Raw genomic sequence first — 57,671 nt, forward strand, 5'->3', positions numbered from 1 at the left:
AAATATGGCGGTGAGGGGGGATTGACTCGCTTTGCTCGCCCCTACGGGGCAGCCCGTTCGCTGCGCTCCCGGTCTGTCCAACTGGCTGCGCCAGTAGTCGAACCCCGGTCGGGGCTTCTCATCCCCCCGTAGATGTGCAACATGCGAAAAAAAAAAGCCCGTACTTGCGTACGAGCTCTTCTTAAAATATGGCGGTGAGGGGGGATTGACTCGCTTTGCTCGCCCCTTCGGGGCAGCCCGTTCGCGATGCTCCCGGTCTGTCCAACTGGCTGCGCCAGCAGTCGAACCCCGGTCGGGGCTTCTCATCCCCCCGCTGGTATGCAACATGCGAAAAAAAAGCCCGTACTTGCGTACGAGCTCTTCTTAAAATATGGCGGTGAGGGGGGGATTCGAACCCCCGATACGTTGCCGTATACACACTTTCCAGGCGTGCTCCTTCAGCCACTCGGACACCTCACCATATTGTATTGCTGCCTGACCGCTTGGGGGGCAACGGGGCGCTACTATAGGGAGTTGCGCTAAAACGGTCAAGCAGAATTTACGTGTTAACTCTCGTTTGGTTACGCAATATACATATTCCTCCGCCCAGGCAGGCGCGGAGGAAAGGATTAGCGCTGAGAGTCCAGTTTTTCGCCGCTGGTCACGACTTCCTGAGCTTTGCTGTAGCTTTCGATCAGCAACTGATAAGCCGGGAAGACTTTGGTATACACTTCCGCCCATTCGGCGGCGTCTTCACGGTTCCAAGTGCCCTGAATTTCAGAAGCGACTGCGGCGGTATCCATCGGCACGACGCCAGCCTGAACAACACGAGCCAGGGTGATTTCCTGCGCCATTTTGCTGTAAGTACCGGAAGCGTCGATCACAGCGAAAACCTTATAGCCTTCCGCAACCGCGCTGATAGCCGGGAAAGCCATGCACACGCTGGTAATCGTACCGGCGATAATCAGCGTTTTACGACCCGTTGCTTTGACCGCTTTCACGAAGTCTTCGTTATCCCAGGCGTTGATTTCGCCTTTACGCGCCACATATTGGGCATGCGGCGCATTGGCGTGGATCTCAGGGATCAGCGGGCCGTTAGGTCCCTGCGGTACGGATGCCGTGGTAATCACCGGCATCTTCGCCAGAGTCGCCATTTTAGCCAGCGCGGCGGCACGCGCACGCAGTTCTGGCATTGGCATGTCGCCGACGGTCTGGAACAGCCCGCTCTGATGATCGATAAGCAGCATGACGGAATCATTCACATCGATGACCGGACGTGAACCATTAAAGTTTGCAGGACTGGACATATTCTTCTCCTTCGATTCAGATTTGGCCAAAGCGGCCGGAGTTAAAATCGCGTACGGCTTCAGCGATTTCTTGTTTCGTGTTCATTACAAATGGACCGTAACCTACAATCGGCTCGTTCAACGGTTCTCCAGAAAGCAGCAGCACGCTGGCGTCGCTGGAGGCTTCAATATGCAGCGTTTTCCCCTGCTGGCTCAGCACCACCAGTTGCGCTTCGCTGGCAGACGTAGTGCCGTTTACGGTGATATTCCCTTTCAATACCACCAGGGCAGTGCTCCATCCTTCCGGCTGGGACAACGTGAGCTGATGATTACGTTGCAAACGCATATCCCAGACGTTCAGCGGCGAGAAGGTATGTGCCGGGCCTTTTGTATCCTGATAGCTGCCCGCAATCACACGAACGCTCCCTGCTTCATCAGGCAGGGCGACAGTGGGGATCACATCGCTGCTGATGCCCTGGTAACCCGGAACGGCCATTTTGTCTTTTGCTGGCAGATTGACCCACAGCTGTACCATTTCCAGTTCGCCACCCTGACGGGTAAATTCAGGTGAATGGAACTCTTCGTGCAATATTCCTGCTCCTGCGGTCATCCACTGCACGTCGCCGGGGCCGATAATGCCGCCGCGACCGGTTGAATCACGGTGTTCAACTTCGCCGCTGTAAACGATGGTCACCGTCTCAAAACCACGGTGAGGGTGTTCGCCTACGCCGCGTTTTTCGTTACCCGGCGTAAACGTATGTGGACCGGCGTAATCCAGCAGCAGGAACGGACTTAGTTGCTCAGCATGAGACTGGTAAGAAAACATCGAGCGAACCGGAAATCCATCGCCAACCCAGTGTGGGCGAGGTGCGGTGTAGACGCCTGTTACTTGTTTCATATGTGTCTCCTCTGTGGCGTTATCTTGATGTGAATAAGCTTATATTCATGACAGCGAGCTGAGTAGTAGCTAAAATAGTCCTCACTGTCTCATTAATAGGACAATAAAATGACAAAGCCGGATCTCAATGATTTTGCATGGTTTGTACATGTTGTAGAGGAAGGGGGATTCGCGGCGGCGGGTCGGGCGCTTGATGAACCGAAATCAAAACTAAGCCGACGGATAGCGCAACTGGAAGAGACGCTGGGAGTTCGACTGATTCAGCGAACCACCCGCCAGTTTAACGTGACTGAAGTTGGACAAACCTTTTACGAACACTGTAAGGCGATGCTGGTGGAAGCGCAGGCAGCGCAGGATGCGATTGCCGCGTTACAGGTTGAACCGCGTGGCGTGGTGAAGTTGACGTGTCCGGTCACGCTGCTGCATGTGCATATCGGGCCAATGCTTGCCCGTTTTATGGCGCGTTATCCTGACGTATCAGTGCAACTGGAGGCCACTAACCGCCGCGTGGACGTTGTTGGAGAGGGCCTGGACGTGGCGATTCGCGTCAGGCCCCGACCATTTGAGGATAGCGACCTGGTGATGCGTGTGCTGGCGGACAGGGGACATCGTTTGTATGCCAGCCCGCAGTTAATCGAGCAAATGGGAACGCTACATTCTCCGGCGGAGCTGACGCGTTGGCCGGGCCTGAGTCTGGCGACGGGTAAACATGTGCATCGTTGGGAATTATTCGGGCCGCAGGGCGCACGTGCGGAGGTGCATTTCACGCCGCGTATGATCACCACCGATATGCTGGCGTTACGTGAAGCCGCAGTTGCCGGTGTGGGGGTAGTTCAACTTCCACAGCTGATGGTAAAAGATCAAGTAGCCGCGGGTGAACTGGTAGCATTGCTCGACGGCTGGGAACCGAAGCGAGAAATAATTCACGCAGTCTTTCCATCACGCAGGGGATTATTGCCGTCAGTACGCACATTAGTGGATTTCTTAACAGAAGAATATGCGCGGATGATTGAGGATTAAATACCTGACCTTGGCCCACAAAAAAGGCCGGTTAAACCGACCTTTTATTATCTGGACGCCATTCGGGCGTTAAAAACAATCAGCGACTACGGAAGACAATGCGGCCTTTGCTCAGGTCGTACGGGGTCAGCTCAACAGTCACTTTGTCGCCCGTCAGGATGCGGATATAGTTTTTACGCATTTTACCGGAGATGTGTGCAGTAACCACGTGACCGTTTTCTAACTCTACGCGGAACATGGTATTAGGTAACGTATCGAGAACGGTACCCTGCATTTCAATATTGTCTTCTTTGGCCATCTAATCCTCTGGGGTATCACTACCGTAATTTGAACCGGCAAGATAATGCCGAAGTTCTTTTAATAAGTAAAGATTTGTGCGTTTAAAACACAGCAAATCGGGTTTGGCGCATTACTCTAACCACACACGGCAAAGCCGCACTTAAAGCGCAACGTGTAAGGGAACGAGGAGATAAACGATAGGCGTTGCCTGACGCGAACTGTTCCTTAACGGCGGCGGGGTAATGGGCTAAACCAACTCTGCGCGACAATTATAACACCCCGACAAAAAATGTGCCGAAAACATTCACCCCTGAGGCGAAAATAACGTCCTGGGAACCCAGAAATGGCTCGGTAGCCGCTGCTGGCGCAGTCTGCTCAGGTGTTCAAGGTACTCCCGACGTGGGGTTTCGACGGCGCCCAGCGAAGCTGTGTGGCTATTTAATACCTGGCAGTCGATTAATTTTCCGCCCTGACGGATAAATTCAGCGCAAAAAACAAGCAGTGCGGTTTTGGACGCATTTTCCTGACGGCTGAACATTGATTCGCCACAAAATAGTGTACCTTGCGCCACGCCATACATACCGCCCACTAATTCATTTTGTCGCCATACTTCAATGGAGTGCGCATGGCCCAGCTCGTGCAGGCGATGGTAGGCGTCCACTACATCATGCGTTATCCAGGTGCCTTCTTCCCGGTCGTTCGCGCAGCCTTCAATCACCTGACCGAACGCGTAATTGAGCGTCACGCGATAAGGCGAGTTTTTATGAAAACGTTTCATGCTGCGGCTGAGATGAAATTTCTCGGGCCAAAGAATGGCGCGTGGATCGGGCGACCACCAAAGGATGGGGTCACCAGGTGAAAACCACGGGAAAATTCCGCGCTGGTAGGCCATTAACAGTCGAGCTGGACTGAGATCGCCGCCAAGCGCCAACAAACCGTTAGGCTCGCGTAAAGCGCCTTCCGGTGAAGGGAAGGCTATAGAATGGCGGGACAATTGCACCAGGCGCATGACAGCGAAACTCCACTACGCGAGTTTGATCGTTCAATAATAGCTTACAGACGTTGCTTAAACTGGTAATAACGCCCCTGCCGGGCTAACAAATCTGCGTGATTACCTTGCTCAATAATGTGTCCGTTGTCCATCACTATTATTTGATCAAAACGTGACAAGCCGCGCAGACGATGTGTCACCATCAGTACGGTTTTATCGCGCATGACATCGCCAATTAATTCAAGCATTTGGCTTTCTGTTGTGGCATCAAGCCCTTCGGTCGGTTCATCCAGCAGCATCAGTGGTGCATCGTGCAATAAGGCGCGGGCGATAGCCAGACGACGGAGTTCGCCGCCAGAAAGCTGACGACCGCCTTCGCCTAACCAGGCATTGAGTCCGTCACCCTCTAGCAATTTGTCCAGACCGACGCGGCACAGCATTGCGGATAATGTGTCATCACTGGCGTGCGGTGCTGCCAGCAGCAGGTTATCGCGAAGCGTCGCGCTGAACAGGTGCACGCGCTGTGGCACGACGCTGATGCTCTGGCGCAGCGTGGTTTCACTGAGGGCTGAAATCGGCTGCTCATTAATCAGAATTTCGCCGTGCTGCGGATCCCATGCGCGGGTCAGCAATTGTAGTAACGTTGACTTACCGCAGCCGGTGCGACCGAGAATCGCAATGTGTTCACCGGGCTGAGCCTGCAGCGAAAGGGTGTCGAGCGCTTTTTGTGTTTGCCCCGGATAGCTGAATGAAACATCGTGTAGCGTGAGAGTGACCTGCTCAGAAACTGGAGAACCGGTATCCGGGAAGGTGACTTCTGGCTGTTGTTCGGTCAGTTCGGTGATGCGCAGCGCAGAGGCAATAACCTGTCCGAGATGCTGAAACGCCCCGGTGACGGGTGCTAAAGCTTCAAACGCGGCCAGCGCACAGAAGACAAACAGCGCGATCAGTGCGCCAGGTTGAGTATTGCCACCCACGCCGCCTGAGGCCATCCATAACATTACAACCACTGCCAGTGCGCCGACTAACAGCATGACCGCCTGTGATAGCGCCGTTAATTCAGACTGACGTCGTTGGGCTTCATGCCACTGCAACTCGGTGGCTTCCATTTGGGCGCGGTAACGTTCACTGGCGCCAAAGATGGTCAGTTCAGCCTGGCCCTGCAGCCAGGATGTTAACTGCTGACGATACTGCCCACGTAAATGCGTCAAGCTTTGCCCGGTGCTTTTACCTGCCTGATAAAAGAGTGGGGGTAGGATAAATAAGGTCAGCAGCATAATACCGCCGAGAGTGATAGCCAGCGTGAAATCGAGAACGCTTAGCCCCAGCGTGACCACCATGATGACGACAAAAGCGCCCACAAGCGGGGAGAGCACGCGCAAATAGAGATGATCGAGCGTGTCGACATCTGCCACTACGCGGTTAAGCAATTCACCTTGTCCATAACGGGACAGGCCAGCAGGGGAGAGCGGCAGCAGTTTGCTGAAGGTATAAATACGCAAATGTTGCAGCACGCGGAACGTCGCGTCGTGGCTGACCAATCGCTCGAAATAGCGGCCCGCGGTTCGGGTGATTGCCGCACCGCGTACCCCGGCAGCAGGGAGCATATAGTTAAAACTGTAAATCCCGGTGACACCCACCACAGCAGAAGCCGACAGGAACCAGCCGGAAAGCGTCAGCAAACCAATACTTGCCAGCAGTGTGACGATCGCCAGAACGATCCCCAGGGTTAACATCCATTTGTGACGTTTATACAGCGTCAGATAAGGTAGCAAAGCGCGCATTTAAATGTCCTCCTGACGATGAGCCAGTAATGTCGCAAACGCCCCGTTGGCTGCGCTAAGTTCGGCATAAGTGCCTTGTTCAACGATCTGTCCGTCCTGCATCACCCAGATAACGTCCCAGTCGGCAAGATCTTCAAGTTGGTGTGTCACCATCAGCGTGGTCTGGCGGCGTGACGCTGCTTTCAACGCCTGCATCACGCGTTGTTCGCTGTGTGCATCAAGGCTGGCGGCGGGCTCGTCAAGCAACAACAACTGACATGGATTGAGTAAGGCGCGAGCCACGGCAACGCGCTGCGCTTGTCCGACAGAAAGTCGAGCAGCCTGATCGCCTACTGGTGTATCCACACCCTGTGGCAGAAGTGGTAAAAACTCACTGACCCAGGCGCTGTCGAGTGCGGCTTGCAGCTGTTCTTCGCTGGCATCGGGGCGAGCGAGCAGCACGTTATCGCGTAACGTGGCGGCAGGGAGCTGCGGGTTTTGTCCAACCCAGGACAGCTGTTTGCGCCAGCAATCAGGCGACAGGTCGCGCAGCTCAAAGCCGTTAATCCGCAGCGATCCCTGATAAGAGAGAAAACCGGACAGGACATTGAGCAACGAACTTTTGCCGGAGCCGCTGCGGCCAACCAGCACCGCGCGTTGGCCCGCTGGCAGGGTAAAGTTGAGCGGACCTGCAAGCACTTTACCTTCCGGCGAGGTGATGACCAGATCTTCTGCTTCAATTGAAACTGCGTCTTTTGTAGTCAGCTCAATATCGCCACGCTCAGGATGTGCAAGCGGGGTTTCCATGAAGGTTTTCAGACTGTCTGCTGCACCAACGGCTTGTGCTTTGGCGTGATAAAACGTGCCCAGATCGCGCAGGGGTTGGAAAAATTCCGGCGCCAGAATGAGCGCCAGGAAGCCAGCTGCCAATGTGACGCCAGTCCCGTAGTGGCCAAAATCGAGTTCACCGAGGTAGGAAAAACCGAAGTAAACCGCGACCAGTGCGATGGACAGGGAGGTAAAGAACTCAAGGACACCGGATGACAGAAACGCCAGGCGCAGGACTTCCATGGTGCGCTGGCGGAAATCCTGTGACGCTGCGCGGATGCTTTCTGTTTCAGCTTCACCGCGGCCAAAGATTCTTAGCGTTTCCATGCCCCGCAGGCGATCGAGGAAATGGCCACTGAGGCGGGCAAGAGCCTGAAAGTTGCGGCGGTTAGCATCGGCTGCACCCATACCAACCATCGCCATAAACAACGGGATCAGCGGGGCAGTTCCAAGCAGAATAAGGGCGGCTACCCAGTTTGACGGGAATACCGCCGCCACGATCAATAAGGGGACGCATACGGCCAACGCCATTTGCGGCAGATAACGTGCATAGTAATCATGCATGTCATCAATCTGTTCCAGGATTAGCGTAGCCCAGCTCCCGGCTGGTTTGCCTTGTATCCAGGCGGGACCTGCTTGTTGCAGACGGTCAAGCACCTGGCGGCGAATCTCAAAGCGGATATGTTGGCCAGCATGAAACCCGACGCGTTCGCGTAACCAGACGACCCATGCCCGCAGGATGAAAATTAATACCAGCACAATGAAAGGGAGCAGAAGCGCCTCTCTGGGGATATTGTCCATGATCATATGGTCGAGAATTCGGGCCATGAGCCAGGCCTGAGCGACAATTAACAGGCCGCTCACGAACCCCAACAGGCGTGAAATGTTCAGCCATCGTTGGGAAATTACACTTTGCTGTTTTAACCAGCGGGTCAGCTCTTTTTGACGGGTTTTATTCATTGCACGCTTAGCAGGTGAGTTATTGGAATTTTTGGGCAGGACAATGTTACAACGAGGCAAAAATAAAGGCGACTTATAGTCGCCTTTTTTACTTTTGTTACTGATTTGTAAAACTTATTTGCAAGCGTCTGCCAGACCGTCGAGATAACGCTCTGCGTCAAGCGCAGCCATACAACCGGTGCCTGCTGAAGTGATCGCCTGGCGATAAATATGGTCCATCACGTCACCGGCGGCGAATACACCCGGAATGCTGGTTTGGGTGGCGTTACCATGAATCCCGGACTGAACTTTGATGTAGCCATTTTCCAGTTCAAGCTGACCGTCAAAAATGGCGGTATTCGGGCTGTGGCCGATAGCGACAAACAAGCCTGCAACGTCAAGTGACTCGACGTTGTCAGTGTTTTGCGTATCGCGCAGGCGCAGTCCGGTTACGCCCATTTGATCGCCGGTCACTTCTTCCAGTGTGCGGTGGGTATGCAGCACGATGTTGCCGTTTTCGACTTTATCCATCAAACGCTTGATCAGGATTTTCTCGGCGCGGAAGCTGTCGCGACGGTGAATCAAATGCACTTCAGATGCGATATTCGCCAGGTACAGCGCTTCTTCAACAGCAGTGTTGCCGCCGCCGATCACCGCAACTTTTTGGTTACGGTAGAAGAAACCGTCGCAGGTCGCGCAGGCGGAAACGCCACGGCCTTTGAAGGCTTCTTCTGAAGGCAGACCCAGGTAGCGTGCTGACGCACCTGTGGCGATGATTAGTGCGTCACAGGTGTATTCACCGCTGTCGCCGGTCAGACGGAAAGGGCGGTTTTGCAGATCAACTTTGCTGATATGATCAAAAATAATTTCAGTTTCAAATTTGGTCGCATGTTCGTGCATGCGTTCCATCAGCAATGGGCCTGTGAGATCGTGCGGATCGCCAGGCCAGTTCTCCACTTCTGTTGTTGTGGTCAACTGACCACCTTTTTCCATACCGGTAATCAGTACCGGTTGCAGGTTCGCGCGTGCAGCGTAGACCGCAGCGGTATACCCTGCAGGGCCAGAGCCCAGAATAAGAAGTTTACTGTGTTTGGTTGCGCCCATGAGATCCCCATAGTTGTTAGCAGGCAATGAGCAGGATTGTAGGGAATTTACAGGCGTAAAAAAAGAGTATGGCGATTTTGTTAACAATATGTGTAATAGCGGGAACCGATGAACGGCAGAATTAGTCGTAATACTATAACGATTTCTACTTAAAATCGGTCAGTTATAAGGTGATAAAATGACGATTTTCCATCACTGCGAATGAATAACTGGCATGTTGTACTAAAAATCGATGTTTTGCTTTGACAATCCCCTGCTGTTTTGCGAAAACATTCAAGGAAGAAAAAAACTGTGTCATGTATGTGCTGCATAATCATGCATGTAGATACCATGTTTACCGTGTTAGCGAAATCTACGCATGGTGTGGACAGATGCCATTCGTGATGTCGATAGCCGCCGACAGGCAACGGTCTTCTCACCATAAACCCAGACATTGCGAACCGAAAATCCCTCTGGGTTGCGGTTTATTTTGATGGGTAGCGACTCTGAACAGTGATGTTGGTAGAGTCAGGCAGGAGTAGGGAAGGAATACAGAGAGACAATAATAATGGTAGATAGTAAGAAGCGCCCTGGCAAAGATCTCGACCGTATCGATCGTAACATTCTTAATGAGCTGCAAAAGGATGGGCGTATTTCTAACGTCGAGCTTTCTAAACGTGTGGGACTTTCACCAACGCCCTGCCTTGAGCGTGTGCGTCGGTTGGAAAGACAGGGTTTTATTCAGGGCTATACAGCGCTGTTAAACCCGCATTATCTGGATGCATCACTTCTGGTTTTTGTTGAGATTACTCTGAATCGTGGCGCCCCGGATGTGTTTGAACAATTTAACTCTGCAGTACAAAAACTTGAAGAAATTCAAGAGTGTCATTTGGTTTCCGGTGATTTCGACTATTTGCTGAAAACACGCGTACCGGATATGTCGGCATACCGTAAGCTGTTGGGGGAAACCCTGCTGCGTCTGCCTGGCGTGAATGACACACGTACTTATGTAGTAATGGAAGAAGTCAAACAGAGCAATCGTCTGGTAATTAAGACGCGCTAACACGGAACAGGTGCAAAATCGACGCAGTTTGATTACACTCCTGTTAATCCATACAGCAACAGTGCCGGGGCAACCCGGTGCTGTTGTCCGTTTTAGCATCGGGCAGGAAAAGCCCGAAACCTGGAGAGCCGTTTTTGAGCCAGGAATACACTGAAGACAAAGACGTCACATTGACGAAGTTAAGCAGCGGGCGCCGACTTCTGGAAGCGCTACTGATCCTTATTGCCCTTTTTGCCGTCTGGTTGATGGCTGCCTTACTCAGCTTTAACCCTTCGGATCCCAGTTGGTCGCAAACCGCGTGGCATGAGCCTATCCATAATCTGGGTGGAATACCTGGAGCATGGCTGGCGGATACGCTGTTCTTTATTTTTGGCGTCATGGCCTACACCATCCCCGTCATCATTGTCGGTGGCTGCTGGTTTGCCTGGCGACATCAGGCCAGCGACGAATACGTCGATTATTTTGCCGTCTCGCTGCGCATTATTGGCGTTCTGGCGCTGATTCTCACTTCCTGCGGGCTGGCCGCAATTAACGCCGATGATATCTGGTATTTCGCCTCTGGCGGCGTGATCGGCAGTCTGCTCAGCACCACGCTACAACCATTGCTGCACAGCAGCGGCGGCACGCTGACGTTGTTGTGCATTTGGGCAGCGGGATTAACACTGTTCACCGGTTGGTCATGGGTGAGCATTGCGGAAAAACTGGGCGGCTGGTTACTCAATATCCTGACGTTTGCCAGCAACCGTACCCGCCGCGACGATACCTGGGTCGATGACGAAGAATATGAAGACGAAGAAGAGTCTGTCGACGCCGCTGATGGCAAACCCCATGAATCGCGCCGAGCTCGTATCCTGCGCGGTGCGTTAGCGCGCCGTAAACGTCTGGCGGAGAAATTTACCAATCCGCTTGGTCGTCATACCGATGCGGCGCTATTCTCCGGCAAACGCATGGATGATGAAGACGAAATTGAATACAGCGCCCGTGGCGTGGTTGCCGATCCTAATGATGTGCTGTTTTCCGGTAATCGCGCGACGCTGCCTGAATATGACGAACTTGATCCGCTGCTTAACGGCCACTCGGTAACCGAGCCTGTGGCTGCAGCAGCTGCAGCTACAACGGCCGCTCAGGCCTGGAGCGCACCGGTCGATCCGTTACTGCAAACGTCGCCCGTGACCAACACTGTTATGGAGCAACCAGTCCCAACTGTGGCCTGGCAACCCGTGCCTGGCCCGCAAACCGGTGATGCCGCGATTGCACCAGCGCCTGAAGGTTATCCGCAGCCAGCCCAGTACGCGCAACCTCCGGTGCAGCAGCCGTATGAGCCATGGCAACAACCGGTTGTGGAGCAGAGTCCGCAGCCGCAATATTACGCACAGCAGCCCGTTGAACCTGTTTATACGCATCCTGTCGCGCCGCAGCCGGAACCTGTTTATCAGCCGGAGCCCGTGCTGCAACCTGTCTATCAACAGGATCCGACCTCTCAACAGAACGCCGCCTTCCAGCAGCCTGTTTATCAGCCGGAGCCTGTGCAGCAACCTGTTTATCAGCAGGATCCAACTTTTCAACAGAGCACTACGTTCCAGCAGCCTGTGGTTGAACAACCAACAGTGGTGGAACCTGAGCCGGTGGTTGAAGAAGTTAAACCGACTCGTCCGCCGCTCTATTACTTTGAAGAAGTCGAAGAGAAACGTGCGCGTGAGCGTGAACAACTGGCCGCATGGTATCAGCCGATTCCAGAACCTGCTCAGGAACCTGAGCGTGTTAAGCCGTCTACGCCGTCTATGCCGACGACTGCATCCATACCGCCCGTTGAGTCTGTTGCTGCCGTTGCACCGCTGGCCGCTGGCGTAAAAAGCGCCGCGTTAGGGGTGAGTGCCGCTGCCGCAGCACCTGTCTTTAGCCTTGCAGGCAGCGGTACGCCGCGTCCGCAGGTGAAAGAGGGCATTGGCCCGCAGTTGCCGCGTCCGAATCGTGTGCGCGTGCCTACTCGTCGTGAGCTGGCTTCATATGGCATAAAACTGCCGTCACAGCGTATGGCTGAAGAGAAAGCGCGCGAAGAGCAGCTTGATACAGATGCGTACAGTGACGATGAAATGGATGCAATGCAGCAGGACGAGCTGGCACGTCAGTTCGCTCAGTCGCAGCAGCATCGTTATGGCGAAGAGTATCAGGACGATACCCACCAGACTGATGACGAAGATTCAGCCGCAGAAGCTGAACTGGCCCGCCAGTTTGCTTCTTCTCAGCAGCAGCGTTATTCCGGTGAGCAGCCTGTCGGAGCGAATCCGTTCTCCCTCGATGACTTTGAATTTTCGCCAATGAAAACGCTGGTGGATGAGGGGCCGCATGAGCCGCTGTTTACGCCTGGCGTAATGCCGGAGCCCGCGCCGCAGTACCAGGAACCAGTTGCGCCGCAGCAGCATTATCAGCAACCGGCGCAGCCAGTTGCACCGCAACAGCACTATCAGCAACCGGCACAGCCAGTTGCACCACAGCAGCATTATCAGCAACCAGCGCAGCCAGTTGCACCGCAGCAGCACTACCAGCAACCGGTGCAGCCAGTTGCATCGCAGCAGCATTATCAACAGCCAGCGCAGCCAGTTGCACCGCAGCAGCATTATCAGCAGCCAGCGCAGCCTGCTACACCGCCGCCGCAGGATAGTCTGATCCATCCGCTGCTGATGCGTAATGGGGATAGTCGTCCGGCGCACCGTCCAAGCACGCCGCTGCCATCGTTAGATCTGCTCACGCCGCCGCCGAGCGAAGTTGAGCCGATAGATACGTTCGCACTGGAACAAATGGCACGTCTGGTGGAAGCGCGTCTGGCGGATTTCCGCATTAAAGCCGATGTGGTGAACTATTCTCCTGGCCCGGTGATTACCCGCTTTGAGCTTAATCTGGCTCCAGGGGTTAAAGCAGCGCGTATTTCTAACCTGTCACGAGATCTGGCGCGTTCATTGTCGACCGCGGCGGTACGTGTGGTCGAGGTTATTCCAGGCAAACCGTATGTCGGACTGGAGTTACCGAACAAAAAACGTCAAACCGTCTATCTGCGAGAAGTGCTGGATAACGCTAAATTCCGTGATAACTCATCTCCGCTGACTGTGGTGCTGGGCAAAGATATTGCGGGCGAACCGGTGGTGGCCGATCTGGCTAAAATGCCGCACCTGCTGGTGGCAGGGACAACCGGTTCCGGTAAGTCTGTTGGGGTGAACGCCATGATCCTCAGCATGCTGTACAAAGCGCAGCCGGAAGACGTTCGCTTTATCATGATTGACCCGAAAATGCTGGAACTTTCTGTTTATGAAGGTATTCCACATCTGCTGACTGAAGTTGTGACCGACATGAAAGATGCCGCCAATGCCTTGCGTTGGAGCGTCAATGAAATGGAACGTCGCTACAAACTGATGTCGGCGCTTGGCGTGCGTAACCTTGCCGGTTATAACGATAAGATTGCTGAAGCCGCCCGTATGGGACGTCCGATTCCAGACCCATACTGGAAGCCGGGCGACAGCATGGATGTTCAGCATCCGGTGCTGGAAAAACTGCCGTATATCGTGGTGTTGGTGGATGAATTCGCTGACCTGATGATGACCGTTGGCAAAAAGGTGGAAGAACTGATCGCTCGTCTGGCGCAAAAAGCGCGTGCGGCGGGGATCCATCTGGTGCTGGCAACCCAGCGACCGTCAGTTGACGTTATCACTGGTCTGATTAAAGCGAACATCCCGACGCGTATCGCCTTTACAGTGTCCAGTAAAATTGACTCGCGTACCATCCTTGACCAGGGCGGCGCGGAATCGCTGTTGGGTATGGGTGACATGCTTTATTCTGCACCAAACTCGACGATCCCTGTGCGTGTACACGGCGCCTTTGTACGCGATGAAGAAGTTCACGCGGTAGTTCAGGACTGGAAAGCGCGCGGTCGCCCACAATACGTAGATGGCATTACCTCTGACAGCGAAAGCGAAGGCGGCGGTGGCGGCTTTGATGGTGGCGAAGAACTGGATCCGCTGTTCGATCAGGCGGTGAACTTTGTTACTCAGAAACGCAAAGCCTCGATCTCCGGCGTCCAACGTCAGTTCCGTATCGGTTACAACCGAGCGGCGCGCATCATCGAACAGATGGAAGCGCAGGGAATAGTCAGCGAACAAGGGCATAATGGTAATCGTGAAGTGCTGGCTCCGCCGCCCTTCGAATGATTGCAAAGTTAAGTAATTCAGTATTTTCTACTTTCCTCATGCTGATTTTTGGCCTGAAATGGATAGCAGAGGGATCTCCCCGTTGGGAGTGACGTATTTTGAGGAATAACGATGAAAAGAATCGCAATCACCTGTGCATTACTGTCGAGCTTTGTGGTGAGCAGCGTCTGGGCTGACGCTGCCAGCGACCTGAAAAGCCGTCTGGATAAAGTCAGTAGCTTCCATGCCAGCTTTACTCAGAAGGTCACGGACGGTAGCGGCGCGGCGGTGCAGGAGGGTCAGGGCGACTTATGGGTTAAACGCCCTAATCTGTTTAACTGGCATATGACGCAGCCTGACGAGAGCATCTTGGTTTCCGATGGTAAAACGCTGTGGTTCTTTAACCCGTTTGTTGAGCAGGCGACTGCGACCTGGTTGAAAGACGCCACTGGCAACACGCCGTTTATGCTGATTGCGCGTAACCAGGCCAGCGACTGGCAACAGTACAACATTAAGCAAAACGGCGATGATTTCGTGCTGACGCCAAAAACCAGCAGCGGTAACCTGAAGCAGTTTACTATCAATGTTGGGCGGGACGGGACGATCCATCAGTTCAGTGCCGTTGAGCAAGACGATCAGCGCAGCAGCTATCAGCTGAAATCTCAGCAGAATGGTGCGATTGAACCTTCGAAATTCACCTTTACCCCGCCGCAAGGTGTAACGGTTGACGATCAACGTAAGTAGAGGCGTGTGAGTGAGCAATCTGTCGCTCGACTTTTCTGATAATACCTTTCAGCCACTGGCCGCACGTATGCGGCCAGAAAATTTAGCGCAGTACATCGGCCAGCAGCATCTGCTGGCTGCGGGTAAACCCTTGCCGCGCGCCATCGAGGCCGGGCACCTGCACTCTATGATTTTATGGGGTCCGCCGGGGACGGGGAAAACCACGCTAGCCGAAGTTATTGCCCGTTACGCTAACGCCGATGTTGAACGAATTTCGGCGGTCACGTCTGGTGTAAAAGAAATTCGTGAAGCGATTGAGCGGGCGCGTCAGAATCGTAACGCGGGTCGACGTACGATCCTGTTCGTGGACGAAGTTCACCGTTTTAATAAAAGCCAACAGGATGCGTTTTTACCGCATATTGAAGACGGTACCATCACGTTTATTGGCGCCACCACTGAAAATCCCTCGTTTGAACTGAACTCGGCACTGTTGTCGCGGGCGCGTGTTTATTTACTGAAATCGTTAACCACCGACGATATTGAACAGGTGCTGGACCAGGCGATGTCAGATAAAGCCCGGGGTTACGGCGGCCAGGATATCGTACTGCCACCAGAGACGCGTCGGGCGATTGCCGAACTGGTTAATGGTGACGCACGGCGAGCGCTGAATACGCTGGAAATGATGGCCGATATGGCCGAAGTTGATGATTCTGGCAAGCGCGTATTGAAACCAGAATTGCTCACTGAAATTGCCGGTGAACGCAGCGCACGCTTTGATAATAAAGGCGATCGTTTTTACGATCTCATCTCCGCATTACACAAATCGGTTCGCGGCAGCGCCCCGGATGCGGCACTTTATTGGTATGCGCGCATCATTAGTGCAGGCGGTGACCCGCTGTATGTTGCCCGTCGCTGTCTGGCCATTGCCTCTGAAGATGTCGGCAATGCCGACCCTCGCGCCATGCAGGTGGCAATTTCCGCATGGGACTGCTTTACCCGCGTGGGACCCGCGGAAGGTGAACGAGCGATTGCTCAGGCGATTGTTTATCTGGCCTGCGCGCCGAAAAGTAATGCGGTTTACACCGCCTTCAAAGCCGCGCTGGCTGATGCCCGCGAACGTCCGGATTACGACGTGCCGGTCCACCTGCGCAATGCGCCAACTAAGCTGATGAAAGAAATGGGCTATGGTGAGGAGTATCGTTACGCCCATGATGAACCAAATGCCTATGCCGCCGGAGAAGAGTACTTCCCGCAGGAAATGGCACAAACGCGCTATTATCACCCCACAAACAGAGGTCTTGAAGGCAAGATTGGCGAAAAGCTCGCCTGGCTCGCCGGACAGGATCAAAATAGCCCTATAAAACGCTACCGTTAGTGTTATCGTTGCGGTAATGTTGTCTCTGTATCCCTGTGACCGCAGGCTGTGGTCACTTTCTCCTATTTTAATTCGATAAGCACAGGATAAGCATGCTCGATCCCAATCTGCTGCGTAATGAGCCAGACGCAGTCGCAGAAAAACTGGCAAGCCGGGGCTTTAAGCTGGATGTAGATAAGCTGCGCGCTCTTGAAGAGCGTCGTAAAGTTCTGCAGGTACAAACTGAAAACCTGCAGGCAGAGCGTAACTCTCGATCGAAATCCATCGGCCAGGCAAAAGCGCGCGGGGAAGATATCGAGTCTTTACGTCTGGAAGTGAACAAACTGGGCGAAGAGCTGGATGCCGCGAAAGCTGAACTTGATACCTTACAGGCCGAGATCCGCGACATTGCGCTGACCATTCCTAACCTGCCAGCGGACGACGTTCCGGTGGGTAAAGATGAAAATGACAACGTTGAAGTCAGCCGTTGGGGTACTCCGCGTGAGTTTGATTTCGAAGTGCGCGATCACGTTACCCTGGGTGAAATGCACACGGGTCTTGATTTTGCCGCTGCGGTTAAGCTGACCGGCTCTCGTTTCGTCGTGATGAAAGGGCAGATCGCGCGCATGCACCGTGCGCTGTCTCAGTTCATGCTGGATCTGCATACCGAACAGCATGGTTACAGCGAAAACTACGTTCCGTATCTGGTTAACCATGACACGCTGTACGGAACAGGGCAACTGCCGAAATTTGCTGGCGATCTGTTCCACACCCGTCCGCTGGATGAAGAAGCCGACAGCAGCAACTATGCGCTGATCCCAACGGCAGAAGTTCCGCTGACCAACCTGGTTCGCGACGAAATCATTGACGAAGATGCGCTGCCGATCAAAATGACCGCGCATACGCCGTGCTTCCGTTCTGAAGCAGGTTCTTACGGTCGTGATACCCGTGGTCTGATCCGTATGCACCAGTTCGATAAAGTTGAAATGGTGCAGATCGTTCGCCCGGAAGACTCTATGGACGCGCTGGAAGAGATGACCGGCCATGCCGAGAAGGTTCTTCAACTGCTGGGCCTGCCGTACCGTAAGATCATCCTGTGCACAGGCGACATGGGCTTCGGCGCATGCAAAACGTACGATCTGGAAGTGTGGATCCCGGCGCAGAACACCTATCGCGAAATCTCCTCTTGCTCCAACGTGTGGGATTTCCAGGCTCGTCGTATGCAGGCGCGTTGCCGCAGCAAATCCGACAAAAAGACCCGTTTAGTACATACGCTGAACGGTTCCGGTCTGGCGGTTGGACGTACGCTGGTTGCGGTGATGGAAAACTATCAGCAGGCTGATGGCCGTATTCAGGTTCCGGAAGTGTTACGTCCGTACATGAATGGCCTGGAATTTATCGGCTAAGCTACCTTTCTTTGCTAAAAAAGCGCCTCAGGGCGCTTTTTTTATGCCCGTTTGACGTCGGACAATAACGCCTACCTCCATAGGAGTAATACTGCCTTCGAATGAAAGTCAGTATTTATCTCTGTCTTTTCGCAAATTCAGTATCTACAAGTCTGTATATTGATATTAAAGCTATATAAAAATCTATATAACGAGTATTTCTCTTTTGTTTATTGTGAGCAGCAGAGTGAGCCACTATGAAAACTAAGATCCCCGATGCCATGCTGGCAGCTGAGGTTAGTCGCCGAGGTTTGGTGAAAACGACGGCGATAGGCGGACTGGCGGTGGCCAGTAGCGCGTTTACCCTGCCATTTACCCGTATTGCAAATGCTGCAGAAGCCCTTAATCCGACACAGGCCAATGAGAAAGTCATCTGGAGCGCGTGTACGGTGAACTGTGGTAGCCGCTGTCCTCTGCGTATGCACGTGGTAGACGGTGAAATAAAGTATGTTGAAACCGACAACACCGGTGATGACAACTATGACGGCTTGCACCAGGTACGCGCCTGTCTGCGTGGTCGCTCCATGCGTCGTCGCGTTTATAATCCCGACCGTCTGAAATACCCGATGAAACGCGTCGGTAAACGTGGCGAAGGGAAATTTGAGCGTATCAGCTGGGATGAAGCCTACGACATCATTGCCAGCAATATGCAGCGTCTTATCAAAGACTACGGCAACGAGTCTATCTACCTGAACTACGGCACTGGTACGCTGGGCGGCACCCTGACACGCTCCTGGCCGCCAGGCAAAACGCTGGTAGCACGTCTGATGAACTGCTGCGGCGGCTACCTTAACCACTACGGTGACTACTCTTCAGCGCAAATCGCTGCCGGGTTGAATTACACCTACGGCGGCTGGGCTGACGGTAACAGCCCGTCCGACATTGAAAACAGCAAGCTGGTGGTTCTGTTCGGGAATAACCCTGGTGAAACCCGTATGAGCGGGGGTGGGGTAACCTATTACCTTGAACAGGCGCGACAAAAATCCAATGCCCGCATGATCATTATCGATCCCCGCTACACGGATACCGGCGCGGGTCGTGAAGATGAGTGGATCCCGATCCGCCCAGGTACCGATGCGGCATTGGTGAATGGTCTGGCGTATGTGCTGATCACCGAAAACATGGTTGATCAACCGTTCCTTGATAAATACTGCGTGGGTTACGACGAGAAAACCTTACCGGCCGACGCACCGAAAAACGGTCACTATAAGGCGTATATTCTTGGGCAGGGCAAAGACGGTATCGCCAAGACCCCGGAATGGGCAGCGCAAATTACCGGTATTCCTGCTGATCGAATCGTCAAACTGGCACGTGAAATCGGTAGCGCTAAACCGGCATATATCAGTCAGGGGTGGGGACCGCAGCGTCATGCTAACGGTGAAATAGCGACTCGTGCCATTTCTATGCTGGCAATCCTTACCGGTAACGTTGGGATTAACGGCGGCAACAGCGGGGCGCGTGAGGGCTCATACAGTTTGCCGTTTGAACGTATGCCTACGCTGGAAAACCCAGTCGAAACCAGCATCTCTATGTTTATGTGGACGGACGCCATTGAGCGAGGTCCGGAGATGACGGCGCTGCGTGACGGTGTTCGTGGCAAAGATAAGCTCGATGTTCCGATTAAGATGATCTGGAACTATGTCGGTAACTGTCTGATTAACCAGCACTCTGATATCAACCGCACACATGAAATCCTACAGGATGATAAGAAGTGCGAGATGATCGTTGTCATCGACTGCCATATGACCTCCTCGGCGAAATACGCGGATATTTTGCTGCCGGACTGCACCGCTTCGGAGCAGATGGACTTCGCACTGGATGCCTCCTGCGGAAATATGTCGTATGTGATTTTCACCGATCAGGCGATCAAGCCACGCTTCGAATGCAAGACTATCTACCAGATGACCAGTGAGCTAGCGAAACGCCTTGGTGTTGAGCAGCAGTTTACAGAAGGTCGTACTCAGGAAGAGTGGATGCGTCATCTGTACGAGCAGTCGCGCAAAGCCATTCCTGAACTGCCAACGTTTGAAGAATTCCGCAAGCAGGGGATCTTTAAACAGCGCGACCCACAGGGACATCACGTGGCCTACAAGGCGTTCCGTGAGGATCCTAACGCCAATCCGCTGACCACGCCGTCAGGTAAGATCGAAATTTATTCGCAGCAGCTTGCCGAGATCGCGTCAACCTGGGAACTGCCGGAAGGTGATGTGATTGATCCACTGCCGATTTATACCCCAGGTTTTGAGAGCTTAAACGATCCGCTGGTGGAGAAATTCCCTCTGCAGTTGACCGGCTTCCACTATAAGTCTCGCGTTCACTCGACCTATGGCAACGTGGATGTTCTGAAAGCATCCTGCCGTCAGGAAATGTGGATCAACCCGATGGATGCACAGCGACGCGGCATTAACAACGGCGACAAGGTGCGCATCTTTAACGATCGTGGTGAAGTGCACATTGAGGCGAAAGTAACGCCGCGTATGATGCCTAGCGTGGTGGCATTGGGCGAAGGGGCGTGGTATGACCCGGACGCAAAACGCGTGGACCAGGGTGGTTGTATTAACGTCCTGACGACCCAGCGTCCGTCTCCTCTCGCGAAGGGGAACCCATCACACACGAACCTTGTTCAGGTTGAAAAGGTGTAAGGAGTAACCGATGACAACCCAGTATGGATTTTTTATTGATTCCAGCCGTTGCACCGGTTGCAAAACCTGCGAACTGGCGTGCAAAGATTTCAAAAATTTAACCCCTGAAGTCAGCTTCCGCCGCATTTATGAGTACGCCGGCGGTGACTGGCAGGAAGACAACGGCGTCTGGCATCAGAACGTCTTTGCCTATTACCTCTCCATTGCGTGTAACCACTGTGAAGACCCGGCCTGTACCAAAGTGTGTCCGAGCGGTGCGATGCACAAACGTGAAGATGGCTTTGTCGTTGTCGATGAAGATGTGTGCATCGGCTGCCGCTATTGCCACATGGCCTGTCCTTACGGCGCACCACAGTACAATGCTGACAAAGGGCACATGACCAAATGCGATGGCTGCCATGAGCGCGTCGCTGAAGGTAAGAAACCTATTTGCGTCGAGTCCTGTCCACTGCGTGCGCTGGATTTTGGCCCAATTGATGAACTGCGCAAAAAACACGGTACTTTGGCTGCGGTTGCGCCATTGCCGGGCGCGCACTTTACCAAACCGAGCATTGTCATCAAACCTAACGCCAATAGCCGCCCGACCGGGGATACCACAGGTTATCTGGCTAATCCGAAGGAGGTGTAAGATGGGAAGTGGATGGCATGAATGGCCGCTGATGATCTTCACGGTCTTCGGACAGTGTGTGGTTGGCGGTTTTATTGTTCTGGCGCTGGCGTTGATGAAAGGGGGCTTACGCCCAGAATCGCAGCAACGCGTAATTACCTGCATGTTTGGGCTGTGGGTATTAATGGGCATTGGATTTATTGCTTCCATGCTCCACCTGGGCTCACCGATGCGCGCCTTTAACTCACTCAATCGCGTTGGGTCATCTGCGTTGAGTAACGAAATTGCCAGCGGCTCACTCTTCTTTGCCGTTGGCGGTATCGGCTGGCTGCTGGCTATGTTGAAGAAAATGTCGCCCGCATTACGCAATCTGTGGTTAGTTGTCACCATGGTGCTGGGTGTGGTTTTTGTCTGGATGATGGTGCGCGTGTATAACACCATCGATACCGTACCGACCTGGTACAGCGTCTGGACACCGCTGGGCTTCTTCCTGACGATGTTTATGGGCGGTCCGCTGCTGGGATATCTGTTACTGAGAATTGCTGGCGTGGATGGTTGGGCTATGCGCCTGCTGCCGGCTATATCAGTGCTTGCTCTGGTCGTGAGTGCCATCATGTCGGTAATGCAGGGCACTGAACTGGCGACAATCCACAGTTCGATTCAACAGGCCTCTGCGCTGGTTCCGGATTACGGTTCGCTGATGGCGTGGCGGATCGTGGCGCTGGCGTTAGCGTTGTGCTGCTGGATAGTACCGCAAGTGAAGGGTTACCAGCCTGCCGTTCCGTTGCTTTCCGTCGCGTTTATTCTGCTGTTAGTCGGCGAGCTGATTGGTCGTGGCGTGTTCTACGGGCTGCATATGACCGTCGGTATGGCGGTGGCGAGTTAATCCATAATATGCCGGATGGCGCCTCGTGCTTTATCAAGCCTACAATATCCGTAGGCCTTCAAGCTGCGCGCTATCCGGCTACATGTCAGGCCAGGGTTTTGCCCCAGTCTTTACTTCTGCTTAGTTAACGTGTCATAGCTGGTCATCAGATTGCGATAATCCGGAATGTGATTAGAGAACAACGTCGCCAGACCTTCGATATCGTTGCGCCAGTCGCGGTGCAGTTCGCATGCTACTCCGAACCATGTCATCAATTGAGCGCCTGCTTGAGACATCCGATCCCATGCTGAATGGCGGGTAATTTCATTAAACGTGCCTGAAGCATCGGTGACAACAAAGACGTCAAAACCTTCTTCAATAGCCGAGAGCGCTGGGAAAGCGACGCAAACTTCCGTCACGACACCAGCGATAATCAGCTGCTTTTTGCCGGTCGCTTTTACTGCTTTCACGAAATCTTCGTTATCCCATGCGTTAATGTTTCCTGGGCGAGCAATGTAGGGCGCATCCGGAAATTGAGCTTTCAGTTCCGGTACCAGCGGTCCGTTTGGTCCTGTCTCAAAACTGGTTGTCAGAATGGTTGGGAGGTTGAAGTATTTTGCTAAGTCACCGAGCGCAAGCACGTTGTTTTTAAATTTATCGGGATCGATATCCCGAACCAGAGAGAGCAGGCCAGCTTGATGGTCGACCAGCAGTACTGCCGCATTGTCTTTATCAAGTCTTACGTAAGGTTTAGTCATGGTATTTCTCCTGTTCAGTATCAGTGGGGGAAATTTGATGAGTTTAAGTCTACGAAAAGAACGATATTTGGATTAGATAGATAAATAAGAACTCACTGTTCTATTTTGAAGACAATGCAGCTCAGCATCCCGCATAGAGTTTAGTAAGAAATAAAAGTAAGGGGAGTCCATGAAATTTTTCGACTGAACGTAACGCGAGATTTTTGTTTTAGATCAATAAAAACAAGCAGATGTGTTTTTGTATTTTTTATCTATTCACATTAAGAATCAGTAATGCAAATCGATCGACCAGAAAGCGCCTCAGCCCTCTGATTCCGCCGATTGACAATGTTTTTAGCAGTGGCATGATGCGCATGAAATTTGAACTTCCTCACGGTTTTTATTCATGTCCACCTATACCCGTCCCGTCATGCTATTGCTGTGCGGGCTACTTCTGTTGACCCTGGCGATCGCCGTGTTAAACACGCTCGTCCCGCTTTGGCTCGCCCATGAAAATCTGCCTACCTGGCAGGTAGGCGTGGTGAGCTCGTCTTACTTTACCGGTAATCTGGTAGGGACGTTGCTGACAGGGTATTTAATAAAACACCTTGGTTTTAACCGCAGCTATTACATCGCCTCGCTTATTTTTGCCGCGGGCTGTGTCGGGTTGGGGATTATGGTGGGATTCTGGAGCTGGATGACATGGCGTTTTATCGCCGGTGTTGGCTGCGCCATGATCTGGGTGGTCGTGGAAAGCGCGCTGATGTGCAGCGGGACGTCACGTAATCGCGGACGGTTACTTGCCGCCTATATGATGATCTATTACGTGGGAACGTTTTTAGGCCAACTGCTGGTTAGTAAAGTATCAACAGAATTGATGAACGTCCTGCCGTGGGTGACGGGTACTATCCTGGCGGGTGTTTTGCCACTGCTCTTTACGCGCATTGCTAATCAGCAGGGCGATGAACAGCAGTCTACGCCTATTGTCTCTATGCTGAGGTTGCGTCAGGCGCGCCTGGGCGTTAATGGCTGCATTATTTCCGGGATCGTGCTGGGGTCTTTGTATGGCCTGATGCCGCTGTATCTCAACCATCAGGGGGTGAGCAACGCCAGCATTGGTTTCTGGATGGCAGTTCTGGTAAGTGCCGGTATTCTGGGGCAATGGCCGATTGGCCGTCTGGCGGATAAGCTGGGACGTCTGCTGGTTTTACGCGTCCAGGTCTTCGTGGTGATCGTCGGGAGTATCGCCATGCTGAACCAGGCGGCGATGGCGCCCGCGTTGTTTATGTTGGGTGCGGCAGGCTTTACCCTCTATCCGGTCGCGATGGCCTGGGCCTGTGAAAAGGTGGAACGTCATCAGTTGGTCGCCATGAATCAGGCATTGCTATTGAGCTATACCGTGGGCAGTCTGCTGGGACCTTCGTTTACTGCGATGCTGATGCAGAATTATTCAGATAGCTTGCTGTTTATCATGATCGCCAGCGTATCGTTTATTTATTTACTAATGCTGCTGCGTAAGACGGGCCATACGCCCAATTCTATTGCGCACATTTGACCTGATTTAACAGAATATGAACAGGTTCCCATACATACTGTTTATGTATGCTTTATGGGAACCTGCATTATTTAATCGCACACGTCTGTCCTAAAAATAAAGTGTGCAGAAGGTTATAGTTTTACATCCTGCCGTTTCCGCTCGCTCATTTTACCGCGCATAATCCCACGCCTCATATATTGATAATCAAAAAGCTTCCACAAAGGATTGCGTATGGCTGGTGTGCAGGAAAAACAATTGCGATGGTACAACATTGCATTAATGTCATTTATTACCGTCTGGGGTTTTGGTAACGTCGTCAACAACTATGCTAATCAGGGATTGGTTGTTGTCTCCTCCTGGATATTTATTTTCGCGCTCTATTTTATTCCTTACGCGTTGATCGTCGGGCAGCTTGGCTCAACCTTTAAAGAGGGTAAAGGCGGAGTCAGTACCTGGATTAAACATACCATGGGGCCAGGGTTGGCCTATCTTGCTGCCTGGACCTATTGGGTTGTTCATATACCTTATCTGGCGCAAAAACCGCAGGCTATTCTGATTGCGCTGGGATGGGCGCTGAAGGGCGATGGTTCGTTGATTAAAGAGTACACCGTCGTGGCGTTGCAGGGGCTGACGCTGGCGCTGTTTGTCTTTTTCATGTGGGTTGCGTCCCGTGGCATGAAGTCGCTGAAAATTGTTGGGTCAGTTGCTGGCATCGCGATGTTTGTGATGTCCATTTTGTATGTCGTGATGGCGGTAACCGCGCCTGCAATTACGGATGTGCAAATAGCGACAACCAATATCACCTGGGAATCGTTTATCCCGCACATCGATTTTACCTACATTACTACGATCTCCATGCTGGTCTTTGCCGTGGGCGGTGCGGAGAAAATTTCGCCATACGTTAATCAGACACGTAATCCGGGCAAAGAATTTCCAAAAGGGATGCTCGTTCTGGCTGTTATGGTGGCGGTATGCGCGATTCTCGGTTCGCTGGCTATGGGAATGATGTTTGACTCCCGGCATATTCCAGATGACCTGATGACGAATGGTCAATATTACGCCTTCCAGAAATTGGGTGAGTATTATGGTATGGGTAATTCGCTGATGGTTATTTACGCGATTGCCAATACGCTGGGACAGATTGCGGCATTGGTATTTTCTATTGATGCACCGCTTAAAGTTCTGCTGGGTGATGCTGATCGTAAATATATTCCCGAGAGCCTGTGTAAAACCAACGCTTCCGGTACGCCGGTAAATGGTTATATTCTGACGCTGGTGCTGGTGGCGATTTTGATTATGTTGCCAACGCTGGGAATTGGCGATATGAACAACCTGTATAAATGGCTATTGAATCTTAACTCTGTCGTGATGCCATTGCGTTATTTATGGGTGTTTGTGGCGTTCATTGCCGTTATTCGCCTGGCGCAAAAATATAAATCGGAATATGTCTTTATTCGCAACCGCTCGCTTGCGATGACCGTGGGGATCTGGTGCTTTGCCTTTACCGCATTTGCCTGTCTGACCGGGATTTTCCCGAAAATGGAAGCCTTTACCCCTGAGTGGACATTCCAGCTCACGCTGAATATCGTGACGCCATTTGTGCTGGTTGGGCTGGGATTGATTTTCCCGCTACTGGCGAGAAGAGGACGCTAAAGACAAGTGTGGCAGAAGAGCAGGAGATAGTGATGCTATCTCCTGCTTTGCCTCTCAAAACAACGGGGACAGTTCTTTTGGGATGGCATACTGTTTGCCATCATAACGCAGTACCCAACTGGCTTTCCCCGGTTTATCCTTTGATGCGCATTGCTCGTTGGCGTCTGTATAGGCCGTTGATTCCACGTTTTTCTCGTTTACCCGAATATCGAAGTATCCATTATGTGAATCAGGCGCAAGGGCAAGGGTGCGTTTAATATCGTGGAATGTTCCCACACAGTTCCCGTCCCATTCACCGGTGCTATTCTCAAGTACGATTCCGTTTAATACCGCCCGTAGTTGATTATTTTCAATAACAAACAGCGATAGCGCATCTTCACTAAAAGGATTTACACGGGAACTGCCGGTGCGGGCGACTCGTAAGCCAAATGCGGTCTGATCTGAGGTAACTTTCCAGCGCGCAGTATCCAGCGCCAGACCGGTAATTTGAATGGCATCGTCATTCATACGTTCGGGCAGGCGTAGCCGCTGTTTTACGTCGAGGTTTGTGGAATCCAGTACCAGAAGCTCCAGATCGCCAATGCGATCGTAATCGCTATATTGTTGTGCCATCAGCGGAATCGCCGCTAGGGTCAGTTCCGGGTGGGCTGGCCAGACACGGCAAATTGCGCTTTGCGGTGAGTTACCTGTGATATCGATAACCAGATTATGTTGTGTGAGTAGCTTGCCTTCCGCTGTCGGTTTTGCATCTGGCCACGCATGTTGCACAATGGCGTTGATATCACAGTTGCTGGCGGCATTTACGTATTGGGCAGATAACAGCAACATGCCAGAAATGAATAACCGCATGGCGTCCTTTCCTTTAATTCGAGTGGTTGTCGCTTAGATAGCAAAACGGCTGCCGTCCAGGGCAGCCGTTTCGTGGTGGCTAAAACTCAATACATCACTTTATGTCCATATTGCTCGAGAATGCCCTTCACGCGCTCCATGGTCTCTTTCTTCGGTGGTTTGACGCCATCCAGTTTGTACTCTTCGCCCATTGCCACCCATTTGTGTTTGCCCAGCTCGTGGTAAGGCAGCAGCTCGATTTTTTCAACGTTACCCATATCGCGGGTAAATTCGCCGAGGCGGTGTGCGGAGTCATCGTCATCAGACCAGCCAGGTACGACAACATAGCGGATCCACACTTTGATGTCTTTATTTGACAGGTAACGCGCGAACTCCAGCGTACGATGGTTAGATACGCCGACCAGATTCTGATGGATTTCATCGTTCATCTGTTTGAGATCGAGCATGACCAGGTCGGTGACTTCCAGCAGCTCATCGATCACCGGATCGTAGCGGCGAACAAAACCGTTGGTATCCAGACAGGTATGAATACCTTCTTTTTTACAGGCGCGGAACCAGTCACGTACGAATTCAGCTTGCAGGATAGCTTCGCCGCCAGACGCCGTCACGCCGCCGCCGGATGCGTTCATAAAGTGGCGATAGGTCACCACCTCTTTCATTAATTCGTCGACGGTGACTTCTTTACCGCCGTGTGTATCCCACGTGTCACGGTTATGGCAATACAGGCAGCGCATCAGGCAGCCCTGAAAGAAGGTAATAAAGCGGATGCCCGGGCCATCAACAGTGCCACAGGATTCAAAGGAGTGAATGCGACCAATAACTGACATTGCGGTGTTTCTCCAGGTGTGGCCCATCCGGGGCCAGTGTTAGTGCACAGTTATTAACTGTGTCGAGTCTGTTTTGGCTGCTATCCATACTTTTCGTCTTTCAAGATGCATCTTTGTTAGCTTCCTTCGCTCACCCCAGTCACGTACTTCTGTACGCTCCAGGGGATTCACTCCGTTGCCGCCTCAATGCAACTCGAAATCCATCGAGTATATAAGTATAGATAGCTGACAAAGCAGGCTATTAAAAAGGCCCCACTTACGTGGAGCCTTTATTGTACGCTTTTTAAAGTACGATTTCAGTCAAAACCAATTACATGGTCTGAGTGAAGGTACGAGTAATAACGTCCTGCTGCTGTTCTTTAGTCAGGGAGTTAAAACGTACTGCGTAGCCAGAAACGCGGATGGTCAGCTGCGGATATTTTTCCGGATGTTCCATCGCATCCAGCAGCATTTCGCGGTTCATGACGTTCACGTTCAGGTGCTGACCACCTTCGATGGACGCTTCGTGGTGGAAGTAACCATCCATCAGACCAGCCAGGTTGGTCTTACGAACTTCGTCGTCTTTACCCAGTGCGTTCGGAACGATAGAGAAGGTGTAAGAAATACCATCTTTAGCGTAAGCAAACGGCAGTTTAGCAACGGAGGTCAGAGAGGCAACAGCACCTTTCTGGTCACGACCGTGCATTGGGTTAGCACCCGGTCCGAACGGCGCGCCAGCACGACGACCATCTGGGGTGTTACCAGTTTTCTTACCATAAACCACGTTAGAGGTGATGGTCAGAACAGACTGAGTCGGGATAGCGTTACGATAAGTAGTCAGTTTCTGAATTTTCTTCATGAAACGTTCTACCAGGTCAACCGCCATGTCATCAACGCGAGAGTCGTTGTTACCAAACTGCGGGTATTCGCCTTCGATTTCGAAGTCGATAGCCAGACCGTCTTCGTCACGAATCGGTTTAACTTTCGCATATTTGATTGCAGACAGGGAGTCAGCAGCAACGGACAGACCAGCGATACCACACGCCATGGTGCGGATAACGTCACGGTCGTGCAGCGCCATCAGAGAGGCTTCGTAGCTGTACTTGTCGTGCATGTAGTGGATAACGTTCAGCGCGGTGACGTACTGTTTAGCCAGCCAATCCATGAAGTGATCCATGCGGTCCATAACTTCGTCGAAGTTCAGAACGTCGCCTTTGATCGGTTCAGATTTAGGACCAACCTGCATTTTCAGTTTTTCATCAACGCCACCGTTGATTGCGTACAGCATGGTTTTCGCCAGGTTTGCACGCGCACCGAAGAACTGCATTTGTTTACCAACAACCATCGGGCTTACGCAGCAAGCGATAGCGTAGTCGTCGTTGTTGAAGTCCGGACGCATCAGGTCATCGTTCTCGTACTGCAGAGAAGAGGTGTCGATGGACACTTTAGCGGCGAATTTCTTGAAGTTCAGAGGCAGTTTTTCAGACCACAGAACAGTGATGTTCGGCTCCGGAGAAGGACCCATGGTGTACAGGGTGTTCAGGAAGCGGAAGCTGTTTTTGGTAACCAGAGTACGGCCATCAACGCCCATACCACCGATTGATTCAGTTGCCCAAATCGGGTCACCGGAGAACAGTTCATCATATTCAGGAGTACGCAGGAAGCGAACCATACGCAGTTTCATGACCAGGTGGTCGATCATTTCCTGTGCGTCTTGCTCGGTGATTTTGCCTGCTTTCAGGTCACGTTCGATGTAAGCATCCAGGAAGGTGGATACGCGACCGAAGGACATTGCTGCACCGTTCTGAGATTTAACTGCGGCCAGGTAGCCGAAGTAAGTCCACTGGATAGCTTCCTGAGCGTTGGTAGCCGGACCAGAGATATCGCAGCCATATTTAGCAGCCATTTCTTTGATCTGACCCAGAGCGCGGTGCTGTTCAGCGATTTCTTCACGCAGACGGATAGTTGCTTCCAGGTTTACGCCGTTTTCCAGATCGGACTGCAGAGAGACGAACTGAGCGTATTTGTCTTTCATCAGGTAGTCGATACCGTACAGCGCAACGCGACGGTAGTCACCGATGATACGGCCACGGCCATACGCATCTGGCAGACCAGTCAGAACACCGGATTTACGGCAGTTCAGAATGTCTTTGGTGTAAACATCGAATACGCCCTGGTTGTGGGTTTTGCGGTATTCGGTGAAGATTTTTTTCAGCATCGGGTCCAGTTCGCGATTGTACGCTTTGCAGGAACCTTCAACCATTTTGATGCCGCCAAACGGAATGATCGCACGTTTCAGCGGAGCTTCAGTCTGCAGACCAACAATCTTCTCGAGCGCTTTGTTGATGTAGCCAGCGTCGTGAGAAGTGATGGTAGAAGCAACGGAGGTGTCAAAGTCAACAGGCGCGTGAGTGCGGTTTTCCTGTTTAACGCCTTCCATCACGCTGTCCCACAGTGCAGTGGTCGCATCAGTTGCGCCAGCCAGGAAGGACTCGTCACCCTCATACGGAGTGTAGTTTTTCTGAATGAAGTCACGTACGTTTACTTCATTCTGCCAATCACCTTTGGTAAAACCTTCCCAGGCTGTGGCTAACTTTTCATTAAGCTCGGACATGTAACACCTACCTTCTTAAGTGGATTTTTTATTTACTGCGTGTAATGGGCATCAACAGATTAATGATGATCGTTACCACGCAGATAAATGACCCAGTATGTCAACCCGACCAACAAACCGCCGCCGATAATGTTACCGATCGTAACCGGAATCAGGTTATCGGTGATGAAATTCATCACGGTCAGGTGAGAAAAATTCTCCGGAGAAGACCCAACTGCGGTCCAGAATTCCGGGGTGGCGAAATCGCGTATTACAATACCCATAGGGATCATAAACATGTTTGCGATACTGTGCTCAAAACCGCTGGCAACAAACATTGCGACCGGTAATACCATGATAAACGCTTTGTCCATCAGGCTGCGGCCCGAGTAGCTCATCCATACGGCCAGACACACCATCAGGTTAGCCAGGATACCAAGGCTCACTGCCTCAACAAAAGTATGGTGCACTTTGTGGTCGGCTGTTTGCAGAACGTTGAGCCCCCATGCGCCGTTGGCGGTCATATACTCGCCAGAAAGCCACATGAGTAACACAAAGATCAGGGCGCCAATCAGGTTGCCGACATAAACGTTAAGCCAGTTTTTCGCTAACTGACCCCAGGTAATACGACCACTGGCTTTAGCAACGACGATCAGTACGGTTGAAGTGAAGAGGTCTGCACCGCAGACAACACAAAGGATCAGCCCCAGGGAAAAGCAGATACCACCTACTAATTTCGCCATGCCGAAAGGCATAGTACCAGTGCCGGTTGTGGCGGTGATATAGAAAACAAAGGCAATTGAAATGAATACACCGGCAGTAATTGCCAGATAGAACGTCTTAAGCGGATGTTTCGTTGCTTTATAGACGCCTGCTTCTTCGGCAACTTTGGCCATTGCAGCAGGTAGAATAAGATCAAAAGGGTTGTCAGCTTTCACACTAACTCTCTCTTTATTAAGTCGGCGACGAGATACTAACAAAGCATTATAGATGAGAATTTGATATAGATCATATCTCGCCTGGCTTATAGGCCCGTAAGACGCATGGTTTTTATGCGATTACGGTGTAACATGTTGATTATCCATATAAAAATAAATTTTAAAAATTATAAAGTGAGTTGAATTTTTTCTTTCAGCCTCCTATGGGATGGTTAATTAAAATGGAGTAATTGAGATAAAAAACCACATTAATAAGCTAATTTTTTTAATATCAACTACTAATATTTAACCTTGCTTTTACATTTATTTTTTGGTCTGACCAAAATAAAAAACGGGGCGCTTTAAGCGCCCCGTAATATAGCCCAGACAATACATTTAGCCTACTCGAGGCAAGTTGTTTGTCACTATTTTGACCAGTGTGCCGCTTTCGCGCGTTGCAATTTCTCATAGGCTTTCAGCAGAGACTGATGTGCCGGGAATGCGTGCAGATCGCTGTCTACTGGCTGAAGTCCATAAAACGGCGCTTCACCACTCAGTGCTGCACTTGCCGCTTCAACCGCCTCAGCGCCGTACATGCGGACGAATGCGTTCAGATACTGCAGCGGCTGACGGTCTTCTTCCTGAGACAGCAGCAACAATGTTTGCAGGCAGCGATAGTAGTTTGCACGTTCTGCGCTAAAGACGGAGGCGTTAAATTCCATCGTCCATTCGGTCCACACCAGGGCCTGCTCCAGATCGCCACCGGCCAGCGCCAGCATCACTTTAAGCTCGCCAATACGCAGGGTGTACCAACCGTTATCCGCACCGGTCGCCAGACCGAGCAGCTCGCGCACGCGGGTGAAGTCGTCAAAACCTTCTTCATCCAACTGTTCAATCAGATTGAGGTAGTCTTCTTTATCCCACTCACTGCCTGGCAGAGAGAGAATGGTGTCACGCAGATGGGTGCCCATAGCGTTGTTGGCTAACCACAGATCTTCTGCCGGATAGATGTCAGACATTCCCGGAACAATAATGCGGCACGCGTAAACGCCCAGGTGCTCATAGTCAGCGATATACACTTCTTTATCTTCAGCATTGAAGATGGCCATCAGGGTGGCGAACTCTTCTTCCGTGGTGCCGGAGAAATTCCAGTCAACGAACGGATAGTCGGCATCCTGCTTGAACAGATCCCAGGAGATCAGACCGCTGGAATCGATGAAGTGAGTTTCAAGGTTGGTATGTTCTGCCACTTCCTCATCGTCGAAGGTCGGTGGGGTGAAGACATCAAGATCCTTCAGACCACGGCCCTGCAGCAGTTCTGTCACGGTACGCTCCAGCGCAACGCCGAAATCCGGGTGTGCGCCGAAGGAGGCAAAGCAGGTACCGTTGGCCGGGTTGAACAGGACAACGCAAATCACCGGATACTTGCCGCCCAGCGAGCCATCGTAGGCAAAAATCGGGAAACCTTCCGCTTCCAGTGTGGCGATGGACTCCACCACTGCCGGATAGCGCGCCATCACCTCGGCCGGGATTTCCGGCAGGCTGATGCTTTCGGCGATAATACGGTTCTTCACATGGCGCTCAAAGACTTCAGACAGGCCCTGAACGCGAGCTTCGTTAGGTGTGTTACCCGCAGACATGCCGTTAGAAACATACAGGTTGCCGATAATATTCATCGGAATGTAGACGGTCTGGTTATCAGACTGGCGGGTAAACGGCAGGCCACAGACGCCACGCTCTTCATTACCAGACTGTAGATCGATAAGCATGCTGCCGGTCAGTTCGTTATCTGGATCGTAAAATGCACGCAGACGCGCATCCAGTAAACCTTCTGGAACATCGTCTTCTTCAGTCAGCGGGAACCATTTTTCGTTCGGGTAATGTACGAACGGGCCATTGGCGATAGTTTCGCCCAGCCAGAAATCGGCAAAGAAGTAGTTAGTCGACAGACGCTCAAAGTATTCGCCCAGCGCAGAAGCCAGCGCCGCTTTTTTTGTCGCGCCTTTACCGTTGGTGAAGCACAGCGCGCATTCTTTGTCGCGAATATGTACAGACCAGACGTTAGGGACGGGATTCAACCACGAAGCTTCTTCAATTTGAAAACCGAGGTCGAGCAATTTTTGCTGGAAGCGAGCGATGGAGTCTTCCAGAGCGGCATCTTTGCCGGGGATAAATGTTTGCGTCATGAAAATCACTTTTGTCGTACGGAAAGCGCGCAATGATACGGGTTTTCAATGAACGGCGCTATCGTCGCCGGAGCCCATGCGTAAATAAAAGCATTGGCTATGCTTTCTTACAGCCAATCACGTTTAGAGCATATTAATGAAAGCTTTCGATTTACACCGTATGGCGCTTGATAAGGTGCCCATGGATTTTCTGGGGGAAGTTGCGCTACGCAGCCTTTACACCTTTATATTGGTTTTTCTGTTTTTAAAAATCACCGGACGTCGTGGCGTACGCCAGATGTCGCTTTTTGAAGTCCTTATCATCCTTACGCTGGGTTCCGCCGCGGGAGACGTGGCGTTTTATGACGATGTTCCGATGCTGCCGGTGCTGGTGGTCTTTATTACTCTTGCTGTGCTGTATCGGCTGGTAATGTGGCTAATGGCGCATAGTGAAAAAATGGAGGACCTGCTGGAGGGCAAACCCGTCGTGATCATTGAAGACGGCGAGCTGGCATGGTCAAAGCTCAATAGCGCCAATATGACGGAATTTGAATTCTTTATGGAACTGCGTTTGAACGGCGTGGAGCAATTGGGACAAGTGAAACTGGCTATTCTGGAGACGAATGGGCAAATCAGCGTCTACTTCTTTGCCGATGAAGACGTAAAGCCGGGGCTCAGTATTCTGCCTAAACGTTGTACGCAACGATTTAAAGTAATACCTGAAGCAGGGGACTATGCCTGCATACGTTGTAGCGAAGTGGTGCAAATGAAGGCCGGAGATCATCAATTATGTCCGCGCTGTGCAAATCCAGAATGGTCGAAGGCCAGTCGGGCAAAACGGGTTACCTGACAGCAAAAATCTCGGTTTTTACCCGTCAATCCGATAGATTCTGTTGTGTGACCGATGACACATTTTTACCCTTGCCAGTTTTACCCATTGCGGCGCGTGTCACTGAATGATAAAACCGATATCCACAGGAATAACTTATACCAATGTCTGTCACCGGATTATCGTCAATGACAGGATGTTGATTGGACAACAACACAACGTGGTGAGGGGAAATGGCTCAGGTCTTCAATTTTAGTTCAGGTCCGGCAATGTTACCGGCAGAAGTACTTAAACTGGCTCAACAGGATCTTTGTGACTGGAACGGTCTTGGCACGTCAGTGATGGAAATTAGCCACCGTGGCAAAGAATTCATCCAGGTCGCAGAGGAAGCGGAGCAGGATTTTCGCGATCTTCTCAGCATCCCCTCCAACTATAAAGTGTTGTTCTGCCATGGCGGTGGTCGCGGGCAGTTCGCGGGTATCCCGTTAAATATTCTGGGCGATAAAACCACCGCGGATTACGTCGATGCCGGTTATTGGGCCGCCAGCGCAATTAAAGAAGCGAAAAAATACTGCACGCCAAACGTTATTGATGCCAAAGTCACCGTGGACGGCCTGCGTGCTGTTAAGCCGATGAGTGAATGGCAGCTTTCTGATAACGCGGCATACCTGCACTATTGCCCGAACGAAACCATCGATGGCATTGCGATCGATGAAACGCCGAATTTTGCCAGCAACGTTGTGGTCACGGCGGATCTGTCCTCTACCATTCTTTCCGCACCGCTTGACGTTAGTCGTTATGGCGTAATTTATGCCGGGGCACAGAAAAATATCGGCCCGGCCGGTCTGACGATTGTCATCGTCCGTGAAGATTTGCTGGGTAAAGCTCATGTATCATGCCCGTCAATTCTCGACTATACCGTGCTGAATGACAACGATTCCATGTTCAATACGCCGCCAACCTTTGCCTGGTATCTGTCTGGCCTGGTCTTTAAATGGCTGAAAAAGCAGGGCGGTGTTAATGCGATGGATAAAATTAACCAGCAAAAAGCGGAATTGCTCTACGGCGTAATCGATAACAGCGATTTCTACCGTAACGATGTGGCGAAATCTAACCGTTCACGCATGAACGTCCCGTTCCAGCTGGCTGACAGCGCATTGGATAAACTGTTCCTTGAAGAGTCTTTTGCTGCGGGCCTGCACGCGCTGAAAGGGCATCGTGTAGTCGGCGGTATGCGTGCGTCCATCTACAATGCCATGCCGCTTGAAGGTGTTAAAGCACTGACCGATTTCATGGTCGATTTCGAACGCCGCCGCGGCTAATCTGCTGTACTTTTCATCCCCACAGCCCGTCTGTGGGGTTTTTATGTCTGTTTTTGAGAGTCGAGTTTCATGGAATCCCTGACGTTACAACCCATTGCGCGGGTGGATGGCACCATCAATCTGCCTGGATCCAAAAGTGTTTCTAACCGCGCTTTGCTGCTGGCTGCATTAGCCAATGGCACCACTGTCCTGACCAATCTGCTGGACAGCGATGATGTTCGCCATATGCTCAATGCTCTGAATGCGTTAGGGATTAGCTATACCCTTTCTGCCGATCGTACCCGCTGCGAGATAATTGGCAATGGCGGTGCGTTGCACGCAGAAGGTGCAGTTGAGCTGTTCCTTGGCAACGCCGGAACCGCAATGCGCCCGCTGGCCGCAGCGTTATGTCTGGGCAGCAATGACATCGTGCTGACGGGCGAACCGCGCATGAAAGAGCGCCCGATTGGTCATCTGGTTGATGCGCTGCGCCAGGGCGGAGCCAAAATTGACTATCTGGAGCAGGAAAACTATCCCCCTTTACGTCTGCGCGGTGGCTTTACCGGAGGCCAGGTTGAGGTAGACGGTAGCGTTTCCAGCCAGTTCCTCACTGCGTTGCTGATGACTGCGCCGCTGGCGCCGCAGGATACGACGATCGCAATTAAAGGTGACCTGGTATCCAAACCTTACATTGATATCACACTGAACCTGATGAAAACGTTTGGTGTTGAAATTGAAAATCAAAACTACCAGCGCTTTGTCGTGAAGGGGCAGCAGGAGTATCAGTCACCGGGTGCATACCTGGTTGAAGGTGATGCTTCTTCCGCTTCCTATTTCCTCGCGGCAGGTGCTATTAAAGGCGGTACGGTAAAAGTTACCGGGATTGGCCGCAACAGCATGCAGGGTGATATTCGTTTTGCCGATGTACTGGAGAAAATGGGCGCAACCATTACATGGGGCGACGATTTTATTGCCTGTACTCACGGCGAGTTGAACGCAGTGGATATGGATATGAACCATATTCCTGATGCGGCGATGACCATTGCAACGGCGGCGCTGTTCGCTAAAGGCACCACGACATTACGTAATATCTACAACTGGCGCGTCAAAGAGACCGATCGTCTGTTCGCGATGGCGACGGAGTTACGCAAAGTGGGCGCGGAAGTGGAAGAGGGGCATGACTTTATCCGCATCACCCCGCCTGCAACATTGCAATTTGCGGACATCGCGACCTACAACGATCACCGCATGGCGATGTGTTTCTCGCTGGTGGCGCTGTCTGACACGCCGGTGACCATTCTTGACCCAAAATGTACCGCCAAAACCTTCCCGGATTATTTCGAACAGTTGGCTCGTATTAGTACATCTGCCTGATTTTATTGCCGCACTTTCGGGTGCGGCACATTCTGACATCTCCGATTGCCTATTTATTCTACACTCAGCTTCAATGATTCTGCATTTTTCACACAAAGATAACGATCGTTGGCGTTGGCGCGTATAATGCGCGGCGTTCACGTTAATGTACGCCCGTTTAAGGAGAAAAAGATGACGGCAATTGCCCCGGTTATTACCATTGATGGCCCAAGTGGTGCAGGTAAAGGCACCTTGTGCAAGGCAATGGCGGAAGCATTGCAGTGGCATCTGTTAGATTCAGGCGCGATCTACCGCGTACTGGCGCTCGCAGCGTTACATCACCATGTTGATGTCACATCTGAAGATGCTCTGGTACCGCTTGCCTCACACCTTGATGTGCGTTTTATCTCAACAGACGGCAACCTGGAAGTCATTCTTGAAGGTGAAGATGTCAGCGGTGAAATACGTACTCAGGAAGTAGCGAATGCCGCCTCTCAGGTTGCGGCGTTTCCCCGCGTGCGTGAAGCGTTATTACGTCGTCAACGCGCATTTCGCGAATCCCCAGGTCTGATTGCTGATGGACGTGATATGGGCACCGTGGTGTTCCCGGATGCGCCGGTGAAAATTTTTCTGGACGCCTCCTCGCAAGAACGTGCGCATAGACGTATGCTACAGTTGCAGGAGAAGGGCTTTAGTGTTAACTTTGAACGCCTTTTGGCCGAGATCGAAGAACGCGATTATCGCGATCGTAATCGTGCTGTAGCGCCGCTGGTTCCCGCTGCTGATGCTTTAGTTTTGGATTCAACCCGATTAAGCATTGAGCAAGTGATTGAAAAAGCGTTACAATACGCGCGCCAAAAACTGGCTCTCGCTTAAGTGCGACCGAATTTGCAGTACCCCCGTTGCAATGGATTGACAGCGGGTATGTTAAACAACCCCATCCGGCATGGAGCCAGGTGGACGTTAAATATGAAACCTGAAGATTAAACATGACTGAATCTTTTGCTCAACTGTTTGAAGAATCCTTAAAAGAAATCGAAACCCGTCCGGGTTCCATCGTTCGTGGTGTTGTTGTTGCTATCGACAAAGACGTAGTACTGGTTGACGCTGGTCTGAAATCTGAGTCCGCCATTCCGGCAGAGCAGTTCAAAAACGCCCAGGGCGAGCTGGAAATCCAGGTTGGTGACGAAGTTGACGTTGCTCTGGATGCAGTAGAAGACGGCTTCGGTGAAACCCTGCTGTCCCGTGAAAAAGCTAAACGTCACGAAGCTTGGATCACGCTGGAAAAAGCTTACGAAGAAGCTGCAACCGTTACTGGTGTTATCAATGGCAAAGTCAAGGGTGGCTTCACTGTTGAGCTGAATGGTATTCGCGCGTTCCTGCCGGGTTCCCTGGTAGACGTTCGTCCGGTCCGCGACACGCTGCACCTGGAAGGCAAAGAGCTTGAATTCAAAGTAATCAAGCTGGATCAGAAGCGTAACAACGTTGTTGTTTCCCGTCGTGCCGTTATCGAATCCGAAAACAGCGCAGAACGCGATCAGCTGCTGGAAAACCTGCAGGAAGGCATGGAAGTTAAAGGTATCGTTAAGAACCTCACTGACTACGGTGCATTCGTTGATCTGGGTGGCGTTGACGGCCTGCTGCACATCACCGACATGGCATGGAAACGCGTTAAGCATCCGAGCGAAATCGTAAACGTTGGCGACGAAATCACTGTTAAAGTGCTGAAGTTCGACCGCGAGCGTACTCGTGTATCTCTGGGCCTGAAACAGCTGGGCGAAGATCCATGGGTAGCTATCGCTAAGCGTTATCCGGAAGGTACCAAACTGACTGGTCGCGTGACCAACCTGACCGACTACGGCTGCTTCGTTGAAATCGAAGAAGGCGTTGAAGGCCTGGTTCACGTTTCCGAAATGGATTGGACCAACAAAAACATCCACCCGTCCAAAGTTGTTAACGTTGGCGATGTAGTGGAAGTTATGGTTCTGGATATCGACGAAGAACGTCGTCGTATCTCCCTGGGTCTGAAGCAGTGCAAAAACAACCCATGGCAGCAGTTCGCGGAAACCCACAACAAGGGTGACCGTGTTGAAGGTAAAATCAAGTCTATCACTGACTTCGGTATCTTCATCGGCCTGGACGGCGGCATCGACGGCCTGGTTCACCTGTCTGACATCTCCTGGAACGTTGCAGGCGAAGAAGCAGTTCGTGAATACAAAAAAGGCGACGAAATCGCAGCAGTTGTTCTGCAGGTTGACGCAGAGCGTGAGCGTATCTCTCTGGGCGTTAAACAGCTCGCAGAAGATCCGTTCAACAACTGGGTTGCACTGAACAAGAAAGGCGCAATCGTAAACGGTAAAGTCACTGCAGTTGACGCTAAAGGCGCAACCGTAGAACTGGCTGACGGCGTTGAAGGTTACCTGCGCGCTTCTGAAGCTTCACGTGACCGCGTTGAAGATGCAACTCTGGTTCTGAGCGTAGGCGACGACGTTGAAGCTAAATTCACCGGCGTTGATCGTAAGAACCGTGCAATCAGCCTGTCTGTTCGTGCTAAAGACGAAGCTGATGAGAAAGATGCAATCGCAACTGTTAACAAACAGGAAGATGCTAACTTCTCTAACAACGCAATGGCTGAAGCTTTCAAAGCAGCTAAAGGCGAGTAATATCGAGTGCTCTAAATCCTTTGTGCTGTTAACGGCACAAAGGGTGACGAGTAGCTTGACAGATTACAGGATTCGTCCTGTAATCAATGACAAAGGGCGGCTACGGCCGCCCTTAATCAATGCAGCAGCTAATTATGCCTTTAAGGAACCGGAGGAATCATGACCAAGTCAGAATTGATTGAAAGACTTGCAACCCAGCAACCTCATATTCCCGCGAAAGCGGTTGAAGATGCAGTTAAAGAGATGCTGGAACATATGGCCTCGACTCTTGCGCAGGGCGAGCGTATTGAAATCCGCGGTTTCGGCAGCTTCTCTTTGCATTACCGCGCACCACGTACCGGACGTAATCCGAAGACCGGCGATAAAGTGGATCTGGAAGGGAAATACGTTCCGCACTTTAAACCAGGTAAAGAATTGCGCGATCGCGCCAATATTTACGGTTAAGTTTTTAGCGAGACTTAACGCCGAGAAAAGCACCCAAATGGGTGCTTTTTTCATTTCTGTCCACCTATCCTGGAATCCTCATCCCAGTTAATTTGTACGTTACAACCATCACTAAATGTCTGCGGAACTCAGGTCGTATAACGATAAATTGATGCCAGACAACCGTCGAAGAGTACTGCACACTCCCTGTAACAGGGAGGTGATTGATGAAAATAACAACGGTGAGTACCTGTGCATTACTCGGCATTCTCCCACTCATGCTATTACCTATGCTGCCAGGCATGTTGTGTATCGGCATTGTATTTTGTCTGGCATGTCTGCTCTGTTTTCTCCCCTACAAATATATGCGTTCCGCCGGACTAATCCTGCTGTTTTTTCTTTGGGGAATCCTGGCCGCGAAAGAGGCTCTGTGGACCGGTAATACGCTGCCTGCGAAAACCCAGCAAGCCATTGTACGGATAACCGGAACTGACAATATGACAACGCACTACGGCCAGATCACTCACCTTCAGGGGAAACGAATCTTTCCTGCGCAAGGAATCGTCTTGTACGGGCAGTATTTACCCGGTGATGTTTGTGCGGGTCAGACATGGGCGATGACGTTGAAAGTCCGCGCTGTACACGGTCAATTAAACGAAGGCGGATTTGATAGCCAGCGTTACGCATTGGCGCAGCATCAACCGCTGACGGGACGATTCTTGCAGGCTTCGGTAATCACACCACAATGCGGTTTGCGTTCGCGGTATCTCGCCTCGCTGAAAACGGCACTCACCGACTATCCCTGGCAGCAGGTCATACTGGGTCTGGGAATGGGGGAGCGCTTGTCTGTGTCACAAGAGGTGAAAACGATTATGCGTGATTCCGGCACGGCTCATTTGATGGCTATCTCCGGGCTGCATATTGCGTTTGCTGCATTACTGACCGCAGGATTGATACGTGCTGGACAATTTTTTATGCCAACAAGGTGGATTTGCTGGCAGATACCATTAGTGGGTGGGATTGTCTGCGCCACATTTTATGCCTGGCTGACGGGGCTGCAACCCCCGGCATTACGAACGGTTGTTGCGCTGCTAGTCTGGGGGGCGCTGAGACTTAGCGGCAGGCAGTGGAGTGGATGGTCGGTCTGGATCTGCTGTCTGGCAGCCATCGTGGTGGTGGATCCTGTTGCTGTTCTTTCGCAAAGCCTATGGTTGTCTGCATCCGCCGTTGCGGCACTGCTGTTCTGGTACCAATGGGTACCGCTCCCGGACTGGCCGCTGTCGCGTGCTGGACGTCAATTTCTGGCGCTGGCTCATCTGCAATTGGGTATTACGCTTCTGCTTTTTCCCGTGCAAATCGCAATGTTTCACGGTTTTAGTCTGACCTCGTTTCTGGCTAATTTGTTTGCCGTCCCTTTGGTCACGTTTGTTTCCGTACCCTTGATATTAGCAGGCATGATCGTGCATTTAGCCGGGACGGTGATGGTTGAATCAAGCCTGTGGTATCTAGCGGATCGTTCTCTGGCGCTGCTATTTTGGGGGCTCAGAAGTCTGCCTGAAGGGTGGATCAATATTGATGAGCGCTGGCAATGGCTGGCATTTTTACCCGGAATGATGATTATCGCATGGCGACTAAATATCTTGCGTACGCTACCGGTGATCTGTTTCTCTGTGCTCCTTTTGCTGAGTGGGCCGCTTTGGCGTGCACCGCGTACTGATGTGTGGCAAGTGCATATGCTGGATGTCGGGCAGGGGCTGGCGATGGTGATCGCGCGAAATGGGAAAGCGCTGCTTTACGATACCGGTCTGGCATGGCCCGAAGGCGATAGCGCACAACAGCTGATTATTCCCTGGTTGCGTTGGCATAATCTGGAGCCAGAAGGAATTATTTTAAGCCATGAGCACATGGATCACCGCGGCGGGTTGCACTCCTTACAACAAGCCTGGCCGTCGCTATGGGTAAGAAGTCCGCTGAGCTGGAAAGGTCATCTCCCGTGTTTTCGCGGAGAGCATTGGCAATGGCAAGGGTTAACCTTCAGTGCGCACTGGCCTGTGCGTGGAAATACAGACCAGGGGAATAACCACTCCTGCGTGGTTAAGGTCGATGACGGATATCAGAGTATTCTGCTGACCGGTGATATCGAATCTCCTGCTGAACAAAAAATGCTAAGTCACTATTGGCAGCACCTACAGTCGACGGTGATGCAGGTTCCACATCATGGCAGCAATACTTCATCATCACTGGCACTCATTCAGCGGGTTGACGGGCAGGTCGCACTCGCCTCTGCATCCCGTTACAACGCCTGGCGTCTGCCGTCCTGGAAAGTGAAGCAACGTTATCGGCAACAAAATTATCAATGGCTGGATACCCCCCATCAGGGACAGATTACGCTGGATTTTTATCAAAAAAACTGGCGCATACGCAGCATGCGGGATCAGATTTTACCTCGTTGGTATCATCAGTGGTTTGGCGTGTCGGAGGATAACGGGTAGAATATGCGGCTATTCTAACAAATGCTGGTTTTTTGAATGCATAACGATAAAGATCTCTCTACGTGGCAGACGTTTCGCCGACTATGGCCAACCATAGCGCCTTTTAAATCGGGTCTGATCGTGGCGGGTATAGCGTTAGTCCTTAACGCGGCCAGCGATACCTTCATGTTATCGCTCCTTAAACCATTACTGGATGATGGTTTTGGTAAAACGGATCGCTCGGTGCTGCTGTGGATGCCGCTGGTGGTCATTGGGCTGATGATAGTTCGTGGCTTAACCAGCTATGTCTCCAGCTACTGTATCTCATGGGTGTCAGGCAAAGTGGTCATGACCATGCGCCGCCGCCTGTTTGGCCATATGATGGGCATGCCCGTCTCCTTTTTTGATAAACAGTCTACAGGGACATTGTTATCGCGTATTACCTATGATTCAGAACAGGTTGCGTCATCGTCTTCCGGCGCGCTGATCACCGTGGTGCGTGAAGGGGCCTCAATTATTGGCCTGTTTATCATGATGTTCTATTACAGCTGGCAGCTGTCACTGATCCTGATTGTACTGGCGCCAATTGTGTCAGTGGCAATCCGTGTGGTTTCCAAGCGCTTTCGTAGCATCAGTAAAAACATGCAAAACACCATGGGTCAGGTTACGACCAGTGCGGAGCAGATGCTGAAAGGCCACAAAGAAGTTCTGATTTTTGGTGGTCAGGAAGTCGAAACCAAGCGCTTTGATAAGGTCAGCAACAAGATGCGTTTGCAGGGTATGAAGATGGTTTCCGCTTCTTCTATCTCCGACCCTATCATCCAGCTGATTGCGTCTTTGGCACTGGCCTTCGTGTTATATGCGGCTAGCTTCCCAAGCGTAATGGAAAACCTGACAGCAGGGACAATTACGGTTGTCTTCTCCTCAATGATCGCATTAATGCGTCCGTTGAAATCGCTGACCAACGTCAACGCGCAGTTCCAGCGCGGTATGGCGGCATGCCAGACCTTATTTACGATTCTGGATAGCGAACAGGAGAAAGATGAAGGTAAACGTGTGATCGAGCGTGCTACCGGCGATCTCGAGTTCCGCAACGTGACTTTCACTTATCCGGGACGTGAAGTACCGGCTCTGCGTAACATCAACCTGAATATTCCCGCGGGTAAAACTGTTGCTCTGGTCGGCCGTTCGGGCTCAGGGAAATCCACCATCGCCAGCCTGATTACGCGCTTCTACGATATTGATGAAGGGCAGATTCTGATGGACGGACACGATCTGCGCGAATATACCCTGGCATCACTGCGCGATCAGGTTGCGTTGGTTTCGCAGAATGTGCACTTGTTTAACGATACGGTTGCCAACAACATCGCCTACGCGCGTACCGATATGTACAGCCGTGAGCAGATCGAAAAAGCGGCACAGATGGCCTACGCCATGGATTTCATCAACAAGATGGATAATGGCCTGGATACGGTGATTGGTGAAAACGGCGTCCTGCTTTCCGGCGGACAACGTCAGCGTATCGCTATCGCCCGTGCCTTGTTGCGTGACAGCCCAATTCTGATCCTTGATGAAGCAACATCGGCTCTTGATACTGAATCTGAACGCGCGATTCAGTCTGCGCTGGATGAGCTACAGAAAAACCGTACTTCTCTGGTCATTGCTCACCGTCTTTCAACCATTGAACAAGCCGACGAAATCATCGTGGTGGAGGATGGTCTGATTGTCGAACGCGGAACCCATAGCGAGCTGATTGAGCAGCGCGGGGTGTATGCGCAATTACACAAAATGCAATTTGGTCAATGATCGCACGTATCTGGTCTGGTGAATCGCCGCTGTGGCGATTGTTACTTCCACTCTCCTGGCTGTATGGCCTGGTGAGTGGTGCGATCCGCTTATGCTACAAGTTGGGGCTTAAACGCGCATGGCGCGCGCCAGTCCCGGTAGTGGTGGTCGGAAACCTTACCGCGGGCGGAAACGGTAAAACGCCGGTGGTGATTTGGTTGGTTGAACAACTGCGACAACGCGGGATTCGCGTGGGTGTGGTGTCGCGTGGTTATGGCGGGAAAGCGACTGCTTACCCGCTGTTGTTAACCGCTGATACTACTACCGCAGAAGCGGGCGATGAACCTGTGCTGATCGCCCAACGTACCGGCGTGCCGGTAGCGGTATCCCCGGTAAGATCGGATGCGGTAAAAGCCATTTTGGCCCAACACGACGTGCAGATTATTGTGACGGACGATGGACTACAGCACTATCGTCTGGCGCGAGATGTTGAAATCGTAGTCATTGACGGCGAACGTCGGTTTGGCAACGGCTGGTGGCTTCCCGCTGGTCCAATGCGGGAACGCGCAGGTCGCCTTAAATCGGTGGATGCAACTATTGTTAACGGTGGCGTTGCGCAACCAGGGGAAATCCCTATGCGACTTGAACCGGGGCTGGCCGTTAATTTACGTACAGGTGAACGCCGTGATGTGGCGCAATTGTCCAATATTGTCGCCATGGCGGGCATTGGTCATCCACCGCGTTTTTTTGCCACGCTGAAAGCATGTGGTGCCAGCGTGCAAAAAAGCATTGCGCTGGCAGACCATCAGTCTCTGACCTACAGTGACGTCAGTGCGTTTGTAGACGCTGGGCAAACGCTGGTCATGACGGAAAAAGATGCGGTTAAGTGCCGGGCATTTGCTGATGAAAACTGGTGGTATTTACCTGTTGATGCACATTTGTCAGGCGATCGGCCTGATATATTGCTGAATAGCTTAATCTCGCTGACTCGCTAACTGATTCACGCTGCGGCAGCGAATCATTTATGAGGCCATAAATGTCGTTGCCGCGCCTTTCTCTGACGGATGCCCGTCATCTTCACCTTGCTGCTCAAGGTCTGCTGAAAAAAACACGCCGCCGGGCAACCCCGGCAGATATTCTCGCGACCATTTCGCGCATGTCGTTACTGCAAATCGACACCATCAATATTGTGGCGCGCAGTCCTTACCTGGTGCTGTTTAGTCGTTTAGGCGATTATTCCCCCCAATGGCTGGACGACTCGTTACAGCAGGGCGAACTGATGGAATACTGGGCGCACGAGGCCTGTTTTTTGCCGCGCAGCGATTTTATGCTGATACGTCACCGCATGCTGGCCCCGGAGAATATGGGCTGGAAATATAAAGCGGCGTGGATGAAAGAACATGCGCATGAGATTGAGCAACTGCTCCAGCACATCCAGCATAACGGGCCGGTACGCTCAGCTGATTTTGAGCATCCACGCAAAGGGACCAGCGGCTGGTGGGAATGGAAACCGCAGAAGCGTCATCTTGAAGGGTTGTTTACCGCCGGGAAAGTGATGGTCGTGGAACGGCGTAATTTCCAGCGAGTGTATGATTTAACCCATCGCGTCATGCCGCACTGGGACGATGAACGCGACCCACTTTCGCAGGAAGATGCGGAAAGTGTCATGCTGGATAACAGCGCCCGCAGTCTGGGGATTTTTCGCGAACAATGGCTGGCAGACTACTACCGCCTGAAGCGCCCGGCGCTAAAAAACTGGTGCAACGAACGGGCGGAACAGCGGCAGATTATTCCTGTCGACGTTGAGGGGCTAGGAGCCTTGTGGCTGCATAGCCACCTTCAGCCGCTGCTTGAACAGGCGCTGGCGGGCAAATTAACGGCGACTCACAGTGCAGTATTATCACCTTTTGATCCGGTGGTCTGGGATCGTAAACGGGCAGAGCAGCTATTCGATTTTAGCTATCGGCTGGAGTGTTACACGCCAGCACCGAAACGTCAGTATGGTTATTTTGTCTTGCCGTTGCTGCATCGTGGACAGTTGGTTGGGCGGATGGATGCCAAAATGCACCGCAAAACAGGTGTGCTGGACGTTATTTCGCTGTGGTTACAGGATGGGGTTAAGTCTGGAGTGACGTTGCAAAAAGGATTGTTTCAGGCGATTGACGATTTTGCCCGCTGGCAACAGGCAACACGCGTGACGCTGGGACGTTATCCTGAAGGTTTATTTGCTGATGCACGCCATGGTTGGGAAATAGACCCAGCCCTTTAAGCGATTATGTTAATATTTACGGATTCACAATCCGGTCCATCTGGAGGAACTATGGATCATCGTCTGCTTGAAATCATTGCCTGCCCGGTATGCAATGGCAAACTCTGGTTTAACCAGGAAAAACAGGAACTGATTTGTAAACTGGATAACCTTGCTTTCCCACTGCGTGATGGCATTCCCGTGTTACTGGAAACCGAGGCCCGCGTTCTGACTGCTGATGAGAGTAAATCATGAGTTTTGTGGTCATTATTCCTGCGCGTTATGCGTCCACACGTCTGCCGGGTAAGCCGTTGCTGGATATCAACGGTAAACCGATGATCGTGCATGTACTGGAGCGTGCGCGTGAATCTGGCGCTGAACGTATCATCGTTGCCACCGATCACGAGGATGTCGCTCGCGCGGTAGAAGCGGTGGGTGGCGAAGTGTGCATGACTCGCGCCGATCACCAGTCTGGTACGGAGCGCCTGGCGGAAGTCGTCGAGAAATGTGGTTTTAGCGATGATACCGTTATTGTGAACGTACAGGGTGATGAGCCGATGATTCCTGCGGTCATTATTCGCCAGGTGGCTGAGAATCTGGCGCAACGTCAGGTCGGTATGGCGACTCTTGCGGCTCCGATTCACAGTGCGGAAGAGGCATTTAATCCGAATGCGGTAAAAGTCGTGTTGGACGCTGAAGGATATGCTCTCTATTTTTCACGCGCGACCATCCCATGGGATCGCGATCGTTTCGCCAAAAGTCTGGAAACGGTGGGGGACACCTTCCTGCGCCATCTGGGCATTTACGGCTATCGCGCCGGTTTTATTCGCCGCTATGTTAACTGGCAGCCTAGCCCGCTTGAGCATATCGAAATGCTGGAGCAGCTGCGAGTGCTGTGGTACGGCGAAAAAATTCACGTTGCCGTCGCAAAAGAAGTCCCGGGTACCGGCGTAGACACTGCCGAAGATCTTGAGCGCGTTCGCGCCGAGATGCATTAGTTTTTCTCACGACACTCCCCCATATTGAGGCGTATTTTTGGGAGGAGTGTCGTATCGTTGCGCTTTCCCTCCACTTTTCTTTTCATCAATTGATCTCATCCGGGTGACATCTGTCTGCACGACGCTCATTATGAAAGCAGTAGCATTTATGAGGGCAATCTGAAATGGAACAGTTGCGTGCCGAACTCAGCCACCTGCTGGGCGAAAAACTCAGTCGCATAGAATGCGTGAATGAAAAAGTGGATACGGCCCTGTGGTCACTGTACGACAGCCAGGGAAATCCGATGCCGCTGATGGCGAGAAGTTTCACCACGCCAGGTATGGCGCAGCAGCTGGCATGGAAAACCTCCATGTTGGCGCGCAGTGGTACGGTGCGAATGCCCGTCATTTACGGGGTCTTAACCCACGAAGAGCATCCCGGTCCTGATGTGCTACTGCTTGAGCGTTTACGCGGTGTGCCGGTGGAAGCGCCAGCCCGAACGCCCGAACGCTGGGAACATTTAAAAGATCAGATCGTAGAAGGTCTGCTGTCATGGCATCGGCAGGATAGCCGTGGCTGCGTGGGAATGGTGGATAACACGCAAGAGAATATCTGGCCATCCTGGTATCGTCAGCGTGTTGAAGTGTTGTGGACCACGTTAAATCAGTTCAACAATACCGGGCTGACGATGCAGGATAAGCGGATCCTGTTTCGTACCCGTGAGTGTTTGCCCGCTTTATTTGAAGGATTCAATGATAACTGCGTGCTGATCCACGGTAATTTTAGTTTACGTAGCATGCTCAAAGACGCCCGTAGCGATCAGCTTCTGGCCATGGTCGGACCGGGTTTGATGCTGTGGGCGCCCAGAGAGTATGAATTGTTCCGTTTAATGGATAATGCGCTGGCGGAAAGTCTGCTTTGGCAATACCTGCAACGCGCGCCCGTGGCGGAGTCCTTCATCTGGCGGCGCTGGCTGTATGTGTTATGGGATGAGGTGGCGCAACTGGTCAACACCGGACGTTTTAACCGCTCCAACTTTGACCTTGCCACGAAATCACTGCTGCCGTGGCTCGCCTGATGAACATGTGAACGCCTTATCCGGCCTACAATTCTGCGCTGAACACGTAGGCCTGATAAGACGCGTTAGTGTCGCCATCAGGCAACATTCCTGTCAATGTTCCGATCCCTTTAGCCACTGCCAGATTCGCCCCAACGTTTCGTAACCAACACGATCGCTATGCATCAACCAGACGGGAGAGGGGATCGCGCGCTCCCACGGATTAAGCGGTGAATCAATCGCTAACTGGTTGGCTGGCGCGGGCAACGGATGTAGTCCGGCCTGTTGGAAGAAAATCATTGCTCGCGGTAAGTGCGATGCGGAGGTCACCAGCAGGAACGGCGCGCTGCCGATGGCCTGCTTAACCGCTGCGGCTTCTTCTTCGGTGTCTTTAGGTTTATCCAGCGTGATGATATCACCGGGCGGCACACCCAGTGACTTCGCTACGCGGGCGCCCGCTTCTGCAGTACTGACGTTATTGCTCTTTGCCGCAGCACCGGTAAAGATAAGCTTCGATCCCGGGTTAGCACGCCAGAGGCGAATACCTTCATTCAGACGCGGAAGACTGTTGCTTATCAGGTTTGAACTCGGCGCCCACTGTGGATTCCAGGTATACCCACCGCCCAGCACCACAATGTATTCCACTTTTTGTGTATCCTGCCAGGTTGGATAGCTGTCCTCAATCGGTTTCAGCAGACTGTCGGCGACGGGCTGCAAGCTTAGAAGTAACAGTGCCAGCCAACTCAGGCTAATGCACACTTTCCCTGTTTTTTGAAAGCGGCTAAACCAGAGCAGCGCCAGGCCTATGCCCATGATAATGAGCATTAGCGGAAGTGGCAGCATCATACCGCCAATCACTTTCTTGAGCGTAAAAAGCATCCTTTTTGGTTCCTTTTTTAACCATACAGCAGGGGATCAGCAGGGATATTACACCAGGAAGGTTCATTCTCGGCGTGGGTGTGACAAAATAGCGGTTTTACTTAGTCACCCTAAAGCCAGCATGTGGAGAGCCCGATGCGGGATCGCAATTTTGATGACATTGCAGAGAAGTTTTCCCGTAACATTTACGGCACCACCAAAGGTCAGCTTCGTCAGACGATCCTCTGGCAGGATCTGGACAAACTTCTTGCCGACTACGCGGGCCAAACGTTGCGTGTGCTTGATGCGGGTGGCGGAGAAGGGCAGACAGCAATTCTGATGGCGCAGCGGGGCCATCACGTCACCTTGTGCGACCTTTCTGCTGAGATGGTGGCGCGAGCGCAACGGGCGGCAGAAGAGCAAGGTGTGAGCGACAACATGCATTTTATACATTGTGCCGCTCAGGACATCCCACAGCATTTGGATTCTCAGGTTGATCTGATATTGTTTCATGCTGTGCTGGAATGGGTGGCCGATCCGCAAGCCGTCTTAAAAACATTGTGGTCGATGTTACGCCCGGGCGGTGCTTTATCGCTGATGTTCTACAATGCAAACGGTCTGTTGATGCGTAATGTGTTGGTCGGTAATTTCGGCTATGTACAGCAGGGAATGTATAAAAAGAAACGGCGCACGTTGTCTCCCGATTTTCCGCGCGACCCTCAGCAGGTCTATGGCTGGCTGGAGGAGATTGGCTGGGAGATAACCGGTAAAACGGGCGTGAGGGTGTTTCATGATTATCTGCGTGATAAACAAAAACAGCATGACTGTTTTGATGCTTTAACAGAAATAGAAACACGTTATTGCCGCCAGGAACCGTATATCAGCCTTGGGCGCTATATTCATGTCACCGCGATTAAACGTCCGGCCCGAGCCGCAGATGCAAGGATAACCTATGAGTGAATTTTCCCAGACAGTCCCCGAACTGGTTGCCTGGGCCAGAAAAAATGACTTCTCCATCTCTCTGCCGGTAGACAGACTTTCGTTCCTGCTGGCTGTTGCCACACTAAACGGTGAGCGACTTGACGGTGAGATGAGTGAAGGTGAACTGGTGGATGCGTTCCGCCATGTGAGTGATGCGTTTGAGCAAACCAGCGAAACCATCGGCGTCCGCGCCAACAACGCGATCAACGATATGGTGCGTCAACGTCTGCTGAACCGCTTTACCAGCGAGCAGGCTGAAGGCAACGCCATTTACCGTTTAACGCCGCTCGGGATTGGCATCACAGATTACTATATTCGTCAGCGCGAATTCTCTACGCTGCGTCTTTCTATGCAGCTGTCAATTGTGGCAGGCGAACTGAAGCGCGCGGCGGATGCGGCAGCGGAAGGTGGTGATGAGTTCCACTGGCATCGCAACGTCTATGCGCCATTGAAATACTCGGTGGCGGAGATTTTCGACAGTATCGATCTGACCCAGCGCATCATGGATGAACAGCAGCAGCAGGTAAAAGACGACATCGCACAGTTGCTAAACAAAGACTGGCGGGCGGCGATTTCCAGCTGTGAAATGCTGCTGTCTGAAACATCTGGTACGCTGCGTGAGCTGCAAGATACGCTGGAAGCGGCAGGGGATAAGCTGCAGGCTAACCTGTTACGCATCCAGGACGCCACGATGACGCATGACGATTTGCATTTTGTCGATCGGCTGGTGTTTGATTTACAAAGCAAGCTCGACCGCATTATTAGCTGGGGCCAGCAGTCAATTGACTTGTGGATCGGCTACGATCGTCACGTGCATAAATTTATCCGTACCGCGATCGACATGGATAAAAACCGCGTCTTCGCCCAGCGTCTGCGTCAGTCCGTGCAGACCTACTTTGACGACCCATGGGCGCTGACCTATGCCAACGCCGATCGTCTGCTGGATATGCGTGACGAGGAGATGGTGCTGCGTGACGAAGAGGTCACCGGTGAACTTCCGGAAGACCTGGAATATGAAGAATTTAACGAGATCCGTGAGCAGCTGGCGGCGATCATCGAAGAACAGCTGGCTATCTACAAATCCAGACAAACACCACTGGATCTCGGCTTGGTAGTGCGCGAGTATCTGGCGCAATACCCACGTGCGCGTCATTTCGACGTCGCGCGTATTGTTATCGATCAGGCGGTACGCCTTGGCGTAGCGCAAGCAGACTTCACCGGACTGCCAGCCAAATGGCAGCCGATTAATGATTACGGAGCCAAGGTACAGGCGCATGTCATTGACAAATATTGAACAAGTGATGCCGGTAAAGCTGGCGCAGGCGCTGGCGAATCCGTTATTTCCGGCACTGGATAGTGCCTTACGTTCGGGCCGCCATATCGGTCTGGATGAACTGGATAATCATGCCTTCCTGATGGATTTTCAGGAATATTTTGAAGAGTTTTACAGCCGCTATAACGTGGAATTGATCCGTGCGCCGGAAGGGTTCTTCTACCTTCGTCCGCGTTCAACGACGCTCATTCCGCGTTCGGTCCTGTCTGAACTGGACATGATGGTGGGTAAAATTCTTTGCTATCTCTATCTCAGCCCGGAACGCCTGGCGAACGAAGGGATTTTTACCCAGCAAGAGCTGTACGACGAGCTGCTAACGCTGGCAGATGAAGCGAAGTTACTGAAGCTGGTGAACAACCGTTCAACCGGTTCTGACGTTGACCGCCAGAAGCTACAGGAAAAAGTGCGTTCTTCGCTCAACCGCTTGCGCCGCTTAGGCATGGTGTGGTTTCTGGGCCACGACAGCAGCAAATTCCGTATTACGGAATCTGTCTTCCGCTTTGGTGCGGATGTGCGTAGCGGTGACGATCCGCGTGAAGCACAGCGTCGCTTAATTCGTGATGGTGAAGCGATGGCGGTCGAGAACCGTCTGCAGCTCAACGATGAGCCCGAAGAGAATCAGCCGGACAGTGGAGAAGAAGAATAATGATTGAACGCGGTAAATTTCGCTCACTTACGCTGATTAACTGGAATGGTTTTTTTGCCCGTACGTTTGATCTCGATGAGCTGGTCACCACGCTGTCCGGTGGTAACGGTGCGGGTAAATCCACCACCATGGCGGCATTTGTTACGGCGCTCATTCCGGACTTAACCCTGCTGCATTTCCGTAACACCACCGAAGCCGGTGCAACCAGCGGTTCACGTGATAAAGGCCTGCACGGTAAGCTGAAAGCAGGGGTTTGTTATTCAATGCTCGACGTCCTCAACTCGCGTCATCAGCGCGTGGTCGTGGGGGTGCGTCTGCAACAGGTTGCTGGTCGCGATCGCAAAGTGGATATCAAACCGTTTGCCATTCAGGGGCTGCCGATGTCGGTACAGCCAACCCAACTGGTGACGGAAACGCTGAACGAACGCCAGGCGCGCGTACTGTCTCTACCTGAGCTGAAAGAGAAGCTTGATGAGATGGAAGGCGTGCAGTTTAAGCAGTTCAACTCAATAACCGATTATCACTCATTGATGTTCGATCTGGGCATCATTGCCCGTCGTCTGCGCTCTGCGTCCGATCGTAGTAAATTCTACCGTCTGATTGAAGCCTCGCTGTACGGCGGGATCTCCAGCGCCATTACCCGTTCACTGCGTGACTACCTGCTGCCGGAAAACAGCGGCGTACGTAAAGCGTTCCAGGATATGGAAGCCGCGCTGCGTGAAAACCGTATGACGCTGGAAGCGATTCGCGTAACGCAGTCTGACCGCGACCTGTTTAAGCATTTAATCAGTGAAGCGACCAACTATGTGGCCGCAGATTATATGCGCCACGCCAATGAACGTCGTATCCATCTGGATAAAGCACTGGAATATCGTCGTGAACTGTATACCTCTCGCAAGCAGCTGGCGGCAGAGCAGTACAAACACGTGGATATGGCGCGTGAACTGGGTGAGCACAACGGTGCGGAAGGCGATCTGGAAGCTGATTACCAGGCCGCGAGCGATCACCTGAATCTGGTGCAAACCGCGCTGCGTCAGCAGGAAAAAATTGAACGCTACGAGGCGGATCTCGAAGAATTGCAGGTCCGTCTTGAAGAACAAAACGAGGTGGTCGCGGAAGCCGTTGACCGCCAGGATGAAAACGAAGCCCGCGCAGAAGCCGCTGAGCTGGAAGTGGATGAGCTGAAAAGCCAGCTTGCCGATTACCAGCAAGCGCTGGACGTCCAGCAAACGCGAGCCATTCAGTATACCCAGGCGATCCAGGCCCTAAACCGGGCGAAAGAGCTCTGCCACTTACCGGACCTGACAGCCGACAGCGCCGCCGAATGGCTGGAGACTTTCCAGGCCAAAGAGCAGGAAGCCACTGAAAAGCTGCTGACGCTAGAACAAAAAATGAGCGTGGCGCAAACCGCGCATAGCCAGTTCGAACAAGCTTATCAGCTGGTGGCGGCTATCAACGGCCCGCTGGCACGCGGTGAAGCCTGGAGCGTGGCGCGTGAACTGCTGCGCGAAGGCGTGGAACAGCGCCACCTGGCAGAACAGGTTCAGCCGTTGCGCATGCGACTGAGCGAACTGGAGCAGCGTCTGCGCGAACAGCAGGACGCCGAGCGTCTGCTGGCCGAATTCTGCAAGCGTCAGGGTAAACAGTTCGATATCGATGAGCTGGAAGCGCTGCACCAGGAGCTGGAAGCGCGCATCGCCGCCTTGTCGGACAGCGTCTCGTCTGCCAGCGAACAGCGTATGACGCTGCGTCAGGAGCAGGAACAACTACAATCCCGTATTCAGCATTTGATGAAGCGGGCACCTGTCTGGCTGGCTGCGCAAAATAGCCTGAATCAGCTTAGCGAGCAGTGTGGCGAAGAGTTTACCTCCAGCCAGGACGTGACCGAGTATCTGCAACAATTGCTGGAGCGCGAGCGTGAGGCCATTGTTGAGCGTGATGAAGTCGGCGCACGTAAAAATGCAGTTGATGAAGAGATTGAACGTTTAAGCCAGCCGGGCGGGGCGGAAGATCAGCGTCTGAACGCGCTGGCGGAACGCTTTGGCGGCGTACTGCTGTCAGAAATTTATGATGACGTTAGCCTTGAAGATGCACCGTACTTCTCTGCGCTATACGGTCCTTCGCGTCATGCCATTGTGGTACCGGATCTGTCGCTGATTACCGAACAGCTTGAAGGGTTGACGGATTGCCCGGAAGATCTCTATTTCATCGAAGGGGATCCGCAGTCGTTTGATGACAGCGTCTTCAGCGTTGATGAACTGGAAAATGCGGTGGTGGTGAAAACTGCCGAGCGTCAGTGGCGTTATTCTCGCTTCCCGACGGTGCCTATTTTTGGGCGTGCAGCACGTGAAAGCCGTATCGAAACCCTGCATGCCGAGCGTGAAGGGCTGTCTGAACGTTTCGCCACGCTCTCCTTTGACGTCCAGAAAACCCAACGTCTGCATCAGGCGTTCAGTCGCTTTATCGGCAGCCATCTGTCGGTGGCGTTTGAAGCCGATCCAGAAGCGGAAATTCGCCAACTGAATAGCCGTCGCGTTGAACTGGAACGTGCGCTGACCAATCATGAAAATGATAACCAGCAAAGCCGTATGCAGTTTGAACAGGCGAAAGAGGGCGTCTCTGCGCTGAACCGCCTGCTGCCGCGCTTGAATCTGCTGGCAGATGATACGCTAGCCGATCGCGTAGACGAAATTCGCGAGCGTCTGGATGAAGCTCAGGAAGCCGCGCGTTTTGTACAGCAACATGGCAATCAGTTGGCGAAACTGGAACCTATCGTTTCGGTTCTGCAAAATGACCCTGAGCAGTTTGAACAGCTGAAGGAAGACTATGCGTATTCCCAGCAGATGCAGCGCGATGCGCGTCAGCAGGCTTTTGCGCTGACCGAAGTCGTACAGCGTCGGGCGCACTTTAGTTATTCCGACTCAGCCGAAATGCTGAGCGGCAATAGCGATCTGAACGAAAAATTGCGTGAACGCCTGGAACAGGCGGAAGCCGAACGTACCCGCGCTCGCGAAGCGCTGCGCAGCCACGCCGCACAGTTAAGCCAGTACAACCAGGTCATGGCATCGCTGAAAAGCTCTTTTGACACCAAAAAAGAGCTGCTGAACGATTTACAACGTGAACTGCAGGATATTGGCGTTCGTGCGGACAGCGGTGCCGAAGAGCGCGCGCGTATCCGTCGTGACGAACTGCATGCACAACTCAGCAACAACCGTGCACGCCGCAACCAACTTGAGAAAGCACTGACCTTCTGCGAAGCGGAGATGGAAAACCTGACCCGCAGACTGCGCAAGCTGGAACGTGATTATCATGAAATGCGCGAGCAGGTAGTCACCGCCAAAGCCGGCTGGTGTGCAGTCATGCGGATGGTGAAAGATAACGGTGTGGAACGTCGTCTGCACCGCCGCGAGTTGGCCTATCTTTCCGGTGACGAACTGCGTTCCATGTCGGATAAGGCGCTCGGTGCGCTACGTCTGGCGGTTGCGGATAACGAGCACCTGCGCGATGTGTTGCGTCTGTCTGAAGATCCAAAACGTCCAGAGCGCAAAATTCAGTTCTTCGTCGCGGTTTACCAGCATCTGCGTGAACGTATTCGCCAGGATATTATTCGTACCGATGATCCGGTTGAAGCTATTGAACAGATGGAGATTGAGCTGAGCCGTCTGACGGAAGAGTTAACCTCACGCGAACAGAAGCTGGCGATCAGCTCACGCAGCGTGGCGAACATTATTCGTAAGACCATTCAGCGTGAACAGAACCGTATTCGCATGCTGAACCAGGGGCTGCAAAGCGTGTCGTTTGGCCAGGTCAACAGCGTTCGCCTGAACGTCAATGTGCGTGAAACACATGCTACCTTGCTGGACGTACTTTCAGAGCAGCATGAACAGCATCAGGATTTGTTTAACAGCAATCGCCTGACCTTCTCAGAAGCGCTGGCGAAGCTGTATCAGCGTCTGAATCCGCAGATAGACATGGGGCAACGTACGCCACAAACCATTGGTGAAGAGCTGCTGGATTATCGTAACTATCTGGAAATGGAAGTTGAGGTTAACCGTGGCTCTGACGGCTGGCTGCGTGCTGAGTCTGGTGCGTTGTCAACGGGTGAAGCGATCGGGACCGGGATGTCTATTCTGGTGATGGTGGTGCAAAGCTGGGAAGATGAAGGCCGCAGATTGCGCGGGAAAGATATCTCTCCTTGCCGCCTGCTGTTCCTTGATGAAGCTGCACGACTCGATGCGCGTTCTATTGCGACCTTGTTTGAGCTGTGTGAGCGTTTGCAGATGCAGCTGATTATCGCTGCGCCGGAAAACATCAGCCCAGAGAAAGGCACCACCTACAAACTGGTGCGTAAAGTCTTCCAGAACACCGAACACGTTCACGTGGTGGGGCTGCGCGGATTTGCGCCTCAGTTACCGGAACCACTGCCGGGGACTGAAGATGCCTCCTCGCAGGCAAGCTAAGCAAAAAGGCGGCTACATGGCTAATGCTCATCAGTTAAGCATGTATGATGAACATGTGATTCTTGCTCAGGGTTCCGTTCACCTCAGTGGTGTCATTTCTCTGAAGCGCAGATACCTGTGAACGTGCAAGGGAGGCTCACCGCCACCTCCCTTGCAACCCAGACTCCCGGCGGGAAAATCGTCGCTGCGCGAGTTATTCGTCTTATGCCGTCTGCCTGTCGGGTCGGGGCCGAGCCTGCATCCATGCAGGCCATCCCCTCTGCCCGCATCCCTGCGGGCAGTCCCGGGCAGACGTCAACGCCTCATCGATTTTCAGCCGGACAGGGGTCATCGCTTCAATGCCCTGACTTTCAGTAAAAGCTGTTTTGCTGTTTAAACAAAAACGCAGATGGTCAGGCGTGGCTGGTCCGGCTGAAAATTGCCGACGTGTTTCCGTAAGGCCGGGAGAGCCAGCATGGATGCTGGCTCAGGGCGCGCTTTGCAGGGACGCTTCCTCGCGCCCGGCCCGGTAGCCAGGAGGAATAAGCGGAGGGTATTGCGTAGCAACAATTTTCCCGCCGGGAGCCGGGATTGTAAAGGGCGTGGCGGAGAACGCCCTTTACACGTTCACGGGAATCCGTGTTTCAGAGAAACGATGAACATGAGGTGAACGGAACTCTATTTCCGAGATAGCATGTTCTTTACCTCCGCCAGTTTACTGAAACTGAGGCGCTAACTGACAGGCATTACGGCTACATGGCCGCCTTATTTTTTTCCGAAAAGACTTCATGCCTGGTGTAATTTCTTTAGACTTCTTTACATTAGGTTAGGCAAAAAGTTTTTGATGTTTATATACTAAAGGTAAGCCTAACGCGTCACAGGCTTGCTCGTCATACTTCAGTTTGTATTGGCGTTTTACAGGTCCGACCCTCGTCAGAATAAAGGGGAATACAGACGGCCTGGCTATTCAAAGTATGATAAAGAAAACAGGGGGCAAGGGATGTTGCTTAATAAAATGTGTGGTCGTCGGCTGTCGGCAATCAGTTTGTGCCTGGCCGTAACATTCGCTCCACTGTTCAATGCTCAGGCCGATGAGCCTGAAATGA

At 52.3% G+C, this 57,671-nt stretch carries 43 protein-coding genes, 1 tRNA gene and 1 other RNA gene (1 of these 45 only partly in view); 29 read left to right on the forward strand and 16 right to left on the reverse strand.

Going from position 1 to position 57,671, the window contains the following annotated elements:
* Window positions 1–189: 189 nt before the first annotated feature.
* The 4 genes from C2U43_RS08410 to C2U43_RS08425 all read right to left on the reverse strand — a co-directional run bounded on the left by C2U43_RS08410 (window position 190) and on the right by C2U43_RS08425 (window position 2,163).
* Window positions 190–327: non-coding RNA, RtT sRNA (locus tag C2U43_RS08410), on the reverse strand.
* Window positions 328–371: 44 nt separating this feature from the next.
* Window positions 372–459, reverse strand: a tRNA-Ser gene (locus C2U43_RS08415).
* Between the two features lie 149 nt (window positions 460–608).
* Entirely contained in the window at window positions 609–1,286 is a 678-nt protein-coding gene (locus C2U43_RS08420; protein WP_003831673.1) for an isochorismatase family protein, read from the reverse strand.
* Window positions 1,287–1,302: 16 nt separating this feature from the next.
* Entirely contained in the window at window positions 1,303–2,163 is an 861-nt protein-coding gene (locus C2U43_RS08425; protein ID WP_003831674.1) for a pirin family protein, read from the reverse strand.
* A 108-nt stretch (window positions 2,164–2,271) separates the two neighbouring features.
* Between C2U43_RS08425 and C2U43_RS08430 the strand changes: the two genes are divergently transcribed.
* Window positions 2,272–3,183, forward strand: coding sequence for a LysR family transcriptional regulator (locus C2U43_RS08430; RefSeq protein WP_003831675.1), 912 nt, complete (start codon window positions 2,272–2,274; stop codon window positions 3,181–3,183).
* A 79-nt stretch (window positions 3,184–3,262) separates the two neighbouring features.
* Here the strand turns inward: C2U43_RS08430 and infA are convergent, their stop codons facing one another.
* The 5 genes from infA to trxB all read right to left on the reverse strand — a co-directional run bounded on the left by infA (window position 3,263) and on the right by trxB (window position 9,087).
* On the reverse strand, window positions 3,263–3,481 hold the full coding sequence (gene infA / locus C2U43_RS08435) for a translation initiation factor IF-1 (RefSeq protein WP_002211347.1): 219 nt from the start codon (window positions 3,479–3,481) through the stop codon (window positions 3,263–3,265).
* 285 nt (window positions 3,482–3,766) lie between these two features.
* On the reverse strand, window positions 3,767–4,471 hold the full coding sequence (gene aat / locus C2U43_RS08445; protein WP_032948928.1) for a leucyl/phenylalanyl-tRNA--protein transferase: 705 nt from the start codon (window positions 4,469–4,471) through the stop codon (window positions 3,767–3,769).
* A gap of 44 nt (window positions 4,472–4,515) precedes the next feature.
* A complete protein-coding gene (cydC, locus tag C2U43_RS08450) occupies window positions 4,516–6,237 on the reverse strand; it encodes a heme ABC transporter ATP-binding protein/permease CydC (protein WP_103284956.1) in 1,722 nt (573 codons plus the stop codon).
* Window positions 6,238–8,004 carry a heme ABC transporter permease/ATP-binding protein CydD gene (cydD, locus tag C2U43_RS08455; protein ID WP_003831887.1) on the reverse strand — a complete coding sequence of 589 codons (1,767 nt, stop codon included), beginning with the start codon at window positions 8,002–8,004 and terminating at the stop codon, window positions 6,238–6,240.
* A 114-nt stretch (window positions 8,005–8,118) separates the two neighbouring features.
* Window positions 8,119–9,087, reverse strand: a complete 969-nt coding sequence (gene trxB / locus C2U43_RS08460; protein ID WP_003831889.1) for a thioredoxin-disulfide reductase — start codon at window positions 9,085–9,087, stop codon at window positions 8,119–8,121.
* A 547-nt stretch (window positions 9,088–9,634) separates the two neighbouring features.
* On the opposite strand from trxB, the gene lrp reads away from it, so the two are divergent.
* The 8 genes from lrp (at window position 9,635) to C2U43_RS08505 (ending at window position 21,964) form a co-directional block, all read left to right on the forward strand.
* Window positions 9,635–10,129: a leucine-responsive transcriptional regulator Lrp gene (lrp, locus tag C2U43_RS08470; protein WP_002439523.1), complete on the forward strand. Its 495-nt coding sequence runs from the start codon at window positions 9,635–9,637 to the stop codon at window positions 10,127–10,129.
* A gap of 134 nt (window positions 10,130–10,263) precedes the next feature.
* Window positions 10,264–14,328, forward strand: coding sequence for a DNA translocase FtsK (ftsK, locus tag C2U43_RS08475; RefSeq protein ID WP_103284957.1), 4,065 nt, complete (start codon window positions 10,264–10,266; stop codon window positions 14,326–14,328).
* A 111-nt stretch (window positions 14,329–14,439) separates the two neighbouring features.
* Window positions 14,440–15,051 carry an outer membrane lipoprotein chaperone LolA gene (gene lolA, locus C2U43_RS08480; protein WP_003831898.1) on the forward strand — a complete coding sequence of 204 codons (612 nt, stop codon included), beginning with the start codon at window positions 14,440–14,442 and terminating at the stop codon, window positions 15,049–15,051.
* A gap of 10 nt (window positions 15,052–15,061) precedes the next feature.
* Window positions 15,062–16,405: a replication-associated recombination protein RarA gene (gene rarA, locus C2U43_RS08485; RefSeq protein WP_103284958.1), complete on the forward strand. Its 1,344-nt coding sequence runs from the start codon at window positions 15,062–15,064 to the stop codon at window positions 16,403–16,405.
* Between the two features lie 92 nt (window positions 16,406–16,497).
* The gene (serS, locus tag C2U43_RS08490; protein ID WP_003831902.1) at window positions 16,498–17,790 is read left to right on the forward strand and encodes a serine--tRNA ligase; all 1,293 of its coding nucleotides are present in this window, start codon (window positions 16,498–16,500) and stop codon (window positions 17,788–17,790) included.
* Between the two features lie 236 nt (window positions 17,791–18,026).
* Window positions 18,027–20,471, forward strand: a complete 2,445-nt coding sequence (gene dmsA / locus C2U43_RS08495) for a dimethylsulfoxide reductase subunit A (protein ID WP_103284959.1) — start codon at window positions 18,027–18,029, stop codon at window positions 20,469–20,471.
* A gap of 10 nt (window positions 20,472–20,481) precedes the next feature.
* On the forward strand, window positions 20,482–21,099 hold the full coding sequence (gene dmsB / locus C2U43_RS08500) for a dimethylsulfoxide reductase iron-sulfur subunit DmsB (RefSeq protein ID WP_003831905.1): 618 nt from the start codon (window positions 20,482–20,484) through the stop codon (window positions 21,097–21,099).
* Between the two features lies 1 nt (window position 21,100).
* Window positions 21,101–21,964, forward strand: coding sequence for a dimethyl sulfoxide reductase anchor subunit family protein (locus C2U43_RS08505; protein WP_003831906.1), 864 nt, complete (start codon window positions 21,101–21,103; stop codon window positions 21,962–21,964).
* A gap of 110 nt (window positions 21,965–22,074) precedes the next feature.
* Here C2U43_RS08505 and ycaC read toward each other — a convergent pair whose 3' ends face one another.
* Window positions 22,075–22,701 (reverse strand): isochorismate family cysteine hydrolase YcaC, encoded by a 627-nt coding sequence (gene ycaC, locus C2U43_RS08510; RefSeq protein ID WP_003035746.1) that lies wholly within the window; start codon window positions 22,699–22,701, stop codon window positions 22,075–22,077.
* Window positions 22,702–23,086: 385 nt separating this feature from the next.
* Between ycaC and C2U43_RS08515 the strand changes: the two genes are divergently transcribed.
* The gene (locus tag C2U43_RS08515; protein WP_103284960.1) at window positions 23,087–24,235 is read left to right on the forward strand and encodes an MFS transporter; all 1,149 of its coding nucleotides are present in this window, start codon (window positions 23,087–23,089) and stop codon (window positions 24,233–24,235) included.
* A gap of 213 nt (window positions 24,236–24,448) precedes the next feature.
* A complete protein-coding gene (locus C2U43_RS08520; protein ID WP_003035749.1) occupies window positions 24,449–25,870 on the forward strand; it encodes an amino acid permease in 1,422 nt (473 codons plus the stop codon).
* Window positions 25,871–25,924: 54 nt separating this feature from the next.
* Here the strand turns inward: C2U43_RS08520 and C2U43_RS08525 are convergent, their stop codons facing one another.
* The 5 genes from C2U43_RS08525 to ycaO form a co-directional block, all read right to left on the reverse strand.
* A complete protein-coding gene (locus C2U43_RS08525) occupies window positions 25,925–26,719 on the reverse strand; it encodes a hypothetical protein (RefSeq protein ID WP_233899597.1) in 795 nt (264 codons plus the stop codon).
* Between the two features lie 86 nt (window positions 26,720–26,805).
* Complete coding sequence (pflA, locus tag C2U43_RS08530) at window positions 26,806–27,546, reverse strand: pyruvate formate lyase 1-activating protein (RefSeq protein WP_003035751.1); 741 nt, start codon at window positions 27,544–27,546, stop codon at window positions 26,806–26,808.
* A gap of 310 nt (window positions 27,547–27,856) precedes the next feature.
* Entirely contained in the window at window positions 27,857–30,139 is a 2,283-nt protein-coding gene (pflB, locus tag C2U43_RS08535) for a formate C-acetyltransferase (protein WP_003035753.1), read from the reverse strand.
* Between the two features lie 59 nt (window positions 30,140–30,198).
* Complete coding sequence (focA, locus tag C2U43_RS08540; protein WP_003831909.1) at window positions 30,199–31,056, reverse strand: formate transporter FocA; 858 nt, start codon at window positions 31,054–31,056, stop codon at window positions 30,199–30,201.
* Window positions 31,057–31,460: 404 nt separating this feature from the next.
* A complete protein-coding gene (gene ycaO / locus C2U43_RS08545) occupies window positions 31,461–33,221 on the reverse strand; it encodes a 30S ribosomal protein S12 methylthiotransferase accessory factor YcaO (RefSeq protein WP_020996515.1) in 1,761 nt (586 codons plus the stop codon).
* A 136-nt stretch (window positions 33,222–33,357) separates the two neighbouring features.
* Here ycaO and C2U43_RS08550 point away from each other — a divergent pair, with 136 nt between their 5' ends.
* The 13 genes from C2U43_RS08550 to C2U43_RS08610 all read left to right on the forward strand — a co-directional run bounded on the left by C2U43_RS08550 (window position 33,358) and on the right by C2U43_RS08610 (window position 48,329).
* Complete coding sequence (locus C2U43_RS08550; protein WP_008784261.1) at window positions 33,358–34,050, forward strand: DUF421 domain-containing protein; 693 nt, start codon at window positions 33,358–33,360, stop codon at window positions 34,048–34,050.
* 212 nt (window positions 34,051–34,262) lie between these two features.
* Window positions 34,263–35,351, forward strand: coding sequence for a 3-phosphoserine/phosphohydroxythreonine transaminase (gene serC / locus C2U43_RS08555; RefSeq protein WP_032942886.1), 1,089 nt, complete (start codon window positions 34,263–34,265; stop codon window positions 35,349–35,351).
* A 69-nt stretch (window positions 35,352–35,420) separates the two neighbouring features.
* The gene (gene aroA, locus C2U43_RS08560) at window positions 35,421–36,704 is read left to right on the forward strand and encodes a 3-phosphoshikimate 1-carboxyvinyltransferase (protein WP_103284961.1); all 1,284 of its coding nucleotides are present in this window, start codon (window positions 35,421–35,423) and stop codon (window positions 36,702–36,704) included.
* 171 nt (window positions 36,705–36,875) lie between these two features.
* Complete coding sequence (cmk, locus tag C2U43_RS08565) at window positions 36,876–37,559, forward strand: (d)CMP kinase (RefSeq protein WP_003831921.1); 684 nt, start codon at window positions 36,876–36,878, stop codon at window positions 37,557–37,559.
* Window positions 37,560–37,672: 113 nt separating this feature from the next.
* A complete protein-coding gene (gene rpsA, locus C2U43_RS08570; RefSeq protein WP_003035776.1) occupies window positions 37,673–39,346 on the forward strand; it encodes a 30S ribosomal protein S1 in 1,674 nt (557 codons plus the stop codon).
* 159 nt (window positions 39,347–39,505) lie between these two features.
* Window positions 39,506–39,790, forward strand: a complete 285-nt coding sequence (ihfB, locus tag C2U43_RS08575) for an integration host factor subunit beta (protein WP_003035780.1) — start codon at window positions 39,506–39,508, stop codon at window positions 39,788–39,790.
* A 206-nt stretch (window positions 39,791–39,996) separates the two neighbouring features.
* Entirely contained in the window at window positions 39,997–42,261 is a 2,265-nt protein-coding gene (locus C2U43_RS08580) for a ComEC family protein (protein ID WP_103284962.1), read from the forward strand.
* 36 nt (window positions 42,262–42,297) lie between these two features.
* On the forward strand, window positions 42,298–44,046 hold the full coding sequence (gene msbA, locus C2U43_RS08585; protein ID WP_048214571.1) for a lipid A ABC transporter ATP-binding protein/permease MsbA: 1,749 nt from the start codon (window positions 42,298–42,300) through the stop codon (window positions 44,044–44,046).
* Complete coding sequence (gene lpxK, locus C2U43_RS08590; protein ID WP_103284963.1) at window positions 44,043–45,020, forward strand: tetraacyldisaccharide 4'-kinase; 978 nt, start codon at window positions 44,043–44,045, stop codon at window positions 45,018–45,020. Before msbA ends, lpxK begins: the two co-directional genes overlap by 4 nt.
* Before the next feature lie 41 nt (window positions 45,021–45,061).
* Window positions 45,062–46,294, forward strand: a complete 1,233-nt coding sequence (locus C2U43_RS08595; RefSeq protein ID WP_103284964.1) for a winged helix-turn-helix domain-containing protein — start codon at window positions 45,062–45,064, stop codon at window positions 46,292–46,294.
* 51 nt (window positions 46,295–46,345) lie between these two features.
* Window positions 46,346–46,528 (forward strand): protein YcaR, encoded by a 183-nt coding sequence (gene ycaR / locus C2U43_RS08600; RefSeq protein ID WP_003035793.1) that lies wholly within the window; start codon window positions 46,346–46,348, stop codon window positions 46,526–46,528.
* Complete coding sequence (kdsB, locus tag C2U43_RS08605) at window positions 46,525–47,271, forward strand: 3-deoxy-manno-octulosonate cytidylyltransferase (protein ID WP_003831932.1); 747 nt, start codon at window positions 46,525–46,527, stop codon at window positions 47,269–47,271. Before ycaR ends, kdsB begins: the two co-directional genes overlap by 4 nt.
* 164 nt (window positions 47,272–47,435) lie before the next feature.
* Window positions 47,436–48,329: a YcbJ family phosphotransferase gene (locus C2U43_RS08610; RefSeq protein WP_003831934.1), complete on the forward strand. Its 894-nt coding sequence runs from the start codon at window positions 47,436–47,438 to the stop codon at window positions 48,327–48,329.
* A gap of 93 nt (window positions 48,330–48,422) precedes the next feature.
* Here the strand turns inward: C2U43_RS08610 and elyC are convergent, their stop codons facing one another.
* The gene (gene elyC / locus C2U43_RS08615) at window positions 48,423–49,187 is read right to left on the reverse strand and encodes an envelope biogenesis factor ElyC (RefSeq protein ID WP_103284965.1); all 765 of its coding nucleotides are present in this window, start codon (window positions 49,185–49,187) and stop codon (window positions 48,423–48,425) included.
* A 135-nt stretch (window positions 49,188–49,322) separates the two neighbouring features.
* Here elyC and cmoM point away from each other — a divergent pair, with 135 nt between their 5' ends.
* The 5 genes from cmoM to ldtD all read left to right on the forward strand — a co-directional run.
* Window positions 49,323–50,126, forward strand: coding sequence for a tRNA uridine 5-oxyacetic acid(34) methyltransferase CmoM (cmoM, locus tag C2U43_RS08620; RefSeq protein ID WP_003035803.1), 804 nt, complete (start codon window positions 49,323–49,325; stop codon window positions 50,124–50,126).
* On the forward strand, window positions 50,119–51,441 hold the full coding sequence (gene mukF / locus C2U43_RS08625; protein WP_003831939.1) for a chromosome partition protein MukF: 1,323 nt from the start codon (window positions 50,119–50,121) through the stop codon (window positions 51,439–51,441). The genes cmoM and mukF overlap by 8 nt, the downstream gene beginning before the upstream one ends.
* A complete protein-coding gene (gene mukE, locus C2U43_RS08630; protein ID WP_003035809.1) occupies window positions 51,422–52,126 on the forward strand; it encodes a chromosome partition protein MukE in 705 nt (234 codons plus the stop codon). The genes mukF and mukE overlap by 20 nt, the downstream gene beginning before the upstream one ends.
* Window positions 52,126–56,586: a chromosome partition protein MukB gene (mukB, locus tag C2U43_RS08635; protein WP_103284966.1), complete on the forward strand. Its 4,461-nt coding sequence runs from the start codon at window positions 52,126–52,128 to the stop codon at window positions 56,584–56,586. Before mukE ends, mukB begins: the two co-directional genes overlap by 1 nt.
* 979 nt (window positions 56,587–57,565) lie before the next feature.
* A protein-coding gene (gene ldtD / locus C2U43_RS08645) for a L,D-transpeptidase (RefSeq protein ID WP_032942892.1) crosses the window boundary here: on the forward strand, window positions 57,566–57,671 show its 5' end (the start). The gene runs 1,646 nt beyond the window's last position; 106 of the gene's 1,752 nt are visible here — the first part of the coding sequence; the start codon lies at window positions 57,566–57,568; its stop codon lies beyond the right edge, outside the window.

The organism is Citrobacter freundii complex sp. CFNIH9 (assembly GCF_002903305.1).
In the GTDB taxonomy this organism is placed as follows: Bacteria; Pseudomonadota; Gammaproteobacteria; order Enterobacterales; family Enterobacteriaceae; genus Citrobacter; species Citrobacter portucalensis.

Coding starts and splice junctions, on each gene's coding strand:
- C2U43_RS08420 (WP_003831673.1), bottom strand. CDS start 1,286: ATGTCCAGTCCTGCAAACTTTAATGGTTCACGTCCGGTCATCGATGTG.
- C2U43_RS08425 (WP_003831674.1), bottom strand. CDS start 2,163: ATGAAACAAGTAACAGGCGTCTACACCGCACCTCGCCCACACTGGGTT.
- C2U43_RS08430 (WP_003831675.1), top strand. CDS start 2,272: ATGACAAAGCCGGATCTCAATGATTTTGCATGGTTTGTACATGTTGTA.
- infA (WP_002211347.1), bottom strand. CDS start 3,481: ATGGCCAAAGAAGACAATATTGAAATGCAGGGTACCGTTCTCGATACG.
- aat (WP_032948928.1), bottom strand. CDS start 4,471: ATGCGCCTGGTGCAATTGTCCCGCCATTCTATAGCCTTCCCTTCACCG.
- cydC (WP_103284956.1), bottom strand. CDS start 6,237: ATGCGCGCTTTGCTACCTTATCTGACGCTGTATAAACGTCACAAATGG.
- cydD (WP_003831887.1), bottom strand. CDS start 8,004: ATGAATAAAACCCGTCAAAAAGAGCTGACCCGCTGGTTAAAACAGCAA.
- trxB (WP_003831889.1), bottom strand. CDS start 9,087: ATGGGCGCAACCAAACACAGTAAACTTCTTATTCTGGGCTCTGGCCCT.
- lrp (WP_002439523.1), top strand. CDS start 9,635: ATGGTAGATAGTAAGAAGCGCCCTGGCAAAGATCTCGACCGTATCGAT.
- lolA (WP_003831898.1), top strand. CDS start 14,440: ATGAAAAGAATCGCAATCACCTGTGCATTACTGTCGAGCTTTGTGGTG.
- serS (WP_003831902.1), top strand. CDS start 16,498: ATGCTCGATCCCAATCTGCTGCGTAATGAGCCAGACGCAGTCGCAGAA.
- dmsA (WP_103284959.1), top strand. CDS start 18,027: ATGAAAACTAAGATCCCCGATGCCATGCTGGCAGCTGAGGTTAGTCGC.
- dmsB (WP_003831905.1), top strand. CDS start 20,482: ATGACAACCCAGTATGGATTTTTTATTGATTCCAGCCGTTGCACCGGT.
- C2U43_RS08505 (WP_003831906.1), top strand. CDS start 21,101: ATGGGAAGTGGATGGCATGAATGGCCGCTGATGATCTTCACGGTCTTC.
- ycaC (WP_003035746.1), bottom strand. CDS start 22,701: ATGACTAAACCTTACGTAAGACTTGATAAAGACAATGCGGCAGTACTG.
- C2U43_RS08515 (WP_103284960.1), top strand. CDS start 23,087: ATGTCCACCTATACCCGTCCCGTCATGCTATTGCTGTGCGGGCTACTT.
- C2U43_RS08520 (WP_003035749.1), top strand. CDS start 24,449: ATGGCTGGTGTGCAGGAAAAACAATTGCGATGGTACAACATTGCATTA.
- C2U43_RS08525 (WP_233899597.1), bottom strand. CDS start 26,719: ATGCGGTTATTCATTTCTGGCATGTTGCTGTTATCTGCCCAATACGTA.
- pflA (WP_003035751.1), bottom strand. CDS start 27,546: ATGTCAGTTATTGGTCGCATTCACTCCTTTGAATCCTGTGGCACTGTT.
- pflB (WP_003035753.1), bottom strand. CDS start 30,139: ATGTCCGAGCTTAATGAAAAGTTAGCCACAGCCTGGGAAGGTTTTACC.
- ycaO (WP_020996515.1), bottom strand. CDS start 33,221: ATGACGCAAACATTTATCCCCGGCAAAGATGCCGCTCTGGAAGACTCC.
- C2U43_RS08550 (WP_008784261.1), top strand. CDS start 33,358: ATGAAAGCTTTCGATTTACACCGTATGGCGCTTGATAAGGTGCCCATG.
- serC (WP_032942886.1), top strand. CDS start 34,263: ATGGCTCAGGTCTTCAATTTTAGTTCAGGTCCGGCAATGTTACCGGCA.
- aroA (WP_103284961.1), top strand. CDS start 35,421: ATGGAATCCCTGACGTTACAACCCATTGCGCGGGTGGATGGCACCATC.
- cmk (WP_003831921.1), top strand. CDS start 36,876: ATGACGGCAATTGCCCCGGTTATTACCATTGATGGCCCAAGTGGTGCA.
- rpsA (WP_003035776.1), top strand. CDS start 37,673: ATGACTGAATCTTTTGCTCAACTGTTTGAAGAATCCTTAAAAGAAATC.
- ihfB (WP_003035780.1), top strand. CDS start 39,506: ATGACCAAGTCAGAATTGATTGAAAGACTTGCAACCCAGCAACCTCAT.
- C2U43_RS08580 (WP_103284962.1), top strand. CDS start 39,997: ATGAAAATAACAACGGTGAGTACCTGTGCATTACTCGGCATTCTCCCA.
- msbA (WP_048214571.1), top strand. CDS start 42,298: ATGCATAACGATAAAGATCTCTCTACGTGGCAGACGTTTCGCCGACTA.
- lpxK (WP_103284963.1), top strand. CDS start 44,043: ATGATCGCACGTATCTGGTCTGGTGAATCGCCGCTGTGGCGATTGTTA.
- C2U43_RS08595 (WP_103284964.1), top strand. CDS start 45,062: ATGTCGTTGCCGCGCCTTTCTCTGACGGATGCCCGTCATCTTCACCTT.
- ycaR (WP_003035793.1), top strand. CDS start 46,346: ATGGATCATCGTCTGCTTGAAATCATTGCCTGCCCGGTATGCAATGGC.
- kdsB (WP_003831932.1), top strand. CDS start 46,525: ATGAGTTTTGTGGTCATTATTCCTGCGCGTTATGCGTCCACACGTCTG.
- C2U43_RS08610 (WP_003831934.1), top strand. CDS start 47,436: ATGGAACAGTTGCGTGCCGAACTCAGCCACCTGCTGGGCGAAAAACTC.
- elyC (WP_103284965.1), bottom strand. CDS start 49,187: ATGCTTTTTACGCTCAAGAAAGTGATTGGCGGTATGATGCTGCCACTT.
- cmoM (WP_003035803.1), top strand. CDS start 49,323: ATGCGGGATCGCAATTTTGATGACATTGCAGAGAAGTTTTCCCGTAAC.
- mukF (WP_003831939.1), top strand. CDS start 50,119: ATGAGTGAATTTTCCCAGACAGTCCCCGAACTGGTTGCCTGGGCCAGA.
- mukE (WP_003035809.1), top strand. CDS start 51,422: ATGTCATTGACAAATATTGAACAAGTGATGCCGGTAAAGCTGGCGCAG.
- mukB (WP_103284966.1), top strand. CDS start 52,126: ATGATTGAACGCGGTAAATTTCGCTCACTTACGCTGATTAACTGGAAT.